At 66.0% G+C, this 56,562-nt stretch carries 50 protein-coding genes and 1 tRNA gene (2 of these 51 only partly in view); 24 read left to right on the forward strand and 27 right to left on the reverse strand.

Translation table 11 applies throughout. From position 1 onward, the window contains the following. Positions 1-253 carry the final stretch of an ABC transporter permease subunit gene (locus tag ACLB6G_RS14745; protein ID WP_410356958.1) on the forward strand. 650 nt of this gene lie to the left of the window's left edge, so 253 of the gene's 903 nt are visible here — the last part of the coding sequence; its start codon lies off the left edge, out of view; the stop codon is at positions 251-253. 1 nt (position 254) lies between these two features. Further along, complete coding sequence (locus tag ACLB6G_RS14750) at positions 255-1,076, forward strand: ABC transporter permease (RefSeq protein WP_410356959.1); 822 nt, start codon at positions 255-257, stop codon at positions 1,074-1,076. A gap of 6 nt (positions 1,077-1,082) precedes the next feature. Here the strand turns inward: ACLB6G_RS14750 and ACLB6G_RS14755 are convergent, their stop codons facing one another. Next, entirely contained in the window at positions 1,083-1,325 is a 243-nt protein-coding gene (locus ACLB6G_RS14755; RefSeq protein ID WP_410356960.1) for a DUF6460 domain-containing protein, read from the reverse strand. A 107-nt stretch (positions 1,326-1,432) separates the two neighbouring features. After that, positions 1,433-3,256 (reverse strand): AsmA family protein, encoded by a 1,824-nt coding sequence (locus tag ACLB6G_RS14760; protein WP_410356961.1) that lies wholly within the window; start codon positions 3,254-3,256, stop codon positions 1,433-1,435. A 204-nt stretch (positions 3,257-3,460) separates the two neighbouring features. Here ACLB6G_RS14760 and ACLB6G_RS14765 point away from each other — a divergent pair, with 204 nt between their 5' ends. Beyond that, positions 3,461-5,416, forward strand: a complete 1,956-nt coding sequence (locus ACLB6G_RS14765; protein WP_410356962.1) for an acetoacetate--CoA ligase — start codon at positions 3,461-3,463, stop codon at positions 5,414-5,416. Positions 5,417-5,664: 248 nt separating this feature from the next. Here ACLB6G_RS14765 and ACLB6G_RS14770 read toward each other — a convergent pair whose 3' ends face one another. The 3 genes from ACLB6G_RS14770 to ACLB6G_RS14780 all read right to left on the reverse strand — a co-directional run bounded on the left by ACLB6G_RS14770 (position 5,665) and on the right by ACLB6G_RS14780 (position 12,681). Then, positions 5,665-7,365, reverse strand: coding sequence for an ABC transporter permease (locus ACLB6G_RS14770; RefSeq protein ID WP_410356963.1), 1,701 nt, complete (start codon positions 7,363-7,365; stop codon positions 5,665-5,667). Between the two features lie 100 nt (positions 7,366-7,465). Continuing rightward, complete coding sequence (locus ACLB6G_RS14775) at positions 7,466-8,506, reverse strand: Fe(3+) ABC transporter substrate-binding protein (RefSeq protein ID WP_410356964.1); 1,041 nt, start codon at positions 8,504-8,506, stop codon at positions 7,466-7,468. 161 nt (positions 8,507-8,667) lie between these two features. Further along, positions 8,668-12,681: an ATP-binding protein gene (locus ACLB6G_RS14780; RefSeq protein ID WP_410356965.1), complete on the reverse strand. Its 4,014-nt coding sequence runs from the start codon at positions 12,679-12,681 to the stop codon at positions 8,668-8,670. Positions 12,682-12,924: 243 nt separating this feature from the next. Here ACLB6G_RS14780 and ACLB6G_RS14785 point away from each other — a divergent pair, with 243 nt between their 5' ends. The 3 genes from ACLB6G_RS14785 (at position 12,925) to ACLB6G_RS14795 (ending at position 14,468) form a co-directional block, all read left to right on the forward strand. Further along, a complete protein-coding gene (locus ACLB6G_RS14785) occupies positions 12,925-13,377 on the forward strand; it encodes a phasin (RefSeq protein ID WP_410356966.1) in 453 nt (150 codons plus the stop codon). 206 nt (positions 13,378-13,583) lie between these two features. Beyond that, a tRNA-His gene (locus ACLB6G_RS14790) sits at positions 13,584-13,660 on the forward strand. A gap of 115 nt (positions 13,661-13,775) precedes the next feature. Beyond that, positions 13,776-14,468: an HAD family hydrolase gene (locus tag ACLB6G_RS14795; protein ID WP_410356967.1), complete on the forward strand. Its 693-nt coding sequence runs from the start codon at positions 13,776-13,778 to the stop codon at positions 14,466-14,468. Between the two features lie 89 nt (positions 14,469-14,557). On the opposite strand, the gene xseA is transcribed toward ACLB6G_RS14795, so the two are convergent. After that, positions 14,558-16,006 carry an exodeoxyribonuclease VII large subunit gene (xseA, locus tag ACLB6G_RS14800; protein ID WP_410356968.1) on the reverse strand — a complete coding sequence of 483 codons (1,449 nt, stop codon included), beginning with the start codon at positions 16,004-16,006 and terminating at the stop codon, positions 14,558-14,560. 53 nt (positions 16,007-16,059) lie between these two features. Next, on the reverse strand, positions 16,060-17,019 hold the full coding sequence (locus tag ACLB6G_RS14805; protein ID WP_410356969.1) for a LysR family transcriptional regulator: 960 nt from the start codon (positions 17,017-17,019) through the stop codon (positions 16,060-16,062). Between the two features lie 182 nt (positions 17,020-17,201). On the opposite strand from ACLB6G_RS14805, the gene ACLB6G_RS14810 reads away from it, so the two are divergent. Then, on the forward strand, positions 17,202-17,495 hold the full coding sequence (locus tag ACLB6G_RS14810) for a DUF1127 domain-containing protein (protein WP_410356970.1): 294 nt from the start codon (positions 17,202-17,204) through the stop codon (positions 17,493-17,495). 130 nt (positions 17,496-17,625) lie between these two features. Here the strand turns inward: ACLB6G_RS14810 and ACLB6G_RS14815 are convergent, their stop codons facing one another. From ACLB6G_RS14815 to ACLB6G_RS14835, 5 genes are all read right to left on the reverse strand, one after another. After that, complete coding sequence (locus ACLB6G_RS14815) at positions 17,626-18,540, reverse strand: DUF937 domain-containing protein (RefSeq protein WP_410356971.1); 915 nt, start codon at positions 18,538-18,540, stop codon at positions 17,626-17,628. Between the two features lie 96 nt (positions 18,541-18,636). After that, on the reverse strand, positions 18,637-20,010 hold the full coding sequence (locus ACLB6G_RS14820) for a glutamate--cysteine ligase (protein WP_410356972.1): 1,374 nt from the start codon (positions 20,008-20,010) through the stop codon (positions 18,637-18,639). Between the two features lie 131 nt (positions 20,011-20,141). Next, complete coding sequence (locus ACLB6G_RS14825; protein ID WP_410356973.1) at positions 20,142-20,879, reverse strand: 16S rRNA (uracil(1498)-N(3))-methyltransferase; 738 nt, start codon at positions 20,877-20,879, stop codon at positions 20,142-20,144. A 39-nt stretch (positions 20,880-20,918) separates the two neighbouring features. Beyond that, a complete protein-coding gene (locus tag ACLB6G_RS14830) occupies positions 20,919-21,560 on the reverse strand; it encodes a hypothetical protein (protein ID WP_410356974.1) in 642 nt (213 codons plus the stop codon). Between the two features lie 3 nt (positions 21,561-21,563). Beyond that, complete coding sequence (locus ACLB6G_RS14835; protein ID WP_410356975.1) at positions 21,564-22,214, reverse strand: LysE family translocator; 651 nt, start codon at positions 22,212-22,214, stop codon at positions 21,564-21,566. A 307-nt stretch (positions 22,215-22,521) separates the two neighbouring features. Here ACLB6G_RS14835 and ACLB6G_RS14840 point away from each other — a divergent pair, with 307 nt between their 5' ends. Then, the gene (locus ACLB6G_RS14840; RefSeq protein ID WP_410356976.1) at positions 22,522-22,656 is read left to right on the forward strand and encodes a hypothetical protein; all 135 of its coding nucleotides are present in this window, start codon (positions 22,522-22,524) and stop codon (positions 22,654-22,656) included. Between the two features lie 99 nt (positions 22,657-22,755). Here the strand turns inward: ACLB6G_RS14840 and ACLB6G_RS14845 are convergent, their stop codons facing one another. From ACLB6G_RS14845 to ACLB6G_RS14860, 4 genes are read right to left on the reverse strand one after another with little or no spacing between them, the layout of a single operon-like run. Next, positions 22,756-23,436: a LutC/YkgG family protein gene (locus ACLB6G_RS14845; protein WP_410356977.1), complete on the reverse strand. Its 681-nt coding sequence runs from the start codon at positions 23,434-23,436 to the stop codon at positions 22,756-22,758. Beyond that, positions 23,433-24,869, reverse strand: a complete 1,437-nt coding sequence (locus ACLB6G_RS14850; protein WP_410356978.1) for a LutB/LldF family L-lactate oxidation iron-sulfur protein — start codon at positions 24,867-24,869, stop codon at positions 23,433-23,435. The genes ACLB6G_RS14845 and ACLB6G_RS14850 overlap by 4 nt, the downstream gene beginning before the upstream one ends. A 4-nt stretch (positions 24,870-24,873) precedes the next feature. Continuing rightward, positions 24,874-25,641, reverse strand: a complete 768-nt coding sequence (locus ACLB6G_RS14855; RefSeq protein WP_410356979.1) for a (Fe-S)-binding protein — start codon at positions 25,639-25,641, stop codon at positions 24,874-24,876. Between the two features lie 16 nt (positions 25,642-25,657). Further along, entirely contained in the window at positions 25,658-26,440 is a 783-nt protein-coding gene (locus ACLB6G_RS14860) for an FCD domain-containing protein (protein ID WP_410356980.1), read from the reverse strand. 221 nt (positions 26,441-26,661) lie between these two features. On the opposite strand from ACLB6G_RS14860, the gene ACLB6G_RS14865 reads away from it, so the two are divergent. Then, positions 26,662-27,966, forward strand: coding sequence for a DUF3422 family protein (locus ACLB6G_RS14865; RefSeq protein WP_410356981.1), 1,305 nt, complete (start codon positions 26,662-26,664; stop codon positions 27,964-27,966). A gap of 35 nt (positions 27,967-28,001) precedes the next feature. On the opposite strand, the gene ACLB6G_RS14870 is transcribed toward ACLB6G_RS14865, so the two are convergent. Further along, complete coding sequence (locus tag ACLB6G_RS14870) at positions 28,002-28,928, reverse strand: LysR family transcriptional regulator (protein ID WP_410356982.1); 927 nt, start codon at positions 28,926-28,928, stop codon at positions 28,002-28,004. Between the two features lie 223 nt (positions 28,929-29,151). On the opposite strand from ACLB6G_RS14870, the gene ACLB6G_RS14875 reads away from it, so the two are divergent. Genes ACLB6G_RS14875 through glcF form a run of 3 tightly spaced genes read left to right on the forward strand, consistent with a single transcriptional unit; the run spans position 29,152 to position 33,162 of the window. Further along, positions 29,152-30,606: an FAD-linked oxidase C-terminal domain-containing protein gene (locus tag ACLB6G_RS14875; protein WP_410356983.1), complete on the forward strand. Its 1,455-nt coding sequence runs from the start codon at positions 29,152-29,154 to the stop codon at positions 30,604-30,606. Beyond that, positions 30,603-31,820, forward strand: a complete 1,218-nt coding sequence (locus tag ACLB6G_RS14880) for an FAD-binding protein (protein ID WP_410356984.1) — start codon at positions 30,603-30,605, stop codon at positions 31,818-31,820. The genes ACLB6G_RS14875 and ACLB6G_RS14880 overlap by 4 nt, the downstream gene beginning before the upstream one ends. A 4-nt stretch (positions 31,821-31,824) precedes the next feature. Further along, positions 31,825-33,162, forward strand: a complete 1,338-nt coding sequence (gene glcF, locus ACLB6G_RS14885; protein WP_410356985.1) for a glycolate oxidase subunit GlcF — start codon at positions 31,825-31,827, stop codon at positions 33,160-33,162. 18 nt (positions 33,163-33,180) lie between these two features. On the opposite strand, the gene ACLB6G_RS14890 is transcribed toward glcF, so the two are convergent. Together ACLB6G_RS14890 and ACLB6G_RS14895 are read right to left on the reverse strand one after the other, a co-directional pair. Continuing rightward, positions 33,181-34,161: a sensor histidine kinase gene (locus tag ACLB6G_RS14890; protein WP_410357157.1), complete on the reverse strand. Its 981-nt coding sequence runs from the start codon at positions 34,159-34,161 to the stop codon at positions 33,181-33,183. A 197-nt stretch (positions 34,162-34,358) separates the two neighbouring features. Next, the gene (locus ACLB6G_RS14895) at positions 34,359-35,150 is read right to left on the reverse strand and encodes a L,D-transpeptidase (RefSeq protein WP_410356986.1); all 792 of its coding nucleotides are present in this window, start codon (positions 35,148-35,150) and stop codon (positions 34,359-34,361) included. Between the two features lie 241 nt (positions 35,151-35,391). Here ACLB6G_RS14895 and ACLB6G_RS14900 point away from each other — a divergent pair, with 241 nt between their 5' ends. The 7 genes from ACLB6G_RS14900 to ACLB6G_RS14930 all read left to right on the forward strand — a co-directional run bounded on the left by ACLB6G_RS14900 (position 35,392) and on the right by ACLB6G_RS14930 (position 41,247). After that, positions 35,392-36,033 carry a DNA-3-methyladenine glycosylase I gene (locus ACLB6G_RS14900; RefSeq protein ID WP_410356987.1) on the forward strand — a complete coding sequence of 214 codons (642 nt, stop codon included), beginning with the start codon at positions 35,392-35,394 and terminating at the stop codon, positions 36,031-36,033. 160 nt (positions 36,034-36,193) lie between these two features. Further along, on the forward strand, positions 36,194-36,670 hold the full coding sequence (locus tag ACLB6G_RS14905) for a BA14K family protein (RefSeq protein WP_410356988.1): 477 nt from the start codon (positions 36,194-36,196) through the stop codon (positions 36,668-36,670). A gap of 123 nt (positions 36,671-36,793) precedes the next feature. Then, a complete protein-coding gene (locus ACLB6G_RS14910; RefSeq protein ID WP_410356989.1) occupies positions 36,794-37,261 on the forward strand; it encodes a BA14K family protein in 468 nt (155 codons plus the stop codon). Positions 37,262-37,427: 166 nt separating this feature from the next. Beyond that, positions 37,428-38,924, forward strand: coding sequence for a histidine--tRNA ligase (hisS, locus tag ACLB6G_RS14915; protein ID WP_410356990.1), 1,497 nt, complete (start codon positions 37,428-37,430; stop codon positions 38,922-38,924). A 1-nt stretch (position 38,925) separates the two neighbouring features. Beyond that, a complete protein-coding gene (locus tag ACLB6G_RS14920) occupies positions 38,926-40,041 on the forward strand; it encodes an ATP phosphoribosyltransferase regulatory subunit (protein WP_410356991.1) in 1,116 nt (371 codons plus the stop codon). Positions 40,042-40,045: 4 nt separating this feature from the next. After that, positions 40,046-40,747, forward strand: coding sequence for an ATP phosphoribosyltransferase (gene hisG, locus ACLB6G_RS14925; RefSeq protein ID WP_410356992.1), 702 nt, complete (start codon positions 40,046-40,048; stop codon positions 40,745-40,747). Positions 40,748-40,953: 206 nt separating this feature from the next. Further along, a complete protein-coding gene (locus ACLB6G_RS14930; RefSeq protein ID WP_410356993.1) occupies positions 40,954-41,247 on the forward strand; it encodes a hypothetical protein in 294 nt (97 codons plus the stop codon). Between the two features lie 58 nt (positions 41,248-41,305). Here the strand turns inward: ACLB6G_RS14930 and ACLB6G_RS14935 are convergent, their stop codons facing one another. The 8 genes from ACLB6G_RS14935 to ACLB6G_RS14970 all read right to left on the reverse strand — a co-directional run bounded on the left by ACLB6G_RS14935 (position 41,306) and on the right by ACLB6G_RS14970 (position 50,196). Next, positions 41,306-41,713, reverse strand: a complete 408-nt coding sequence (locus ACLB6G_RS14935; protein WP_410356994.1) for a DoxX family protein — start codon at positions 41,711-41,713, stop codon at positions 41,306-41,308. 114 nt (positions 41,714-41,827) lie between these two features. Continuing rightward, positions 41,828-43,216, reverse strand: coding sequence for a class II fumarate hydratase (gene fumC / locus ACLB6G_RS14940; RefSeq protein ID WP_410356995.1), 1,389 nt, complete (start codon positions 43,214-43,216; stop codon positions 41,828-41,830). An 88-nt stretch (positions 43,217-43,304) separates the two neighbouring features. Next, a complete protein-coding gene (locus ACLB6G_RS14945) occupies positions 43,305-43,817 on the reverse strand; it encodes a DUF805 domain-containing protein (protein ID WP_410356996.1) in 513 nt (170 codons plus the stop codon). A gap of 30 nt (positions 43,818-43,847) precedes the next feature. Then, the gene (locus ACLB6G_RS14950; protein ID WP_410356997.1) at positions 43,848-44,420 is read right to left on the reverse strand and encodes a DUF805 domain-containing protein; all 573 of its coding nucleotides are present in this window, start codon (positions 44,418-44,420) and stop codon (positions 43,848-43,850) included. 257 nt (positions 44,421-44,677) lie between these two features. After that, positions 44,678-46,312: a chaperonin GroEL gene (groL, locus tag ACLB6G_RS14955; protein ID WP_410356998.1), complete on the reverse strand. Its 1,635-nt coding sequence runs from the start codon at positions 46,310-46,312 to the stop codon at positions 44,678-44,680. A 67-nt stretch (positions 46,313-46,379) separates the two neighbouring features. Beyond that, a complete protein-coding gene (gene groES / locus ACLB6G_RS14960; protein ID WP_371276201.1) occupies positions 46,380-46,676 on the reverse strand; it encodes a co-chaperone GroES in 297 nt (98 codons plus the stop codon). Between the two features lie 268 nt (positions 46,677-46,944). Further along, entirely contained in the window at positions 46,945-48,861 is a 1,917-nt protein-coding gene (locus ACLB6G_RS14965) for a hypothetical protein (protein WP_410356999.1), read from the reverse strand. A 132-nt stretch (positions 48,862-48,993) separates the two neighbouring features. Continuing rightward, the gene (locus ACLB6G_RS14970) at positions 48,994-50,196 is read right to left on the reverse strand and encodes an EAL domain-containing protein (protein ID WP_410357000.1); all 1,203 of its coding nucleotides are present in this window, start codon (positions 50,194-50,196) and stop codon (positions 48,994-48,996) included. Between the two features lie 193 nt (positions 50,197-50,389). Between ACLB6G_RS14970 and ACLB6G_RS14975 the strand changes: the two genes are divergently transcribed. The 5 genes from ACLB6G_RS14975 to ileS form a co-directional block, all read left to right on the forward strand. After that, the gene (locus ACLB6G_RS14975; RefSeq protein WP_410357001.1) at positions 50,390-51,253 is read left to right on the forward strand and encodes a TIGR01459 family HAD-type hydrolase; all 864 of its coding nucleotides are present in this window, start codon (positions 50,390-50,392) and stop codon (positions 51,251-51,253) included. 5 nt (positions 51,254-51,258) lie between these two features. After that, complete coding sequence (locus tag ACLB6G_RS14980) at positions 51,259-52,257, forward strand: bifunctional riboflavin kinase/FAD synthetase (RefSeq protein ID WP_410357002.1); 999 nt, start codon at positions 51,259-51,261, stop codon at positions 52,255-52,257. Then, the gene (locus tag ACLB6G_RS14985) at positions 52,254-52,973 is read left to right on the forward strand and encodes an SDR family NAD(P)-dependent oxidoreductase (RefSeq protein ID WP_410357003.1); all 720 of its coding nucleotides are present in this window, start codon (positions 52,254-52,256) and stop codon (positions 52,971-52,973) included. Before ACLB6G_RS14980 ends, ACLB6G_RS14985 begins: the two co-directional genes overlap by 4 nt. Continuing rightward, the gene (locus tag ACLB6G_RS14990; RefSeq protein WP_410357004.1) at positions 52,970-53,731 is read left to right on the forward strand and encodes an SDR family NAD(P)-dependent oxidoreductase; all 762 of its coding nucleotides are present in this window, start codon (positions 52,970-52,972) and stop codon (positions 53,729-53,731) included. The genes ACLB6G_RS14985 and ACLB6G_RS14990 overlap by 4 nt, the downstream gene beginning before the upstream one ends. A gap of 241 nt (positions 53,732-53,972) precedes the next feature. Next, on the forward strand, positions 53,973-56,562 hold the 5' portion of the coding sequence (gene ileS, locus ACLB6G_RS14995; protein WP_410357005.1) for an isoleucine--tRNA ligase. The gene runs 320 nt beyond the window's last position; 2,590 of the gene's 2,910 nt are visible here — the first part of the coding sequence; it begins with the start codon at positions 53,973-53,975; its stop codon lies off the right edge, out of view.

Consider the following 56,562-nt stretch of genomic DNA (forward strand, 5'->3'; position numbering starts at 1 on the left):
GCCGCTGGCCGTGCCGGGCATACTCGCCGGCTGCCTGCTGGTGTTCATTCCCGCCGTCGGCGAGTTCGTCATTCCCGACCTGCTCGGCGGTTCGCGCACGCTGATGATCGGCAAGACGCTCTGGTCGGAATTCTTCAACAACCGCGACTGGCCGCTGGCCTCGGCCGTGGCGATCATCCTGCTGCTCTTGCTGGTGGTTCCCATCGTGCTGTTCCAGAACGCCCAGGCGCGGGCGCAAGAGGCGGGGAAGTGACATGAACACGACCTGGTCCCGCTTCAACATCGCTTCCGTCGTCTTCGGTTTCGCCTTCCTCTACCTGCCCATCGTGCTGCTGGTCATCTATTCGTTCAACGAATCGCGCCTCGTCACCGTCTGGGCAGGCTTTTCCACGAAGTGGTATGCCGAGATGCTGCGCAATGACGGACTGATGAACGCTGCGTGGGTGACCGCGCGCGTCGCCTTCCTGTCAGCCTCGGTCGCCACCGTGCTCGGCACGCTCGCTGCCCTTGCGCTCGACCGGTATACCCGCTTCCGCGGCCGCATCCTGTTTTCCGGCATGGTCTATGCGCCGCTGGTCATGCCGGAGGTCATCACCGGCCTGTCGCTGCTCCTGCTCTTCGTGGCTGTCGGGCTGGACCGTGGCTTCCTGACGGTCACGCTCGCCCATGTCACCTTTTCCATGTGCTTCGTCGCCGTCGTGGTCCAGTCGCGCCTCGTCAGCTTCGACCGTTCGCTGGAGGAAGCGGCCATGGATCTCGGCGCGCCGCCTGTCACCACCTTCCTCCAGGTGACCCTGCCCAACATCCTGCCCGCCGTCATTTCCGGATGGATGCTCGCCTTCACGCTTTCGCTGGACGATCTGGTCATCGCGTCCTTCACCTCCGGTCCGGGCGCCACGACCCTGCCGATGAAGATCTACAGCCAGGTCCGTCTTGGCGTCACACCGGAAATCAACGCCGTCTGTACCGTGCTCATCGCCTTTGTAGCGACCGGCGTGATCATCGCTTCCATCGTCAACAAGCGAAAGGACCTGCAGCGCCGCCGCGACGAGCAGGCGGCCTTTGCCAATGCATGATTCGCTTCAGCTTCGGGGCGGACGCAGCAGGAAGACCACGACCCATACCGGGACGATGACCATCGAGCCGAGCACGATGTTCGGAATGGCCCATTCCGCGCCCTTCTGAAGCAGGCCCAGAACGCGCTCCGGCGTCATGCCGACCTGTTGCAGGATGTCGGCGGCCGTCAGGTTGAATGCGGACAGCCCGGCTCCGGTGATGAGCGAGATCACCAGGATCTTGAACAGTCCGATCAGGAATTTGAACACGCCGCCACCCCGCACCCTCTTGCGGTCATTTGATCGAAACTAGACTGATTCGCCGCGAATGAGAATTTGCCGGCAAATGCCGTCCGGAAAGGCGCCGCCGGCCGGTTTTATTGCGGGGCCGCGGCCGGCGCAAGGACCGGGGAGATCAGCGGGGCGTTCCAGGACCCGCCGGCGAAGAAGGACAGTGGCGCCGTGCCCGCGCGGTTTTCACCCAGCGGGGTGACGGTGCCGGCGATGGCGAGGCTTCGCCCGGCCAGCGGGATCAGCCCGACGAGCTTGACCTGGCGCACCGCTGTCGTCAGCGTGGCCTTCTGGATGCGCGCAACGCCTGTTTCGATCGCCAGTTCCACCTCCGCTGTCTGGAATTCGAGCGGCCTACCCCTGGCTTCGGAAAGCCGGAAGAAGCCCGACGTGCGCAGCCGGTCCACGAACCGGTCGAGATCCACGTCCGGGATGACGCCGGCGGCCATTTGCGCCGAGAGCGAACCCGTGGAGTTCTCGATCAGGTCGCCCCAGGTGGCCCCGGGTCCTTTCAGGATCAGCGAGAACGTCGTGATCGCATCGGGCACGCCATTGGCCAGCGGTATGGTCTCCCCGATCAGCCGCCCGTCCACTTCCGTGGCCAGCAGCCGCAACTCGCTCGTGCGTCCTTCCCTGCTCCGGTTGATCCTGAGCCCGGCCTGGACGGTGCCGCCGAAGGCGCGTGCATCGGAAATGTCGAAGACCGAAAGGTCGTCCTTGACCTGCGCCGTTGCGGCAACCTCGTTCAGCGCCACCGCGCCGAAGCTCGCATTTTCCGCCGAAAGCCGCAGGTCGAGATTGATCCTGTTGGCGGGAACCCCTGTGAGCGGGCCGCCGGAGGGATCGCCAGGCAACACGTCCGGAAAGGCATTGAGGATGGTGGCGAGATCCATGGTCGGGAAATGCAGCGTGCCGGCCACCACCGGCACCGGCCCGGGCAGGCCGAACTCGAGGACGCCGCTGCCCGTGCTGTCGCCGAAGGTGAGTTCGGCCTGTTCCAGCTTCAACCGTTCCGGTCCGCCGCTCAGCCGCCCGCTCACCGCGATCCGTCCGGGCAGCAGGCCTTGCGAGGCTGTCAGGCGCGACCATTCCATCGCCCGCGAAAGCGATGGCGTCGAAAAGGATGCGACACCGTTGAGAAACAGGGCGGGCCGCCGCGTCACGATGCCGTCATAGGACAGGGTGAGCGGCTTGGAGGCCAGTTCGAGGGTCAGCTTCGACTGGCCCCCGGCCATCAGCATCAGTGGCTGCTGGGCCGACAGCCGCAGGTCCGCCTGCTCGCCGTTCCAGATGGCAGACCCCATGGCGCTCATCCCCGCGGCAAGCCGGGGCCATGAGACCGTTGCGTTGATGCTCGAGACGACCGGAAGCTCCTGGCCGTCCTGCGTATAGACGGCCCGTCCGTCGACAAGGCTGACCGTGCCGAGCGGTTCGTCGGGAACGGAGGAAAGATCGGGCGCATCGCCGTCGGCGGACACCGCCGATTCCGCCACCCTGATCGCGGTCACGAAACGGCCGCTCGAGGGTGCCGCCGGAAGCGACGTCGCGTCGGGCAGCTTGAGCACCGGACGGACGATGTCGATCCGCGTGAACCTTATGCGCCCGGAAACGGCGTCGAGGGCCGACAGCGCGACGCGCACCTCCTCCGCCCGTGCCACGGTCAGGTCCGGATTGCCCCAGGGGGTCAGTTGCACGCCCGACAGCTTGACCTCGACATTGGGAAACAGCGAAATCTCGGGTGCTGCCGTCAGTTCGACGCGATATCCGGTCCAGTTGCTCAATTCGGCGGCAATGCGTCCGCGAATGATCGACGTGGAGGCGAGGAACGGCAGGGACAGGAAGATCGCGACCGCGAGCAGGCCCAGCAGCAGACCGGAGAGAAAAAGCCTTCTGATGACCGGTGCCGACATGCGCGCCCTTTTTCCTGCCCTTCGATCCTCTTCAAGCTGTAACCGACGCGATGGCCTTTTCAAGGAGGCCGGGCGGTCATCACCCTTTTTACCACAGGCATCTGCCGGGCGCCGCTTGCACTGGCGGAGGCGGGCGGTGTTTATACGCTCTTGCGAATTCAACACGGATCGGCAACACAGGCCCGCATGAAAAGGGAGGTTAGCATGACCCAGGACGCCCCGTTGTGGACTCCGTCTCCGGACCGCATCGCCGCACACCCGATGACGGCCTTCATGGCAACCGCCGGGGAGCGCGCCGGCCGGGCTTTCGCCGGTTATGACGATCTCCACGCCTGGTCGATTGACGACCGCGAGGCGTTCTGGAGCCTGGTCTGGGATCATTGCGGCATCATCGGCGACAAGGGCGAACGGGTGCTGGTCGATGGCGACCGGATGCCGGGCGCCCGCTTCTTTCCCGATGCCCGGCTGAACTTCGCCGAGAACTTCCTGTGGAAGACCGGCGAGGACGACGCCCTTGTCTTCCGGGGCGAGGACAAGGTGGCCCGCCGCATGTCGTGGAACGAATTGCGCGCCCTCGTCTCGCGGCTGCAGCAAGCCATGCGTGCCATGGGCGTCAAGCCGGGCGACCGCATCGCCGCCATGGTTCCCAACATGCCCGAGACGGTGGCCTGCATGCTGGCCGCCACCTCCATCGGCGCCATCTGGTCGTCCTGTTCGCCCGATTTCGGCGAGCAGGGGGTGCTGGACCGCTTCGGCCAGATCGACCCGGTCCTTTTCGTCGGTGTCGACGGCTACTGGTACAACGGCAAGCGCCAGGAGACGGGTCCGAAACTGGCCGCCGTCTTCGCGAAGCTGCCGGCGAAACAGTGCATCGTGCTGGACTATCTCGGCGATGCGGCCGCTGTCGCCGCCTCCATTGATGGCGCCGCGACGCTGGACGATTTCATCGCCCCCTTCGAGGCCGGCGATCCCGTCTTCACCCGGCTGGAGTTCAACCACCCGGTCTACATCCTCTATTCCTCCGGCACGACCGGCATTCCCAAGTGCATCGTCCACGGCGCCGGCGGCACGCTGCTCCAGCATGCCAAGGAGCAGCGCCTCCACGCCGGCATCGGCGAGGGCGACCGCTTCTTCTACTTCACCACTTGCGGCTGGATGATGTGGAACTGGCTGGTCTCGGGCCTGGCGGCCGGCGCGACCCTGCTGCTTTACGACGGCTCGCCCTTCCACCCGGACGGCAATGTCATCTTCGACTATGCGCGCGACGAGAAGATGACCTATTTCGGCACCTCGGCCAAGTTCATCGACGCGGTGCGCAAGTCCGGCCTGAGGCCGATCGAGACCCACGACCTCTCCACGGTGCGCGTCATCTCCTCGACCGGGTCCCCGCTGTCTCCGGAAGGCTTCGAGTTCGTCTATGACGGCATCAAGGCCGACGTGCACCTGGCCTCCATTTCCGGCGGCACGGATATCGTGGCCTGCTTTGTCCTTGCCATTCCGGGCAAGCCGGTCTGGTCGGGCGAGATCCAGGGGCCGGCGCTCGGCATGGCCACCGATGTCTGGAACGATGACGGCAAGCCCGTGCGCCAGGAAAAGGGCGAACTGGTCTGCACCCGGGCCTTTCCCTCCATGCCGATCGGTTTCTGGAACGATCCCGACGGCATGAAGTATCACGGCGCCTATTTCGAGCGCTTCGACAATGTCTGGTGCCACGGCGATTTCGCCGAATGGACCGAACACGGCGGCATGATCATCCATGGCCGCTCCGACGCGACGCTCAATCCCGGCGGCGTGCGCATCGGCACGGCGGAAATCTACAACCAGGTCGAACAGCTTGACGAGGTGATCGAGGCCCTGTGCATCGGCCAGCAGTGGGAAGACGACGTGCGCGTCGTCCTGTTCGTCCGTCTGGCGGAAGGCGTGGTGCTCGACGCCGACCTGGAGAAGAAGATCCGCACGAAGATCCGCACCGGTGCCAGTCCGCGCCATGTGCCTGCCAAGATCGTGCCTGTCGCGGACATCCCGCGCACCAAGTCGGGCAAGATCACGGAACTGGCCGTGCGCGACGTCGTTCATGGACGGCAGGTCAAGAACAAGGAGGCGCTCGCAAACCCGGAGGCCCTTGAACTTTACCGGGATCTGGAAGCGCTCCGGAATTGAGGCTGGTCCGGCGTGGTTAATGGAAGGTCGCCTTCAAATTTACCACGCGTCAGTTCAGGGGCGGATGCCTAGAACACACAGTCCGGCGGTAATGTTTCGTTAAGGTCTTCGCCGCATGATCGCGTTAACTGATTGTTGAAGTCTTTCGACCTGATACCGACTGACTGAGCTTGAGCAAACTTGACAGCTTGCCGATCAATTGGGCGCTTTCCGCGGAAAGACGGAAGGCGCCTTTTTCTTGTCCGCCGTCAGGAGGCCTCGTCGCGCATCAGTGCGCGCGACAGCAGGATCACGGGCGCCAGCGCGGTCACGATGATGAGCAGTGCGGCCATGGCGCCGTCTTCGACAACGCCGCGCGAGGCGTTTTCATAGACATGGGTTGCCAGGGTGGAGAAGCCGAAGGGCCGCAGCAGGATCGTCGCTGAAAGTTCCTTGACGGTGTCGACGAAGACCAGGACGCCGGCGGTCATGATGGCCGGTGTCAGCAGCGGCAGCAGCACGATCCGGGCCGAGCGGGCCGGCGAACAGCCGAGCGAGCGCGCCGCGTCGTCGATATTGCGGGGCAGCTTCTCCAGGCCTGAGCGGATCGTGCCTTCCGCCAGCGCCAGGAAGCGGATCGTACAGGCATAGATGACGGCGCCCGCTGTGCCGCTGACCAGCAGGCCGGTGGAAAGGCCGAACCAGTCGCGTGCCAGTCCGTCGACCGTGTTGTCGAACCGGGCCAGCGCAAACAGCAGGCCAAGGCCGAGGATCGTTCCGGGCAGGGCATAGCCGATGGTCGATACCCGCGCCATGGCGAGCACGCCGGGCCTGCGGACGAGCCGGTTCGCATTGAGCAGCACGAGCGCCACGCTGACGGTCAGCACGGCGGTTGCCGCGGCAACCAGGACGGAACTGACAAAGGCATTCTGCAGCGCCGGCTCGAAGATCTGGTCGATGCGCCGCAAGGCAAAGGCACCGAGGACCTGGATGGGAATGCCGAACCCGGCCATGATGGGCAGCAGCACGGCAGTGAAGGCGGCGGCAGCGCGCCAGCCCGTCAGCTTCAGCCGGGGCGGGCGCGCCTTGATCTGCGTGGCGCGGGCGGCATGGAAGCCCTGCTTGCGCCGCGCCCATTGCTCGGCCATCAGGATGGCAAAGACGATCACCATCATCACCGCGGCAATCTGCGCGGCGCCTTCCAGGCTGCCCCTGTTCAGCCAGGTCGAATAGACCGAGAAGGTCAGGGTGCGCACGCCCAGATATTCCACGGCGCCGATGTCATTGAGCGTTTCCATCAGCACCAGCGCGACCCCGGCAATGATGGCGGGGCGTGCCACCGGCAGCAGGATGCGCCGGAACACCTTGCCCGGGCGGGCGCCAAGCGTGCGGGCGACATCGGCGATGGTGCGCCCCTGCATCAGGAAGACCACCCGCGTCGTCATGTAGACATAGGGATAGAGCACCGCCGACAGCACCAGCGCCGCGCCTTCGGTGGAACGGATGTCCGGAAACCAGTAGTCGCGCGGGCTCTGCCAGCCGGAGACTGCGCGCAGCGCCGTCTGGACCGGCCCGGTGAAATGGAAGAATTCGCCGAAGGCATAGGCGGCCAGATAGGGCGGCACGGCGACCGGCAGGATGAGCGCCCAGGCAAGCAGGCGCCGCAACGGAAAGTCGTAGGCGACGATCAGCCAGGCCGTGGTGACGCCGATGCTGGCGGTTCCCGCCGAAACCATGGCCAGCAGCCAGAGTGTTGTGAAGGTCGACCGCGGAAGCACGTGTTCGATGAGGTGCGGCCAGTCCTCGCCGCTGCCCGTCACGCCCACGCTGACCAGCACGAGAACCGGAAGCAGGACCAGTGCCGCGATCAGCGCGGTCGCGGTCAGGATGGCGCGATGGCGCAGCCGGCGCACGGGCGGCAGCCGGTCAAGGGGCAGGGGGGCTGGATTGACGGCCTGGCTGGGTTGCATGGAATGCGTCCTTTGCCCCGCTCACGCCGTCATGGCAAGCAGCGAAAGACGGAGCCGTCTGCCGGCTCCGCCTCCCCTGGGCCTTGATGCGGAAACGGGCTCAGCTCTGCGGGCCGTCATCCAGACCAACCCGGTCGACCATTTCGGAGGCAGCCTTGCGCTGTTTCGCGATATCCGTGAGCGGCAGCGTGTCCGCCTTGATTTCTCCGAATGACTGGACGATCTCGGAGGCTTCCACGCCCGGCTTGACCGGATATTCGAACACCTGCTCGGCATAGACCTGCTGGGCCTTTTCGCTGGCCAGGAACTCCATCAGCTTGATGGCGGCTTCCTTGTTGGGCGCATGCTTGGCCAGTGCCATGCCGGACACGTTCACATGGGTGCGGCCGTTTTCGAAGGTCGGGAAGATGACCTTCATCGCATTCGCCCAGTCCTTCTGCTCCGGTTCCTTCTCGTTGGTCTTCATCAGGCCGACATAGTAGGTGTTGCCAAGGCCGATGTCGCACTCGCCCGAATAGATGGCCTTGGCCTGGGCGCGGTCATTGCCTTCCGGCTTGCGGGCCAGGTTGTCGCGCAGGCCCTTCATCCACTCTTCGGTCTTCTCCGCACCCTCATGGGCGATCATCGCGGCGAACAGGCCGATATTGTAGTCGTGCTGGCCGGTACGCATGCAGATGCGGCCCTTGAACTTCGGGTCGGCGAGGTCGGCATAGGCCAGTTCGTCCTCCGCCACGCGCTCCTTCGAGGCATAGACGACGCGGCCGCGCTGCGTGAGGCCGAACCAGTTGCCTTCCGGATCGCGAAATTCGGCCGGGATGTGAGCGTTGATCTCTTCGCTGTTCACCGGCTGGGTGATGCCGGCTTCCTTGGCCTTGGTCAGGCGCGAGATGTCGACGGTCAGGATCACGTCGGCGGGCGAGTTCTGGCCTTCCGCCGCGATGCGTTCCTCAAGACCCTTGTCGAGGAAGAGAAGCTGCGTCTCGATGCCGGTCTGCTCGGTAAAGGCGTCGAGCACGGGCTCGATCAGGTCGGGCTGGCGGTAGGAATAGATGTTGACGACGTCTTCCGCCATTGCGGGGGCGGCAGCGAACGGCGAAAGCAGGACGGCGGTGCAAGCCAGCCGTGAGATAAGGGTCTTCATTCCGGTCTCCTGGGCTTCAGGGGTCAAGGCCCTGTGCTGAGGGTTTCCATGGGGCCGGCATGTCTGCCGGATGCGCACTTTCAGTGCCCCGGCCCCGGCCGGGAATCAAGGAAATCCCTGAAAGACTGGAACGTTTCTAAACTGGAGTGGAATGATCCTGTTCAGTCGGCCAGCACACGTGTCGGCGGGAAGATCACCTCCACGATGGTGCCTTCGCCCGGCGTCGAGGTGATGGCGAAACGCGCCCGGTTCGCCTCGACCAGCGCCTTGGTCAGCGGCAGGCCGAGCCCGGTTCCGTCGCCGCGTGTCCGGCGCATCGTGTTGAGCTGCTTGAACGGCTTCATCGCATGTTCGATGTCCGATGCCGTCATGCCGATGCCGGTATCGCGCACATGCATGACGATCTCGCCGCTGGCCTCGTAGGAGGTCGACACGATCACCTGCCCGCCGGGGGGGGTGAATTTCACCGCGTTGGACAACAGGTTGAGCGCGATCTGGCGCATGGAGCGCTTGTCGGCCACCACGTCGGGCAGGCCGGAGACGAGCGAGGAGCGGATGATGACGCGCTCCCGGTTGGCTTGCGGCTGCATGATGGCGACGGCCTCGGAGAGGATGTCGTTGAGCGGAACCGCCTCGTGCGACAATTCCTGGTGGCCGGCCTCGATCTTGGAAATGTCGAGCAGGTCGTTGACGAGGTCGAGGACGTGGTTGCCCGACCGGTTGATGTCGCGCAGGTAGTCCTTGTAGCGCTGGTTGCCGATCGGGCCGAAGCGCTCGCCAAGCATCAGTTCGGAAAAACCGATGATGGCATTGAGCGGCGTGCGGATCTCGTGGCTGACGCGTGCCAGGAACTGCGTCTTCTGGCTGGAGGCGTCCTCGGCCTGGCGGCGCGCCTCGGTCAGTTCCTCCTCGGCGCGCTTCCAGTTGGTGATGTCGCGCATGACCGCGCAGAAACCGCCGTCCGAAGGCAGCTTGCCGATGGTCATGTAGAGCGGGATGAAGCGGCCCTTGGCTTCACGGCCGATCACCTCGCGGCCGTCATTGAGCACGCTGGCAACGCCGTTCCCTGCCAGTCCGGACAGATAATCCCCGGCCGCGCGCTGGCTTTCCGTTGCGAACAGCCGGATGAAGGGTTCGCCGGTCATCGCCTCGCTGTCATGGCCGAACAGCGCCTGGGCGGAACGGTTCATCGCCCGGATGGTGCCGTCGTTCTCGATCAGGATGACGCCGTCGGTCGCCGTGTCGAGGATCGTGTTGAGCTGGCGAACCGTCGCCTGCAGCTTCTCGGTCGTGTCGGACGTCAGGAAGGCATTGACGCGCGGCGCGTCATCCGCTGCTTCGTCCGAATGCGTTCCGGAAATCTCCGGCATCTCCGCCTCGCCCTCGTCGCCGGCGTCGAGGAAGGCCAGCATGAGCGCCTTGCCACCATTCCAGCCGATGGTCTGGATGTGCGTACGCACCCGCGCCGTGCTGCCATCGGCCAGACGGATTTCCGGCCCTTCCGGCCCGGCCTCGCCGAACAGCGCGTCGAGGCCGCCGTTCGTCTCGAGGTCTGCGAGCGAGGCATGGCCGCTGAACGCGAGGAACGCGGCGTTGGCATAGGCGAGGCCGCCGCCGCCTGTGACGAGAACGGGCACCGGGAGCCGCGCCAGGAAGGACGGCGACACGTCGCCTGCGGCCAGCCTTCGCGCCAGCGGGGCGGCCTGGTCCTTCTGTCCGTCCTCCCGCGCCGTACTGTCGTCGGGCTCAAGCTGTGCATCGGCGGCATCCGGAACGTTTTCCGCATCCGGCCCCAGAATGCGCTCTGGCGCCGGATCAAAAGTCGTGTCCATGGCCGGTTGCGCATCTCCGGCCGGCCGGGTCGCAACCGGCCGGGCAAGGCCATAGGCGTTGATGGACGGAAAGACGGGCTCGACCTTTTCCGGCGCCTGCACTTCCTGCAAGGCATCCAAGGCCGTTTCGGCGGGCGCCGGTTCGAAAGATTCGGTCTCCTCGGCGTCGGCATCCGCTGCGCTGGCTCCGCCGGTCCCGATGGTCGCCGCCCCGTTGTCCTCCGGTGGAACGGTCTCCGCTTCGCGCAATGCATCCGGCGCGGCTCCCGGATCCCCGCCATCCGTTTTCCCCGCACCGGCCCGGTCGTCATTGGCTCCGGTCCTCTCCGGACCTGTGTCGAGGCTGGCGGCGATATACATCGCGCCGGAAACCCCTGCGCCTGCGAAGGCACCGGCAAAGCTGCGCCGCGCCGGCGGGCGGGAAGGTTCGCGCGGCTCGACAGGCGTCCCGGCGGACGCGGCGTCGGGCAGTTCTTCTCCGGCTTCTGCCTGTGCCTCGGCCCGATCCCCGGCTGCTGGCGGCGGGCTCACCTCCGCGCCCGGCACGCGGTCGCCCGCATCCGCTTCCGGGACGGCCGGCGCGGATTCGCGCAGTTTCCGGCCGATGGATTCGAAGGCGATCCGTTCGGCACTGGAAAGCTGCCTTGCTTCCCCGCGGTCGCGGCGTTCCTCGAGCCGGATGATCTTGTCGGCGAGCCTCCGGTTCAGCGAGGTGTCGACCGCGAGCGCCGGCGTCTCTCCCTGGAAGGGGTCATGTTCCATTTCCGGCAATGCGTCCGGTTCCGGCAACGGGTGCTGCGTTTCTCCCGGCAGCACCGCATCCGCTTGCCGGTCGTCTCCGGCCCCGTCGGCGGGGCTCATGTGCCGGCTTTCCCCGCCGGCTGCCAGCGCCATCCCCGTTCCGGCCGGATCGTCGACCGCATCGCCGGGGCGGATCACGCCGAAACCGCGAAAGCCTTCGAAGCTCCGGTCGCGGCGGTAGATCGGCAGCGCGGCGAGATCGACGGGTGCGCGCATGGCGGTTCCCTGAAGCGGCCAGTACACGCAGCGGCCCGACCATGTGTCGCGCCGCGACAGCAGACCGGCGATGTCTCCGTCCGGATCGATGCCGAATTGGGCCGCCACATCCTCGAAGGGACGGCCGATGATGTCGCTGGCCGCAGGCCCGACGACGCCGCAGAATTCGTCCGAGATGGACGTGAAACGTCCTTCCGCATCGGTTCTCCAGACGAACCGCACCGGCTGCGCGTCCCCGCCTGCCTGCGCGACGAACGGCATGCCGCCGGCCTCGTCCGCCGGGCCCGGTTCGTCAGCGGGTATACCTGTGCGTCCCTCCGGTCGCGCCGCCTGTTCGGGCTGCTCGAAATACCAGTCGTCATGCGGCGCGGTGGTTCCGGACGCGCCTTCGCCGCCGTGCTGCGAACCGGCGAAGCCCGGTTCGTCGATTGCGGATGCAACAGGCATGTCGTCATTGGCCGGACGGTCACCCCGCGGCCCGTCTGCCGGCCCGCCGCGCTCTTCCCCGGGTCTGGCCGCCGGAAAGGCCAACCCGACCATTTCGGCAATGCTGCGCGGACCGGGCCTTCCGGCATTTCCCTGCCGCTGGTCTTCGCCGCCCGCCGCGTCATCGGCCGGAAGCGGTCCTTCATCCGGCCCGGGAGCACCGGCCGGGCCCTTGTCCACCTCTGCAGCTTGCGGTTCGACGGCCAAGAGCAGGTGAAGGGCCGGATCGTCGCCAAGCCGGGCGAAACCGGCTGGCAGCGGCCCGTGACGGCTGGCGATCATGCGCTTGACGAGACGGTCCTCTTCATGCGCCACCGCCTTGACCAGGGCTGCCAGGGTTTCCGCGGTGATGCCGAGCCGGTCGTAGCCGTCGGTGCATTCCAGCACTTCGCCATTCGGGCCAATGAGCGCGGCATGGTTTTCCGGGCTGGAAAGGCCTGCGACGACCCGGGGCGAGCCGTACTCGCCGCGCGCTTCGGCGGGTATGGCCAGCAGGATGGCAGCCTCTCCCCGCGGCAAAATGATGCTGCTGGCCTGGAAGGCGACGGTTCGCGACCCGATGCCCGTGCCCATGCGCACCAGGACCGGCATTTGCCGGGGCAGGTTGGGAAACCCGCTGAGGCCGGCAATCTGGCGGCGCGCGGTCACCGACAGGCCGGTCTCCTGGCCGATGGCATCCTCAGGGCCGTCAAAGCCGAAGATCAGCGCGCCGTGCCCGTTGGCCCAGACGATCCTCGACAGATCGTCCGACAGCACCGCAAGCGCGTCGCCGGCGGCAAGCCGCCCGCGCACAGCATCGTTCACGGCGATGTCAAGAAAGGGGTATGCGCCCGTTTCCATGTCTGCGACCCTGCTTTCGCTTGTATCCGGTGTCCCGGCAGCTTTACCCTTTCTTAATAGTCCCTGGCTCCGCCACCGTCCATGTTCGACCCGGCGCGCCGGCCCGTCAAACTCCCCAAGTGGTTAATTTGCTTCCGGGAATTGTGCGCTGCAAAAAATATGTTGCAATGCACAAAAAGATCGCTATATTACCCCTATCAACTCACACCGGCGAGAGCCGGTCAACATTATGAGGATCATGATATGACCAAGGCTGCAAAGACCGCTGAAACCATCGAATTCCCTGCCTTCGACGCGACCAAGGCCACCGACCAGATGCGCGCCTTCGCCGAGAAGGGCGTGGAGCAGACCCAGGAAGCCTACGCCAAGATGAAGTCGAACGCCGAAGAAGCCCAGAAGATGGTCGAGGACTCCATGGAAACCGTCAAGGGCGCTGTCCAGTCCGTTTCGCTCAAGACCATTTCGGCCATGCGCGCCAATGCCGAAGCCGGCTTCTCCCACATGGAAGCCCTGCTGGGCGTGAAGTCGCTCTCCGACTTCGTCGAACTGCAGACCGCCTTCATCCGCAAGCAGACCGAAATGGCCGCCGAGCAGGCCAAGGACGTCCAGGCCGCCGCCACCAAGGCTGCCGAAGATCTGGCCAAGCCGGCCAAGACCGCCTTCGACAAGGCTGTCAAGGACATGAAGGCCGCCTGAGGCCGTCACGGAACTTCCCCTGCGGCCATCCTCCTCCCGGCCGCGGGGAATCGCCGGCCCGGTCCCTCCTCCCGACCGGTCGGCACGCAAAGAGACCGGGCCCCGTGCCCGGTCTTTTTCGTTGGCCGCGATGGATTTCGCGCCGGATTTGTGCTTGAAACCCGATGCGAATATGCGTATTGACGCTCCGCCGGGTCCCGGCATGTGCGGTTGTAGCTCAGTTGGTTAGAGCGTTGGATTGTGGCTCCAAAGGTCGGTGGTTCGAATCCACCCAACCGTACCACCCCCCCGTTTCCCTTCCCGCATTGCCTGCCACCGCGCCATCCGCTTGACCGGTATTTGTCCGGCTGACAATCAGGTCGCCGGGTCCGCGCAGGGACTGACAGGGGAGGGGCGCTGTGTCCGGCCGCAAAGACCGCCTTGTGATTTTCGATTGCGACGGCGTGCTGGTCGACAGCGAGCCGATCTCGATCGCCGTCCTCAAGGAGATCATTGCCGAGGCCGGCGCGGACATCCCGCTCGGCGAGGCTTACAGGCGCTTTCTCGGCCGTTCGATCAAGTCCATCGTCGCCGACCTTGCGGCCGGCAATGGCCTGGCGGTGACCGATCTTCACCTGGAGACGATGCGCGAGCGCCTCTATGCGCGCTTCCGGGGCGAGTTGAAACCCGTCGGGGGAATTGCCGAGACGCTGGCCGCGCTCGACCGGCCGTTCTGCGTGGCATCGTCCAGCCAGCCCGAGCGCATCCGCCTGTCGCTGGGCATAACCGGTCTGCTGGACCGGTTCGAGCCGAACGTCTTCAGTTCCACCATGGTCGCGCGCGGCAAGCCCGCGCCGGATCTCTTCCTTCATGCGGCCGGTGCGATGGGCGTGGCGCCTGCACGCTGTGTCGTCGTGGAGGACAGCCCGGCGGGCATCGCCGCGGCCCGCAGCGCAGGGATGCAGGTGGCCGCCTTCACCGGCGGTTCCCATGTCGGGCCCGCCGGGCTTGCATCCGTCATTACAGAGCTTGAACCTGACGCTGTCTTCGCGAACATGCGCGAACTGCCATCGATTCTGGCGCGGCTGGACGGGAAGAAGCTGACGTCCTGATGAGCGGCTCCGCGTCGACCGGATGCTCCGGCGAATGTGCGCCCACCGCCGCGAATCGTTGCCGCTCTGACCGGCCGCCGGACCGGCAATCAGAACAGTTCGCCCTGGCCTTTTGCCTGCTGTGCGGTCCGTGCCGCGCCCTTCCGCTTGCCGGTTGGTCCGGAAGGGGTGGTGCTGCCTCCGGCCGGGCCCACGGCAGCCGCCAGAAGCTGGCCGTCCTGGAACTCGATCGCCAGAGGATCGCCCGGCCGGATGCCCGCCGCGCGCGGCAGCGGTCTGCCCTCGGCGTCGCGCACCAGCGCGAAACCACGCTCAAGCGTGCCCTGGTAGGAGAAGGACCGCAGCAGGCGCCCGGCCTGCTCCAGCTGTCCGGACCGCCGCTCCAGTGACGCCGTGACCAGGCGCGGCAGCGCGGTATCAAGGCGTTTGAGGTCGCGGCGCGCCTGCGTGAAGCGGGCATCGAGCGCCTGAGGTCGCAAACGCACCGAAATCCGGTCGTAGCCCGCCTTCTTGCGTTCCACATGCACCCTTAGCATGCGCGACAGGTTGATGGCGGCCTCGTCGAAGCGCCGCCGCGGCAGAGCAAGCAACTGGTCCGCCTGGGGCAGGGCGCGTGCGGCAGCGCGTACCGCCTCGCGCTTGCGGTCCATGGAACGCCGCATGGCGCCGGACAACCGTGCCGAAAGGTTCGCCAGCGCGGCTTCAAGGTCGGCCTTCACCGGCACGGCCATTTCGGCTGCGCCCGTCGGCGTCGGCGCGCGCATGTCGGCGGCAAGGTCGATCAGCGTCCAGTCCGTTTCGTGACCGACGGCCGAGATCAGCGGGATGGCCGAGGCAGCTGCCGCGCGCACCACGTCCTCGTCGTTGAACCCCCAAAGGTCTTCCAGGCTGCCGCCGCCGCGCGCCACGATGATGAGGTCCGGCCGCGCCACCGGCCCACCCGGCGCAAGCGCGTTGAAACCGGCAATCGCGCGCGCCACTTCCGCCCCGCAGGTGTCACCCTGGACCCGCACCGGCCAGACGATCAGATGGACCGGATACCGGTCGGCGATGCGGTGGATGATGTCGCGGATCACCGCGCCGGTCGGCGAGGTGACGACGCCGATGACGCGCGGCAGCGACGGCAGCGGCCGCTTGCGCGCCGGGTCGAAAAGCCCCTCGCCGGCCAGCTTGCGCTTGCGCTCCTCCAGCAGTGCCATGAGCGCGCCGGCCCCGGCCGGTTCCAGCGTCTCGATCACGATCTGGTATTTCGACGAACCGGGATAGGTGGTCAGCTTGCCGGTCGCGATCACCTCCATGCCTTCTTCCGGCTTGAAGCGCAGCCGCTGGAAACTGCCGCGCCAGATGACCGCCTCGATGCGCGCGCGCTCGTCCTTGAGCGCGAAATAGGCATGGCCCGAGGCATGCGGTCCGCGATAGCCCGACACCTCGCCGCGAACGCGCACATGGCCGAAGGCATCCTCGACCACGCGTTTAAGCGCGCCGGAAATTTCCGAGACCGTGAACTCGGCCGCGTTGGATGATGATTCGTCTGCCATCGCCGCATTGGGCTTCGGCAGGGGGGCCGAGTCAACAGGCCCTCGCCGGATGCCTACCAGCCGGCCAGCATGTGACCGGGCCGCAGGCGCGGCGTGCGCATGCCGCCATTCGCCACCGGCAGGTCGGGCGCCGCCAGTCCCAGCGCGCCCGGAACCGACAGGTTGTCGAGGCTCTCGGAGATGTGCCTGGCCAGCGCATCGACCAGCGCCGGGTGACGGGTGCGCCCGCGCAGGATGGCGATGCCCGTTTCACCCAGCGACAGGAAGCCGTCGGCTTCGCCCAGCACCCGCATGCCGGGACGCAGCGCGCATTCGGGCAGCAGCGACACCGCCTGGCCGGACAACACCGCCGCCGCGATCACCGTTGCCGACCAGCTGTTGAAGATGAACCTGTGTTCCCGGCCCATGGCGTCCAGCACTTCCACTGCCCGCTGCCGCCACTTGCAGGACGGCCGCCCGGCCGCCAGCGGCAGGACCGGCTCCTCATGCGTGGCATGGGCGGCGGACGTCACCCAGAGCAGCGGCTCGCGGCGCACGATTTCCATGCTCCCGTCACCCTCGGTCTGCGAGATGAGCGCGATGTCGAGATGCCCGCGCCTGACATGCTCGATCAGCCCGTAGGTCGGCTCGCACATGACCGTCAGTTCGACCTTCGGATTGGAGCGCGTGAAGCGTCCGACGATCTCCGGCAGGAAACGCTCGGCATAGTCGTCCGGCACGCCGATGCGCACATGGCCCTGCAACTGGCTGTCGTCGAAGGCGGCCAGCGTCTCGTTGTTGAGCTGGACCAGCCGGCGGGCATAGGCGGTGAGCCGTTCGCCGTCTTCGGTCAGCCGGTTCATCCGCCCGTCCTTCTCGAAAAGCGGCTTGCCGACACGCTCCTCCAGCTTTCGCATCTGCATCGACACCGCCGATTGCGTGCGATGGACGATCTGCGACGCCTCGGTGAAGGAGCCGGTTTCGGCGATGGCGAGGAAGGTGCGGAGCTGGTCGAGATCGAGCGCGGCAGCCATGGCGTGATCCTATCAATGAAGTTGAAGGGTAAGATTAGAAACATTCGTTCGACTAATCAATCGCTGCAGTGCATGCTGTGCATATTCCGGAATGGCCGGTGCACACCGGCGTCGCGGGCCTTGGGTCCGCGCGCTCCATGCACTGCTGCCGTTTTTCCGGTCACCGCAAAGGAGCCCTGAAAATGACCGCCCTGCTTCACCCTGCCCATGCTTCCACCCGCCTGGCCGCCCTGACCGGCGTTGCCGCCCGTGCCGGTGCGGCCATGGCGGCGGTGTTCCGTATCTGGCGCAATCGCACCTGCCTTGGCGAACTGGCCACGCTGACCGACCGTCAACTGGCCGACATGGGCATCACACGCGGCGATCTCTTCGATGCCCGTGGCAGCCGCTGGACCGAAGACCCGACGCGCCGCCTTCGCATGTTGCGCGACGAACGCCTCACGGACGCCGAATTGGCCGCGCGCCACATTCACTGATCCCGAACCCCTTGCCGCGGGCGCTGCGTGTCCCCCATGGCCGCAGGCCGGATCCCCTCCGGCAGCCCCGCGCACCTGACCCGGCCGTGCCCCCGCGGCCGGGTCTTTTTCGTGCGCCGGCGGCCGCCGTTCAGCGCTGGCGGTCCATGCCCTTCAGGAACTGGTCGAAAATGCTCTCGACATTGCGCTGGTAATCGTCGCGCGCGCGGCGCCCGCTTTCGAACATCTCGCCGAAGATCTCGTCATACGGATTGGACGCCTTGCCCGACGTCTCGCTCGCGCCGCCGCCGCGACCTTCAGGCTGCCTATTTCCGGCCGTGCCGGCACCCTGGGCGCTGCGCAGGAAATCCTCGAAAATGCGTCCCAGCGGATTGTCGGCCATCGGGTTCTGCGGCCGTTGCTGCGCCTGCGGCTGTTGCAGGCCGCCGCCAAGCATCCCTTCGAGCATCTTGCCGAACGGGTTGTCGAACGGGTTCTGGGGCTCCGCGCGCGGTGTGCGATGCTGCTGCTGCCCGCGTGTCCACATGTCCGTGCCCTGGCGCATCATCTGCTCGATGATCTCGCCGAGCGGATTGCCGCCCGCGCCGAAGGCATTGGCGCCAAAGCCGCCCGGTTGCGCCGTCTGTCCGGTCGACTGACGGTAGAGCCCGCCCATGATCAGGTTGGCGAGAACGGGAAGCATCTGCTTGTAGATCTCCTGGCCGATCCCCGTCGCCGCTTCCGCCTGCCTGGCGATGGCGCGGCTGACCTCGGGCGAGCCGAACAGGTGGCCGAGAATGCCGTTGCCGTTCTGCACGCCCTGCGGCTGGAAGGCCGCCTGCATGTCCTCCCAGTAGCGGGCATGCTGGCCGGTCGCCAGCGCATTGAGGAAATTCGCCACGCCGAAGGGATCGGAGGCGTTGCGCTTGAGCCCTTCCGAAAAGGCCGGCATCAGCGCTTCCATGGCCTTCGCTGTCTGCTCCTGTGACAGCTGGAACTGGCGGGCCATCTGCTGCACGGCTTCGCCGTTCTGCATGTTCAGCATCATGTCGAGCAACGGGGCCATGGCAAATCCTCCTTGCCGCCAGTTTCGATCCGGCAAGGCTAGCCGGTTTGTCGGCTGTCGACAAACAGGAAGATGGTTGCAGGCACGGCTGTCAGCTCAATAGGCGTATTCGGTGAACAGCGGTTCGACCGAGTGGTCCCAGCGCGTGTGCCAGGCGGCCAGCATCTCCTGGGCGTCGGTCGTGCCCCGCGCGACGATCTCTTCCAGCGGCGCCAGGAAATGCGCCTCATCGAATCCGTCAACGTTCAGCCGGTTGCGGTTCTTCAGGCCGAGGCGCGAGATCTCCAGCGCTTCGCGGGCGACCATGTGCAGGCTCCGCCCGCCGATCCCGCTTTCCAGTCCGAGGGTCGGCGCGCTGTCGCGCAGCGCCTGCGTTTCGGCCACCGTCCAGTCCTTCACCAGCGCTTCCGCCGCGCTCAGCGCCTCGCCGTCATAAAGCAGGCCGACCCAGAAGGCCGGAAGCGCGCAGATGCGCCGCCAGGGTCCGCCATCGGCGCCGCGCATTTCCAGGAACCGCTTCAGCCGCACATCCGGAAACAGCGTCGAGAGATGGTTGGTCCAGTCGCCCATGGTGGGTTCCGGGCGCGCGATCTCGCCTTTCAGCGCACCGTTCATGAACTGGCGGAAGGTCACATGCGTTGCGTCATGGTAGCGGCCGTCGCGAATGACGAAATACATCGGCACATCGAGCGCCCATTCGGCATAGTCGGCGAAACCGAAATCGGGCGTGAAGACGAACGGCAGCAGCCCCGACCGCTGGTTGTCCACGTCGCGCCAGATGTCGCCGCGCCAGCTTTGCAGGCCATTGGGTTCGCCCTCCGTGAAGGGCGAGGAGGCGAACAGCACGGTGGCCAGCGGCTGCAGCTTCATCGAGACCTGCATCTTGCGGCGCATGTCGGTCTCGCTGTCGAAATCGAGGTTCACCTGGATCGTGCAGGTTCTGTACATCATGTCGAGGCCCTGGCTGCCGACCCTGGGCATGTAGGCGGTCATGATGTCGTAACGCGATTTCGGCATGCGCGGCGTGTCGGCCAGCGTCCATTTCGGGCTGGCGCCCATGCCGAGAAAGCGGATGCCGAGCGGCTCGGCGATCTCGCGCACCTGTGCCAGGTGGGCATTGCCCTCCCGGCATGTCTGGTGGATCGTTTCCAGCGGCGCGCCGGACAGTTCGAACTGCCCGCCCGGCTCCAGGCTGATCGCGCCCTGTCCGGTCGGCTCGACGAGGCCGATGATGTGGCCCGCATCGATGATCGGCTCCCAGCCGAGTTTCTGGCGCATGCCTTCGAGGATGGCCCGGATGCCGTTGTCGCCGCCATAGGGAACCGGCCGGTTGCCATCGACGTAGAAGGGAAATTTTTCGTGCTCGGTGCCGATGCGCCAGTCGTCCACCGGCTTGCAGCCGGCTTCCATCCAGCCGACCATGTCGGAAAATCCGCCGAGCGGCCTGTCGTCAGTGGTGTCCCGCGCCATGAAACGCATTCCTTCATTCGTGTCGCACGGTCGCGGGCGCGGCCGTCTGGTTGCGTGGCATCATTGGACGAGAATGGCGGACCGGATCAAGCGAAAAGTCCTGAACATGACGTCAACAGGAATTGATGCGTTCATGTCCAGTCGCCGCGCGCGGCCTGCAGCACGGCCATTGCCGCGACGGCTGCCGTGTCGGCGCGCAGGATGCGCGGGCCCAGCGGAATGGCGGTGACGAAGGGCAGGGCATGAAGCTGGCGGCGCTCCTCCTCGGAGAACCCGCCTTCCGGGCCGATCAGCAGGCCGAGCTTTTCCTCCTTGAGTTGCGAAAGGATGGGCAGCGGGTTGTTTCCCTCCGCCGCCTCGTCGCAGAAGACGAGCCGCCGCCCGTTTTCCCAGCCGGCCAGGAGGCGGTCGAGCTTCAGCGGCTCGCCTATTTCGGGAATGGCCAGGATGCCGCACTGTTCCGCGGCCTCCACCGCGTTGGCCCTCATCCGGTCGAGACCGGGCTTGTGCACCTGCGTGTGCTGGGTGAGGACCGGCTGGAGGACGCCCGCGCCCATCTCCACCGCCTTTTGCACCATGTAGTCCAGCCGGCCGGCCTTCAGCGGCGCGAAGCAGTAGACGAGATCGCCCGGCTCCGGCTGTGGCCGCGTCTGCACCGCCACCGTGATCGCTGCCCGTTTCTTGCCCGAGCGGGTGACATGGGCGAGCCACTCGCCCTCGCGCCCGTTGAAGACCAGCAGTTCGGCGCCGTCGTCGAGCCGCAGCACGTTGAGAAGGTAGTTCGACTGCCGCGAATCGGCGTCGATCACGATCCCGCCGGCCAGGGCGGCGTCGAGGAAAAGGCGGGGAAGCTTGTAATTGGCGCGCATCGCGGATGGATGGCCGAGGCGGCGGCCAAGGTCAAGCGGTCAGCTTTCCCGCCACACCGGCCGGTAGCCGTTTCTCAGCGCCGCCACGGTCGCCTTCGGCGTGATCAGCGTCACCGGCGCGCGCATCAGGTCCGAAAGCGCCAGCGCCGCGCCGTAGCCTGCCGGATGCCAGGGCAATGCGCGGCGTTCCCTCAGCGCATAGGCCTTGCCGCCCGATTCCACCATGGTTCCGTCCGGCAGGCCCGGCAGGTCTATGGGGGAAAGGCGCTGGGGCGCGCCGTCCATAGACAGCCGCCGCTGGCCGTGGAGAACAGCGTCCATGTCCGGGGCCGCGATATCCGGTTGGCCGGCGCCCTGCGCGAAGGCGGACCGGAAGTCTTCTGCGGCATCGCGCCGGCACAGGAAGCAGGGCCGGTGCCCGCTCGCAAGTGCCGTTACCTCGTCGGCGAAGAACAGTTCCGTCCAGCCGGCGCCCCCGTCCGGGCCGTTGCGGCCCCAGACGTCCCGCTTGCGCCCCTTGTAGTCCAGCGCACAGCAGATCCAGGCCCGGGTCGTCCAGCGCCGCCCCGTCGCCGTCTTCGTGTCCGGGTCGTGGATCACGCCGCGATTGCCGGTGAACATCCCGCGCGCCGGATCGGCGAACAGCGCGCCGAAGGGATCGACCCGGTTGGCCAGCGCCATGGCTCAGGCCGCCCGCTTGACCATCAGCGAGGCAAGGCCCGCCGAAATGAGGAAGCCAGCGCCGGTGCGGGTTGCTGCCTTCAGCACGGCCGGACGGCGGATGGCCTGGCGCGCCGACCCTGCAAGCAGGGCATAACCTGCCGCGTTCAGGATGCCGAGCAGCGTGAACACGCTCACGAAGACGGCCGCCTGCGGTGCAAACGCCTGCGAAGGCACGATGAATTGCGGCACGAAGGCCATGAAGAACACGATGCCCTTCGGGTTGAAAAGCGTGACGAGAAAGGCGTCCCGGAATACGGTCCGGTGGCGGACACCCGCGACAGGTTCGCCGGCCGCAAGCCCGGACAGGACCGGAGAAAACGGCGCCCGCCACATCTTGATGCCGATCCACACGAGATAGGCCGCGCCCGCCCATTTCACGATCGTGAACGCCGTGGCCGAGGCCGCCAGCACCGTGCCGACCCCGACGAGGGAAAGGCTGGCGGCGATGAAGTCGCCGAGCCCCACGCCCGCGACGCTGGCCAGCGCAACCCGGCGGCCGTGCGCCAGCGCCTGCGCGACCACCATGATGATCGTGGGCCCCGGGATGACAAGCAGCGCCAAGGATGCCGCGCAGAAGGCCAGCAGGATGGGCATGTCGACGGGAAAGGTCATGGTCTCTTGCTCCGCAAAGCGCCGCGCGCCCGGACAGGTTAGGACCGTGACCCGTGCGCCTGTCAATGCTGCCGGACGCCGCGCCGGGCGTTCGCGTTGCCGCAATGCAACATACGGTTCATTCCGTGTGGAGTCCGTCACAGACGGCTGGTAATCGATCGGTTAATGCAATAGGGAACCGCGCGTCGGGGCAGGGTGGCCTGTCGGCATGAATTGGAACAGTCGGGAATCATTCGCGTTGTCGAGGCAACCGAATGGTAACCAAACCTGCCGCAAGTATGACGGAAAGCAAATCGAGATGAATCCCGTGAAAGCAACTCTTCTTTCCGTTTTCGTGCTGACCGCTGCCGCGATGTGGAGCATCGGCTTCTTTGCAACCGACGCGGCGGCCGGCCGGTCCGCCGCCCATGACGGCTACGGCATCGTCGCGCTCAACGATTGAGCGGGCCGCCGATCCGCCCGTCTTTCCTGGAAAATCCGGATACTGACGGCCGAATGACCGCTCAGCCGGCCGGCTCGTGCATGGGTGCCCGCCTGCCGGTCATGTCGCCTTGCCGACCACGATGACGTGCAGCGCCTTCGGACCGTGGGCGCCGAGGATGATCTTCTGCTCCACGTCGCCCGAGCGCGACGGCCCTGTCACCAGGTTGACCGCGCGGGGCATGCCCTTGCGCGCTGTCGCCTTGCGCAGGCGCGCGAACGCTTCTTCCATCGTTCCGTCGATATCGGCGGCGTCGATCACCACGATATGATGTTCCGGCAGGAAATTGATCGTCGTCGGGTTGTCGGGGCCCGCGGTCAGCATCAGCGTGCCGGTTTCCGCGATCCCGCAAAGACCGTGGCTCACGCCGGTCAGGTCGTCGCCATCCGATGCACCGGCCTTCACCTCCAGCGAGCGCTGCTTGTCCCAGGGCATGGCCTTGAGCCGCTTGTCGGTGCCCATGCGCACCGATGCAGGCAGGTTGCGCGCGCGCAGATAGGCCGACACCGCCTTCGGCACGTCGTCGCCGGATTTCACTGTCTGCACCGTGGCCTGCACGCCTTCGGCCTTCCCGATGAACAGCTTCACCCGCTCGGCCGGGGCGATCTGCGCGCGTTGCGGCACCACGCCTTGCGGATGCCTTTTCAGCCGGTCGGCAACGGCCTTTTCCCGGTCCGACGCCGGAGCGGCCCCGGCGGCCTGCTTGCGGATGCGGTTGAGAATGGCATCGCGCGCGCTCATGGCCGTGCCTCCTGCTTCAGCGCCTCGCGCTGGGCCCATTGCTGCATGAAGGTGCGCGATTCCGGTGCCGGCAATTCGCGGTGCTTCGTCCATCCGCCGGCCAGCGGCAGCCAGGAAAACCGGCGCTTGGCCCCGCCGAAGGCCGAGAGCACGGGAATGGCGAAGGATGTGGCCAGCCGGTAGAGCCTTGGGCGCCGCGCGAAGAAGGCCCAGCCCTTCAGCCCGAATCGCTGCGTCGCCGGGTTCAGCCCGCGCTCGAATTCGCGTTCGCGCCAGTGCCGCATCATCTTCGGCAGGGGAATGCGCATCGGGCACACCGCCTCGCAACGCCCGCAAAAGGTCGAGGCATTGGGCAGGTGGCCGGACTTGTCCACACCGATCAGCGACGGGGTCAGAACCGCGCCCATGGGGCCGGGATAGACCCATCCATAGGCGTGGCCGCCAACGGTGTGATAGACCGGGCAATGGTTCATGCAGGCGCCACAGCGGATGCAGCGCAGCATCTCCTGGAACTCCGTGCCGAGCATCGATGAGCGCCCGTTGTCGAGCAGGATGACGTGGTATTCCTCCGGTCCGTCCGGATCCTTCTCGCGCTTCGGCCCGGTCGACAGCGTCGTGTAGACGCTCATTTCCTGGCCGGTCGCCGAGCGCGCCAGCACGCGCAGGATCTGCGACACGTCCTCCAGCGTCGGCACCACCTTCTCGATGGAGGCCATGACGATATGCACCTTGCCCAGCGTCTGGGTCAGGTCGCCATTGCCCTCGTTCGTCACGATGATCGACGAGCCGGTCTCCGCCACCAGGAAATTGGCGCCGGTGATGCCGACATCGGCCTCGAAATAGCGCGAGCGCAGAACGCGCCGCGCCTCGCCCAGCAGGTCCTCGGGCTGCGAAAGGTCGCGGGACGGCGGCAGGTGGGTGTGGACGCGGCGGAAATCCTCCTCCACCTGGTCCTTGTTGACATGCACAGCCGGCGCGATGATGTGGCTGGGATGCTCGCCGCGCAACTGGATGATGTATTCGCCGAGATCGGTCTCCACCGGCTCGATGCCCGCATGTTCGAGGAAATCGTTGAGACCGATCTCCTCGGTGATCATCGATTTCCCCTTGGTGACGGTGCGCGCACCGGCCCGACGGCAGATGTCGAGAACGATGCCGCGCGCATCCGCCGCCGTCTCCGCCCAATGGACATGGCCGCCGGCCGCCGTCACCGCCTTCTCGTAGGTTTCGAGATAAAGGTCGAGATGGGCCAGCGTGTGGTTCTTGATGTCGCGCGCCTGGTCGCGCAGGGCCTCGAATTCCGGCAGGCCCGCCGCCGCGGCCGCCCGTTTCTCGATGAAGCCGGAACGCACGTTGCCGAGCGCACGCTGAAGCTGGCGGTCGTCCAGCGCGGCGCGGGCATTCTTCTTGAAGGTCGGAGAGGTGATCTGCATCGCGTCAGCCTTTCCCGGCGATCGGTGGCGTATCGGTCATGCCGGCCAGCACTTCCGCGACATGGCGCACCTCCACGGGTGAGCCCTCGCGTTTCAGCTTGCCGGCCATGTTCATCAGGCAGCCGAGATCGCCGGCCAGCAGCAGCGACGCGCCGGTGGCGGTGATGTCGGCGGTCTTTCGCTCGACGATGGCGTTGGAGATGTCGGAATACTTCACGCAGAACGTGCCGCCGAACCCGCAACAGACATCCGGGTCGCGCATTTCGCTGACCGACAGGCCGTCGACGCTGGCAAGCAGCTTGCGCGGCTGCGCCTGGACCTTGAGTTCGCGCAGGCCCGAACAGCTGTCGTGATAGGTCGCCACGGCGTCGAGTTTCGCGCTGACGCTTTCGATTCCCAGCACATCGGTCAGGAAGCTGACCAGTTCGTGGCACTTGGCCGAAAAGGCGTTGGCGCGTTCCTCCCAGGCCGAATCGCCGGCAAACAGGCCCGGATAGTGCTTCTTCAGCATGGAGGCGCAGGAACCCGACGGCGCGACGACGTAATCGAAATCCTCGAAGGCGCGGATCGTCTGCTCGGCGATGGCGCGCGTGTCGGCCCTGTCGCCGGAATTGTAGGCCGGCTGGCCGCAGCAGGTCTGGGCGCGCGGCACGTCGACCCGGCAGCCGGCATCCTCCATCAGCTTGATGGCGGCGAAGCCGACGGCCGGCCGGAACAGGTCGACCAGGCATGTGACGAACAGGCCGACGCGGGGAGGGGAACTCTCTGACATGGACAAGGCTTCCGGGTTACTCGATGGGTGTCTCGCTGCGCTGGCGAAGCCGCAGGCGGGAGATGCGCTGCCAGTCCTCGGTCCGCTCGGCATCGCGCATGGAATTCTCGACATAGGCCATGTGGGCCTCGGCCGCCGCGCGCGCCGCCGCCGGATCGCCGGCCATGACGGCATTGTATATGGCCAGGTGCTGTTCCAGCAATTTGTCGCGCGCGCCGGGGAAGTTGTAGATCATGGAGCGGTTGTAGAAAACGCCGTCGGAAAGCAGGCGGTAGCAGGAACGCAGCGTATGCAGCAGGATGATGTTGTGCGCGCATTCGCCGATGGCATTGTGGAATTCCACGTCGATGGCGGCTTCTTCCTCGAAGTCGTCCTTCTGGTGTGCTTCCTTCATGCGCTCGATGATGCGCGTCAGCAGCGCCTTGTCGTCCTCCGTCGCCCGCTTCGTGGCATATTCGGCCGCCACGCCCTCAACTTCGCGCCGGTACTCGAGGTAATCGGCAATCGCCTTGCGGTGCTTGGAGATCAGTTCCATCACCGGCCCGGTGAACACCTGGCCGATCACGTCGGCGACATAGGTGCCGCCGCCATGGCGCGTGACCAGCAGGCCGCGCCCTTCCAGCATCTTCAGCGCGTCACGCAGGATCGGCCGCGACACCTCGAACTGGCGCGCCAGGTCCCGTTCGCCCGGCAGCTTGTCGCCGACCCGCAGGATGCCTTCCAGGATCAGCACCTCGATCTGCTCGACGACCTCGTCGGCAGTGCGTGAATGCTCGATCCGGGAGAAGATCTCGTTCAACGGCTTGCACCATCCCTGCGGCAATTTCGCGCGAGTCTATCGCCACGCGGGCGAAGTGGTCAATTTGTTTATCCACTTGCCCGCGATTTCCACCCATGTGCAGGAATGGTCAGCCGCTTTGCGGCACTGCGATATGTTGCTAAAGCTTCCTGGGAAAGATGCGTTTGCGCACAGGGACGAAGAAACAGGCGGCCGGCAATCGGCCGCGAGAGGGGATATCGATGCCATCTGGCTCCGAGGATCAGAACCGCATCACCGCAGCCACCGTGCTGGGCTTTCCGGTGCATTCCGGCCGCACCGCTGCGCTCGGCGAGGTTCATGCGCGTCCCGCGCCGCTCGTCAAGACGCCGCACCTGCTGATCCAGCTTGCCTTCATGACGGAAGGCGGCGCCACCGTCGACCATGCGGTCCTGGCGGAACTGTCGCGGGCCAATGGCGTCGCGCCGCCGGATCGCGGCGCCCGCCACCACACGATCCAGCGCGGCAAGGGTGCGCTGCGCTGGGAGCGCCACACCGAGTTTTCCACCTATCTGTGGAACGGTCCGCTGTCTCCAAGAACCGGAAAGCCGTTGGAAGAACCGCCCTTCGGCCCGTCCTTCGCGCTTCCGGGAGTCGTGCTCGGCGGCGTGCGTCTCGAAATCCGCAAGTGGACCGAGGCGGCCGAACGGCTGGTCGAGGGGTTCGACGCGGCGAGCCTCTGCTACAGCCTGGTTGAGAACGGACAAGCCGCGGCGATCACCGATTTCCGCCAGGATGGCGACGGCCTGACCCGCATTCTCGTGCTGGATCGCGGCCTGACCCCTGCCCGCGCCGGGGCGCTTGCCCAGCGCCTCATCGAGATCGAGACCTATCGCATGCTTGCCATGCTGGGCCTGCCGCTGGCGCAGGATCTGTCGCCGCGCATCCGCCGCATCGAGGACCGGCTTGCCGACGTCACCAACAGGATGCGCGCCCGTGGCGAGGCCGAGAGCCAGACGCTGCTCACCGAACTCACCGACCTTGCCTCCGAACTGGAGGCCGACGCGGCGGCCAGCCTCTACCGCTTCGGCGCCAGCCGCGCCTATGACGGCATCGTCAATGAACGCCTGGCCGCCATCGGCGAGCAGCCGGTGACCGGCTACGAGACGTGGAGCGCCTTCCTGAAACGCCGCATGGCGCCGGCCATGCGCACCTGCCGCTCGGTCGAGGAGCGCCAGGCCAACCTGTCGCGCAAGCTGGCCCGCGCCACGACCTTGCTCAGAAGCTGGGTGGAGGTGGACTTGCAGCGCCAGAACAGCGACCTGCTCAACTCGATGAACCGGCGCGCGCAATTGCAGTTGCGCCTGCAACAGACCGTCGAGGGCCTGTCGGTCGCCGCCGTGTCCTACTACATCGTCGGCCTGATCGGCTATCTGGCCAAGGGGACAGGGCTGCTCGGAGAAGACCTGAAGCCGGAATACGTCACCGCCGCCTCGGTGCCGGTCGTCATCCTGTTCGTCTGGTGGATGGTGCGGCGCATCCGCAATACCCACGGGGAACGCGACTAGGTCGGATATCCGCCCGCCGGACATGGATCAGCGGATCATTCGGCTGCCAGCGCGCGCGGCGTGCTGCCGTCTTCCCAGTAAGGCGCAGGACCGTAGAGTCCGGCGAGGAAGTCGATGAAAAGACGCACCTTGGCGGGCAGGAACCGCCGCGACGGATAGACCGCGTAGATGCCGACATTGCGCGAGGCGGAATATTCCGGCAGCACCCGGCGCAGTTCGCCCGACGCCAGTTCCGGGCCGACATCCCATGTGGAACGCAGCGCGATGCCGATGCCGGCCAGCACGGCCTGGCGCAGCACCTCCGAGGAATTGGTCAGAAGCGGACCTTCCGGGCGGTAGATCAGCGGTCCGTCAGGGCCTTCCAGCCGCCACGGTTCGTTGTTGTGCGCCGGAAGCACGACATGGTTCTGCAGGTCGGTGATGGATTTCGGCTCGCCATGCTTTTCCAGATAGGAGGACGAGGCGACGAGGAAGCGCTGGACCGGCGCAAGCCGCCGCGCGACGAGGCTCGAATCGGTCAACTCGGCGATCCGGATGGCGAGGTCGAAACCCTCGCCGACGATGTCCACGAATTCGTCGGACAGGACCAGGTTGATCGCCAGATCCGGATTTTCCCGCATGAAGGCCTGCAGGTGCGGCGCCACATGCATCCGCCCGAACGAGGTGGGCGCGGAAACCTTCAGCGTTCCGCGCGGCTGGGCTGACCGCCGCGACACGAAGCTTTCGGCTTCCTCGACAGCGGCGAGGATGGCCACGATCCGCTCGTAGAAGCCTTGCCCGGCCTCGGTGAGCGCGATCTGGCGGGTCGTGCGTTGCAACAGGCGCGTGCCAAGGCTGTCTTCCAGCCGGCGCAACCGTTTCGAGACGACGGCCGGCGACAATCCCATCTCGCGGCCCGCAGCCGAGAGGCTGCCCGCGGAAACGACCCGTGCGAAAATTTCATAGTCGGCAATATGGCTCATGTGAGACTCACCTGACATCTGAACCTCACTACGTTGGGGCAGAAGATCCGGATCACCGGATGCTTAAATGGTTCAGGTCGTTCCGCCGGTCACAGGTTGACGGTGGGCCGCGGCTTTTGTTCCCTCCGGGCGAAGGGGTTTCAACCGTGCGGCGGAAATCCTGTTGATTGCGCATTGCCTGCGCAAGTGGTAAACCATTTTGACCAGTTTGAGGGAGGCGCTCATGGCAGGTATCCGCTTTCACGATCCCGATCCGGCGATCCTCGCCCGGCGCGCGGAGATCGTCGCCGATCTGGCCGACCTCGTGCCGCCGGAGTGTTTCGTCGGCGATGAACGGGAACTGGTTCCCTTCGAGACGGACGCCTTTACCGCCTATCGCCGAGTGCCGCTGGCGGTCATCCTTCCTGAAACGACCGAGCAGGTCGCCCGCGTGATGAAGTATCTGGCCCGCGAGAAGGTGCCGGTCGTGGCCCGCGGCGCCGGAACCTCGCTGTCGGGCGGCGCCATTCCGCAGGAGGATGCCGTTGTCGTCGGCCTGTCGAAGATGAGCCGCATACTGGAAATCGACCTGCCGAACCGGCTCGCCCGCGTTCAGGCCGGTGTCACCAACATCAACATTTCCAACGCCGTGGATGGCGACGGCTTCTTCTATGCGCCGGATCCGTCCTCGCAGCTTGCCTGCACCATCGGCGGCAATATCGGCATGAATTCCGGCGGCGCGCACTGCCTGAAATACGGCGTGACGACGAACAACCTGCTGGGTGTGCGCCTTGTCACCTTCGACGGCGAAATCCTCGATATCGGCGCGGGCGAACTGGACGCGGCGGGCTATGACCTGCTTGGCCTTGTCTGCGGCTCCGAAGGCCAGCTTGGCATCGTCACCGAGGCCACCGTGCGCCTGATCGCCAAGCCGGAGGGGGCAAGGCCCGTCCTGTTCGGCTTCGATTCTTCCGAGGTCGCGGGCGCCTGCGTGGCCGAGATCATCGCCGAGGGGATCATCCCGGTCGCCATCGAATTCATGGACAAGCCGGCCATCGAGATCTGCGAGGCCTTCGCCCAGGCGGGTTATCCCCTGGATGTCGAGGCATTGCTGATCGTCGAGGTGGAGGGCTCGGACGCCGAGATGGACGACATGCTTGCCCGCATCGTCGCGATCGCGCGGCGCCACGGCGTCAGGACGGTCAAGGAAAGCCAGTCGGCGCTGGAGGCCGCGCTCATCTGGAAGGGCCGCAAGTCGGCCTTCGGAGCGACCGGGCGCATCGCGGACTATATCTGCATGGATGGGACCGTGCCGCTCGGCCAGCTTTCGCATGTGCTGCGCGAGACCGACGTGATCGTCAAGAAATACGGCCTGCGGGTCGCCAATGTCTTTCATGCCGGCGATGGCAACATGCATCCGCTCATCCTTTATGATGTCAACGACCCGGAAGAGGCCGCGAAGGCGGAAGCGGCGGGCATGGACATCCTGCGCCTTTGCGTCGATGCGGGCGGCTGCCTGACCGGCGAGCACGGTGTCGGCATCGAGAAGCGCGACCTGATGCGCCACCAGTATGGCGAGGCCGATCTCGTCCAGCAGCTTGCCGTGCGCGATGCCTTCGATCCCCAGCGCATCATGAACCCGTCAAAGGTCTTTCCGCTCGACATGACGAAGGCGGGCGCGAAGGGAAAGGCCGCATGAGCACGACGCATTGTCCCGCCAGCGAGGCCGAGGCCGCCGGCATCATCCGCGACGCCTGCCAGGCGCGCACGCCGCTGGCCATCGAGGGCGGCGGCACGCGCTCGGGCATCGGCCGGCCGGTGCAGGCCTCCGCCACGCTGTCCTCCCGCGCGCTCACCGGCCTCGCCGAATACAATCCGGCCGAAATGGTCATCACCCTTGCCGCCGGTACGCCGCTGGACGAGGTGGAACAGGCCCTGGGGCGGGCCGGCCAGCGCTTTGCCTTCGAACCGGCCGACTACCGCGCGCTGTTGGGATCCGGCGGCGAGCCCACAGCCGGCGCGCTGGCTGCGGCCAACATTTCCGGTCCGCGGCGTTTCGTGGCCGGTGCGGCGCGCGACGGCCTGCTCGGCGTGCGCTTCGTCAATGGCGCGGGCGAGGTCATCCGCAATGGAGGCAAGGTGATGAAGAACGTCACCGGTCTCGACCTCGTCAAGCTGATGGCCGGTTCATGGGGCACGCTCGGCTTCCTCACGCAGGTCACGTTCAAGGTCCAGCCCGTGCCGGAAACCGAAATGACGCTGGCCCTGCGCGGCCTGCTCGACGCCGATGCCGTCAATGCGCTGGCACACGCCATGGCGACGAGCGCGGAAGTGTCCGGCGCCGCGCATCTGCCCGAACTGGTGGCGCAACGGGTCCTGGACGGCGCGCTTGGATCGGCCCCGGCCACGCTGCTGCGCCTCGAAGGCTTCGGCAAATCGGTGCGCATCCGCGCGGACAAATTGAAGGCGCTGCTGGGCGGCATGGGCGAGATCGAGGAAATCGAAGCGGAACGGTCGCGCGCCCTGTGGAAGGATGTCCGCGACGTGGCCCCCTTTGCCGGCGGCGGCGAGGACAAGCCGGTCTGGCGCATCTCGATGAAGCCCTCTCAGGCGCACCATGCCGTGATGGCACTGCGCATGGAAGCCGGCGCTTCCGCCTTCTATGACTGGCAGGGCGGCCTTGCCTGGGTGCAGATGGAGGGCCTGGACCCGCAGGACGACGCGGTGCGCGCCGCTGTCTCCCGCTTCGGCGGCGGTCATGCCACGCTGATTCGCGCCAGCGCCGCCGCTCGTGCCACCATTCCGGTCTTCCAGCCGCTGACCCCCGCTGTGGCCGCGTTGTCCAGGCGGATCAAGGACACCTTCGACCCCGCCGGCATTCTCAATCCGGGCCGCATGGCCGCGGGAGCCTGACACGATGCAGACCAATTTCACGCCCGAGCAATTGCAGGACCCCGGCGTCGCCGAGGCCGAATCCATCCTGCGCAAATGCGTCCATTGCGGCTTCTGCACCGCCACCTGCCCGACCTATGTCACGCTTGGCAACGAACTCGACAGCCCGCGCGGGCGCATCTATCTCATCAAGGACATGCTGGAGAACGACCGGCCTGCGGACAAGCAGGTGGTCACCCATATCGACCGCTGCCTGTCCTGCCTCGCCTGCATGACCACATGTCCGTCGGGCGTCGACTACATGCATCTCGTCGACCATGCCCGCGCCCATATCGAGAAGACCTACAGGCGCCCGCTCCACGACCGGATGATCCGCGCCATGCTGGCCATGGTGCTGCCGTATCGCGGGCGTTTCCGTGCCTCGCTGAAACTGGCCAGGCTGGGCCGGCCCTTCGCGCCCGTCTTCGAACGGATCGGCCCCTTGAAACCGTTGGCGGCCATGCTGCGCCTGGCGCCGAGATCCGTCGCCGGCCACGCGCCTTCGGCATTGCCGGGGCCGCGCCCGCAGCGTGGCGCGAAGCGCGGCCGCGTCGCCATCCTGTCGGGCTGCGCGCAACCCGTTCTGGACCCCGGCATCAACCAGGCCGCCATGGACCTGTTGAACCGCTTGGGCGTCGAGGTCTTGGTGCCGAAGGGCGAGGGCTGCTGCGGGGCGCTGGTCCATCACATGGGCCGCGAGGAACAGGCTTTCGAACAGGCCCGGCGCAATGTCGAAGCCTGGTGGCGGCTCATCGAGGATGGCGGGCTTGACGCCATCATCATCACCACGTCGGGCTGCGGCACGACCGTCAAGGATTATGGCCACATGCTGCGTCACGATCCGGCCTGGGCGCAGAAGGCGGCGAAGGTCTCTGCGCTGGCGAAGGACGTGACCGAATATCTCGCCACGCTCGATCTGCCCGATCCGGTCAACGCCACGGGCCTGACGGTCGCCTATCATTCGGCCTGCTCCATGCAACACGGCCAGAAGATCACGGCCCAGCCGAAAATGCTCCTGAAAAAGGCGGGCTTTACCGTGAAGGACCCGGCGGAGGGGCATTTGTGCTGCGGTTCGGCCGGCACCTACAACATCATGCAGCCCGACATAGCCGCCACCCTGAAGGCGCGCAAGGTGAAGAACCTGAAGGCCACCAGGGCCGAGGTGATTGCCGCCGGCAATATCGGCTGCATCACCCAGATCGGCGACGCTGCCGGACTGCCCGTCATCCATACGGTCAAGCTGCTGGACTGGGCCTGGGGCGGGGAAAGGCCGCCAGGGGTGCCGGAAGGCCGGCCGAAGAAGGACCTGCTTGCCGCCGGCTAGCCGCTCTTGCCGTGAAGGTTACCCATTGAAGGTGATCGTGAACGTGGTGCCGCCGGGCCCGGATGTCCGCTCGACGGTCCCGTTGCCCTGCTGCGCCAGCGCCTCGATCAGGCGCATGCCGAGGCCGGGCTTGCCACCGTGTCCGCCCTCATCGGCGATGCCGTGGCCATTGTCGGATATCGCAAGGACCTGACGCCCGTTTTCCGGACGGAAGCGCACCGTGATGCGGCCCTTTCCCTCGCCGAAGGCATGCTTGATGCTGTTGGTGGCCACCTCGTTGACGAGCAGGCCGATGACGATCGCCTTGTCGCGGTTGATCGGCAGGCGCTCGGCATCGCAGGAAAAGGCGATGCGGCGGTCCGCCGTCGCCGTCTCCTCCAGTGCGGCGCACAGGTCGCGCAGATACTCGTCGATATGCACCGATCCGGTATCGTCGAACTGGAACCGCAGATAGCCGTAGGCCCGCGCATAGCTCTCGATCCGCCCGAGCGCGGCCTGCAGCAGCGCCTTGGCCTCGGGTGCCGCATCGCGCATCTGCATGCGCATGATGGAGGCAATCGAAGCGAAGCTGTTCTTGACCCTGTGCTCCAGTTCCACCAGCAGCATTTCCCGGTCATGCAGCGCCTTGCGCGCGGCGCGCCGGAAGATCTCGGCCAGCAGCACCGACAAATAGCCCGACGCCAGGTTGACGAAGACCCGCGGGCCGTCGCTGAGGTCCTGCAGCGAGAAACTGCCGGCGACGGGCAGCACGAAATACCAGGCATGCAGCCCGGCGATCGTCTGGCAGACGATGCCGGCCGCGAGGCCGCCGAAAAGCGTGGCGATGAGAACCACAGGCACCGCCAGCGCGAAGGGTCCGGCACCGGGCAGGTACACGTCTGTGAGCATGCGCAGGCCGACCGCCACCACGCTGCACAGCAGGCCGAAAAGCCCGGCGCTCAGCGGGGCAGGAAGCGGTCTGGCGAGTTCGGTTATGTCAATGCGGGCGAGGCGGTCCAGGGAGGTGGCTCCAGTCGGTCTGTTGACGGAAGCATATCAGCGAACCCTGATGCGGCAAGCGGTCGACGGGGTGCTCTTGCGTCATCCGGCCCCAAGATGGACGGCGCGGAGAATGTCTCCCCGCGCCGTCGTGCCGAATGGGGCCGGCGGCGTATGTGTCCCCCGCCGCTGGCCCGTCCCTCTCCGGCAAATGTGATTTACCGGACCACGACCTTCGTGCCCACGCCAACGCGGTTGTAGAGGTCGATGACATCCTCGTTGCGCATGCGGATGCATCCCGACGAGACGTTCTGGCCGATGGTCCAGGGAGCGTTGGTGCCGTGAATGCGGTAGAGCGTCGAACCGAGATAGAGCGCGCGCGCGCCCAGCGGATTGGCCGGCCCGCCTTCCATGTGAACGGGCAGGACGCGGCCTTCCTGGCGCTTGACCCGTTCGATCATTTCGGCCGGCGGCCGCCAGTCCGGCCATTCGCGTTTCATGGTCACCTTGTGCGTGCCGGCCCATTCGAAGCCGGGCTTGGCCACGCCCACGCCGTAGCGCCGCGCCATGCCGCCCGGCTGGACGAGGTAGAGAAACCTGTTTTCCGTGTCGATCACGATGGTGCCCGGTTTCTGCGGCCCGTCATAGGACACGTCCTGCGGCAGGTAGATCGGATTGATCGTGCGCTTGGGCTGGGAGGGCAGGGGCCGTGCCGCATAGGCCGCCGTGCGGACCTGGCTGTCCACGACGCTGCGCTGGACCGGGCGCTGGCGGACGACGCGCTTGGCAGGCGGCGCCACGCGTACCGTCACGCCCGATGGCAGGCTCCGGTACTGTCGTGCCGGACGCGCGCCGACCGGCGCCCGTTGCAACTGCATCACCCAGGGGGCCGACAGGTCGGGACTGACCACCACCGGGGGCCGGCTGCCATAGCGGCCGTCGGCCAGGGCCTGCCCGGCGGCCAGCATGCTAAGGCATGTGGTGCAGGCAAGAAGAAGGGATTTCAGCATCGGACGTGTTCTCCGGCTCGTTCGTCACAGGGGCTCGCCCGGCAGCAGGCGTCAGCAGGCGCCATGCCGCACGGTTGACGCGATCCTGTGCCCGTGGCGGAGTCGGAAAGGTGAATCGGTTTTCATAAAATGCGATTCGGAGGCGAAACCTTCCGGTGTGGTTACCGGCGGCTTCAGGAAACTGGTGAATCGCTCATGAATCCGGCACCAGGGCCGGTTAACGCGGGGAGACATGGGGTCGATGGCGGATGAACGGGACGGCCTTCTGGCCGGGCCGGACGGCAAGCCGCGCTGCTTCTGGCACGGCGGGCTGGACGATTACGTCAGGTATCACGACGCGGAATGGGGCTATCCCGTCGCCGACGATATCCGCCTGTTCGAGAAGATCTGCCTCGAAGGATTTCAGTCCGGCCTGTCCTGGCTCACGATCCTCCGCAAGCGGGAGAATTTCCGCGCCGCCTTCGCCGGTTTCGACTTCTCTCGCGTCGCGCGTTTCGGCGAGGACGACATCGTCCGCCTCCTGGCCGACAAGGGCATCGTGCGCCATCGCGGCAAGATCGTCTCGACCATCAACAATGCGCGCCGGGCCGAGGAGATGAAGGCCGAGTTCGGCTCGCTTGCCGCCTATTTCTGGCGTTTCGAGCCCGAACCGGGCGACCGTCCGGACCGGGTGACCCGCGCAGCGCTCGTGGCCAACCCGCACACGGAAACCTCGCGCCGTCTTTCGAAGGATCTGAAGAAGCGCGGCTGGACCTTTGTCGGCCCGACCACCGTCTATGCGTTCATGCAGGCCATGGGACTGGTCAATGACCATGTCGAGGGCTGCTGCTGCCGTGACGCCGCGGCATCGGCACGCGCGCGCTTCGTTTCGCCCGCCCGCTGAGCGGCCTTTTCCGCCGCGCCCGTCCGGCAGGCCGGTCGCGGTGTGACCTTCGTTACAGTGCGTCTGGCATTGAGTATTTTGCCGCATACTTCACGGTTCGCTGTTTCCGAAGTCCTGTGCTAACATTGCTTGCAAGGGACGTGTTGAACAGGAGATCAGAATGACGAGAAGAACAGGTTTGATTGCATCGGCGCTTGCCGCCGCAGTCATGACATTCGCGCCGATGGCCCCGGCCAGCGCCGTTCCGGCGATCCCGCTGAGCGCGCAGAACAGGGTGACGTCCTCCGATGTCACCCCGGTGCAGAACCGCTCCATCGATGCCATGCGTGAGGCTCGTCGCAACCAGTGGCGCATGTATCGCGGCCATGGTTATTACGGCCGCTATCGCGGTTCCAGGCACTATCGGCCCGGCTGGCGCCGTCACAATGGCTGGTGGTTCCCGCCCGCCGCCTTCGCCCTGGGCCTGGCGCTCGGCGCCGCTCCGCGCTATGCCGAACCGCCGCGCCGCTACCGCGATCTACCGCGTGAGCATTATCGCTGGTGTGACCGGAATTACCGGACCTACCGGTTCTCCGACAACACCTACATTCCGCGCCGCGGTGTCCGCGCCCAGTGCCGTTCGCCCTACTGGCCGTGATGCCGGCAAGCGGATAGATGCATGAACGCATTGCCGGCGCGGCTGCATGGCGGCGCCGGCAGGAACATTTGTCGTGCGGGTGGCGTTTCGTCTCGCGAGGGACGAGCAACCCAGGAGCACGACATGACAGGAAGATCCGGTTTTTTCGCATCCATGCTGGCCGCGGCCGCGATGACCATCGCGCCCATGAGCCCGGCCCTGGCTCTCCCGATGGTTTCCCAGGTCCCCACGACGTTCCAGTCAGCCGGTGACGTGACCAAGGTGCAGGACCGCCGTGACCGCCGCCGCCACTTGCGCCGGCATTTCCGCCGTCACGATGACCGGGCATGGCTGCACGGCCATCGCGGCCGCCGGCACCATCGCCGGGGCTGGCGTGAATACAATGGCTGGTGGTTCCCGCCCGCCGCCTTCGCCCTCGGCCTGGCTTTGGGCAACGGGCGCCGCCATGCCGACCCGCCGCGCCGCTACCGTGACTACTCGCGTGCCCACTATCGCTGGTGCGACCGCAAGTACCGGTCGTACAGGCATTGGGACAATACCTACCAGCCCTATGAGGGGCCGCGCCGTCAGTGCTGGTCGCCCTACAACTGACGGTCCTTTGAACTGACGTCGACGATGAACCCGGCCGCTTTCGGCCGGGTTTTCGGCCTTGGCTACGGAAACGCCCGGCCGCCCGCCAGCCCGCCCTTGCCGCATATCCCCTTGTCGGTTAGGAGAAACCCGGTTTTTCCGTTTCCCGCCGCTTGGGGCCGTTTCCATGTCTGAGAAGAAGAACAAGAAGCCGCAGAAGCTGAAGGCGCGCCTGCCGCGCGGCTTTGTCGACCGCTCGCCGGAGGATATCCGCGCCACCGACGAGATGATGGCGAGGATACGCGCCGTCTACGAGCGCTACGGTTTCGATCCGCTCGAGACGCCGATGTTCGAATATACCGACGCGCTGGGCAAGTTCCTGCCCGACAGCGACCGGCCGAACGAGGGTGTGTTCTCGCTGCAGGACGACGACGAGCAATGGCTGAGCCTGCGCTACGACCTGACCGCGCCGCTGGCCCGCCATGTTGCCGAGAACATCAACGAAATCGCGCTGCCCTACCGCACCTACCGCGCCGGATGGGTCTTCCGAAACGAGAAGCCGGGCCCCGGCCGCTTCCGCCAGTTCATGCAGTTCGACGCCGATGTTGTCGGCGCGCCGGGCGTCCAGACCGATGCCGAGATGTGCATGATGATGGCCGACGCCATGGAGGCGCTCGGCGTGGCGCGCGGCGACTATGTCATCCGCGTCAACAACCGCAAGGTGCTCGACGGCGTGCTGGAGGCCATCGGCCTTGGCGGGGACGGGAATGCCGGGCGCCGCCTCACCGTTCTGCGCTCCATCGACAAGCTGGACAAGTTCGGTGTCGAGGGCGTGCGCCTGTTGCTCGGTCCCGGCCGCTGGGATGGCGGACGCGAAGGCGAGGGCGATTTCACGCCCGGCGCCGGGCTGGACGAGTCGCAGATCCGGACGGTGCTGCGCGGGATCGGCTTACTGACCGACGATGCCGGCGAATATCCGGCCTCGCAGGCCTATGCCCATGGCATGTCGGAACTGGTGATGATCGAGAAGCTGGTCCAGGCCGCAGGCTACGGGCCGGACCGTATCCGGATCGACCCCTCCGTCGTCCGTGGGCTGGAATACTATACCGGCCCGGTCTACGAGGCCGAACTGACCTTCGACGTGGTCAACGAGAAGGGCGAGACGGTGCAGTTCGGTTCGGTCGGCGGCGGCGGGCGCTATGACGGCCTCGTCAAGCGCTTCACCGGGCAGGACGTGCCCGCAACCGGCTTTTCCATCGGCGTCTCGCGCCTCATGACGGCGCTGAAGAACCTCGGCAAGCTGGGCCGCACGCCGGTCGTCGCGCCCGTGCTCGTCACCGTGATGGACGGCGACACGGAGGCGCTCGGCCGCTACCAGAAAATGGTCCAGGACCTGCGCGCCGCCGGCATCCGCGCCGAGATGTACCAGGGCAACTGGAAGAAGTTCGGCAACCAGCTCAAATATGCCGACAGGCGCCATTGCCCCATCGCCATCATCCAGGGCTCCGACGAGCGCGAGAAAGGCATCGTCCAGGTCAAGGACATGATCGAGGGGCGGCGCCAGGCCGAGGCCATCGCTTCCAACGAGGAATGGCGCGAGGCCCGCCCCGGCCAGTTCGAGATCGCCGAGGCCGATCTGGTGGCCGAGGTGCGGAAGCTGCTGGCCGCGCAGGCGGAAGGCTGACATGACGCCGCGCTTTCCGTCCAGTTCCCGCGACATCCTTGCCCTGTTCGAACAGCGCGGCGCGCAAGCCGTGGACGTCCCGGTCATCCAGCCGGCCGATCCCTTCCTCGACATGGCCGGCGAGGACCTGCGCCGGCGCATCTTCCTGACCGAGAGCGAGACCGGCGAAAGCCTTTGCCTGCGCCCCGAATTCACCATTCCGGTCTGCCGCATGCATATCGAGGCGGGGGAGACGGGGCATCGCCGCTATGCCTATCTGGGCGAGGTGTTCCGCCAGCGCCGCGAGGGCGGCAACGAGTTCTTCCAGACCGGCATTGAGGATCTCGGCGATCCGGACACCAACAACGCCGACGCCCGCTCGCTCGCCGATGCGCTGGCCATGGTCGGGATGTTGATGCCGGGCCGGGACCTTTCTGTTTCCATGGGCGACCAGGCGGTCTTCGAGGCCGTGCTCGCGGCCCTTGGCCTGCCGCGCGGCTGGCAGCAGCGCCTTGCCCGTGCCTTCGGCGCGCCGGAGCAACTGGCCGCCGCGCTTCAGGCCCTCTCGTCGGGCAGTGCCGCCTCCGCCTTGCAGCCGCCGCTGGCCGAACTTGTGGAACGCGGTGACCGCGAGGCGCTGGAGGAACAGGTCAAGGCGAGAATGGCCGAAACCGGCATTTCGCCGTCCGCCGGCCGCTCGCCCGCCGAGATCGCCGCGCGGCTGATCGACAAGGCCCGGCTTGCCTCCACACGGCTGGCGCCTGAGGCCTTTGCCGCGCTGCGCGAATTCCTCGCCATCGGCGCGCCGCTGTCCCAGGCGGCCGGTGCCCTGCAGGCTTTTGCCGGCAAGGCGGGGCTGGAGATCGGTCCCGCGCTCGCCGCCTTCGATGCCCGCGTCGCGGCCATCGCCAATGCCGGGCTGGATACCGGGGCCATCAGGTATGACGCCGGTTTCGGCCGCCCGTTGGATTACTATACCGGGCTGGTCTTCGAGGTGCATGCGCCCGGTCTTGACAAGCCTCTTGCCGGTGGCGGGCGCTATGATCGCCTGCTGACGCTTCTCGGCGCATCCGATCCGATCCCCGGGGTCGGATTCTCCGTCTGGCTCGACAGGGCCGACAAGGCGAGGGGGAACTGAGGCCATGAGCGTGACCATCGCCCTGCCTTCCAAGGGCCGCCTGAAGGAACAGGCCATCGCGGTCTTCGAGAAGGCCGGCTACACCATCCGGCAGCCGGAGGATTCGCGCCAGTACCGCGCCAGCGTGGACGGCCATGACGGCATCGAGATCGCCTTCCTCTCCGCCTCCGAAATCGCCCGTGAACTGGGGGCGGGCACGGTGGACATGGGCGTGACCGGCGAGGACCTGGTGCGCGAGTCGCTTCCCGCCTGGGAGGAAAGGGTCGAGATCTCGGCCCGGCTCGGCTTCGGCCATGCCGATGTGATCGTCGCCGTGCCGGACGTCTGGTTCGATGTCGATACCATGGCCGACCTCGACGACGTGGCGGCCGAATTCCGCATGAGCCACGGCCGCCGCCTGCGCATTGCCACCAAGTACTGGCGCCTGACGCAGCAGTTCTTTTCCCGCGCCCACGGTATCCAGGTCTATCGCATCGTCGAAAGCCTCGGCGCCACGGAGGGTGCGCCGGCAGCCGGTTCGGCCGATGTCATCGTCGACATCACCTCGACCGGATCGACGTTGCGCGCCAACCATCTGAAGATTCTCGACGATGGCGTGATCCTGAAATCACAGGCGTGCCTCGTGACCGGAAAGCCTGTGCTGGCGGGTCCGGATGCGGCACTGGCCCGTGAGATTGCCGGGCGGATCGCGGCAAGCCTGGCCTGAGCCGGACGGTCATATCTTGCCGATTGCTTTTTTGCTTGCTTCGGGGCAGAACGTGGCGGTCGGACGATGTGTCCGGCCCGAACGCGTCCCCCGGAGCCCAAGGCTCACCGGTGCGGCTCCGCCAACCACAAAGCCAGAACACATGCGTTCCGTTCATGCGTTTGCGCCGGATGGTCCGGCGAAACGGGTTTGCGGAGCCTCTATCAATGGAAATGACATCTGGTCTGGCCGTTTACGGCCTGTCCGCGGCGCTGTTGCTCTGGTTCGGCACTAGCAGGCTGCCGGCATGGATGAACCGTTTGCTCAACAATGAAATCGGAGCGGGCATTGCATGCGCGCTTCTCACCGTCAGTCTGGTGCTGGGTCTCCTGCTCGTCTATTTCGGCGCGCAGGCGGCCTTCGGCATGTCCGTTCTGGGCGCCTCGGCGGATCTTGCCGTGATCATTGCAACCTTCGTCATCGCGTGGATGTTTCGCAGGAAAGGCAAGGCGGAAGCCTGAAGGAAAAAAAGCCCGCCGGCGCGATGCCGGCGGGCCTCTCATGCGGTGACGTTGTGGTTCACGCGGTGGCGAGCTTGCCGCCGCCAAGGCGCGCATCCACGGACCAGGCGCCCGGTCCGGAGACGGCCAGGAAGGCAAAGCCGCCGGCAATCGCCAGGTTCTTCATGAACGAGATGAACTGCATCTGGTCGGCCGGGTCGAAGTGAAACACGAAGCCGGTGAAAACGCAGAAGGCGGCGAGTGCAAGGCCGGTCGCCCGCGTCAGGAAGCCGGCCAGGATGAACAGGCCTGCCACGAGTTCGAAGATGGCCGCCAGCCAGGCAAGCAGCGTGGAAGCGGGCAGGCCGACCGACGCGATGTAGCCGGCCGTGCCGTCGATGCCGCCGGCCAGCTTGCTCCAGCCGGCCATGATGAAGATGAAGGCAGCCAGGACACGCCCGGCAAGCAGCAGAAGATTGGTGTTCATGGGAAGTCCCTCAACGTTTGTTTTCGCTGAGTGGACAATACTCGTTTTATCGTTCACGAATAGGCGTCATTTGTGCAACGCAGCGTAAATGCCTGATAAACGCGGCGGAGCCGCTCACCCGCCGCTGATCATCGTTTCCGGCCGCACCAGCCTGTCGAAGGTCGATGCATCCACATGCCCGCTCTTCAATGCTTCCTCGCGCAGGGTCGTGCCATTGGCATGGGCGGCCTTGGCGATGGCCGCTGCCTTGTCATAGCCGATTTCGGGCGCCAGAGCCGTCACCAGCATCAGCGACCGCTCCACCAGTTTGGCGATATGGCTTTCATTGGCCGTAATTCCGTCGACGCATTTGTCGGCAAAGGAAACCATGGCGTCGGCCAGCAGACGAATGGATTGCAGAACATTCTGCGCGATCACCGGCTTCATCACGTTTAGTTCGAACTGGCCCTGCGAGGCGGCAAAGGCGACGGTGGCCTGGTTGCCCATGACCTGCGCCGCCACCATGGTCAGCGCCTCGGCCTGCGTCGGGTTGACCTTGCCCGGCATGATGGAGGATCCCGGCTCGTTTTCCGGCAGGGACAGTTCCCCAAGCCCCGAGCGCGGCCCGGAGGCAAGCAGGCGGATGTCGTTGGCGATCTTGTAGAGATCGCCTGCAAGGGCGGCAAGCGCGCCATGCAGGTTGGTCAGGGCACCATGGCTGGCCAGCGCCTCGAAACGGTTGGCCGCGGGCCGGAAGGCGAGGCCGGTCAGCGCCGAGATTTCCTCCGCGAAGCGTGCGGAAAAGCCCTCCGGCGCGTTGAGCCCGGTGCCGACGGCCGTTCCTCCCTGTGCCAGCGCATGCACGTCCTCAAGTGCCGCGGCGATGCGGCCGCGTCCGAGGTCAAGCGCGGCGGCATAGCCGGAAAATTCCTGGCCCAGCGTCAGCGGCGTGGCATCCTGCGTATGCGTGCGTCCGATCTTGACGATGGAACCGAAGGCCTGCGCCTTCGCGTCCAGCGCATCATGCAGCCGGGCGAGCGCCGGCATCAGGCGGTCATGGGCTTCGCGGACCACGGCCACATGCATGGCCGTGGGAAAGGTGTCGTTGGACGACTGGCTGCGGTTGACGTGATCGTTGGGGTGGACGGGCGTCTTGGAGCCCATCGCGCCGCCGGCCATCTCGATGGCCCGGTTCGCGATCACCTCATTGGCGTTCATGTTGGTCTGGGTGCCCGAGCCGGTCTGCCAGACGACGAGCGGGAAATGGTCGTCCAGCTTGCCCGACGCGACCTCCCCCGCTGCGTTGTCGATGAGGGCGGCCAGTTCGCCGTCGAGTTCGCCGAGCGCGGCATTTGTCCGCGCCGCCGCCTGCTTGACGAGACCGAGCGCGTGGATGAGGGCAGGCGGCATGCGCTCCGCGCCGATGCGGAAATTCTCCAGGCTGCGCTGTGTCTGCGCGCCCCAATAGCGGTCCGCGGGCACGTCGATCGGCCCGAACGTGTCGGTTTCGGTGCGTGTTGCCATGGCGTCTGCTCCTCTTGTCCCTCAACACTATGTGGGATCGGGACTTCTTCAGCCAAGGTCTCCGCAGGACGGGCAGCCTGCCGGCAGGTCAGCGCGGCACGGTGGTGCGCCGCCCGAAGACCGGACGCCTGACAGCAGGCCGGTTGACCGGAGCCTTCACCGTCGGAGCCGGCGGTTCAGTCATGTCCGTTGTGTCGGACCACATGGAGGCGGTCATGGACAATGTGCCGGAATCGCCACCGCCGCGCGCCGATGGCCAGCGCAACAAGGGCTTTTCCGGCGGACCGAAGTCGTTGGGACCGTCATCGCCTTTCTTGAAACCCAGCTCGAAGATAACGTCATGCGTCCAGCGGCAGCAGAGATTGGACATGGTCGCCGCCTTGTTGTGGTCGTGCAGGCGCTTCACACCGGTCGACCACCCAATCCACAGAATGGCGGCAAGCGCGATCAGGCCGGTCTCGGTTGGTTCGGTATCGCTGCGCCGGTCCAGAATGGTGCCGACGTCATCCCATGCCAGAACGCCGATGGCCACGGTGAGCAGTTGGCCCAGCCACCAGGTGGACCGCCCGATCCGCCCGGAAAATCCCAAGAAACGCCACATTGTTTCTCTCCCTTCCGAAAACCGGGACGGTCAGGCATATCGCCTTCGCCCGAACCCGGTTCTCTGCGACGGGGCGAGTTGCAGCCGGTCGATTTCCTGCTTGCGCCGGACCAGATGTGTTTCGGCCGGGAGTTCCTCCTTGAATGCAGTTTCGGGCAGGACCCTGCGCCGCCGGTTTTCGAGGGCAAAAGCCTCCTGGTCTTCCTTCGCGGCGGTTTTCCTCTCGCGACGGCTCCGGAGCCCGTCACGCGGGCCGTAGCCGTTATCGTCCCGCCCGGTACCCGGCATGAGACCGAGCGCGACCAGCGCCCAGAGCGGCCCGATGACAGGGACGAACAGCAGGAGATACCACCAGCCCGTTTTCCCGCGGTCGTGAAGCCGCTTGATGCAGCCGACGGCGCTGATCCAGAAAGCCAGGACCACCAGTACCGCCGAAAGCCAGAACCGTGGGTCCCCGTCGTCCGGAACGATGAAGCCGTTCTCGAATGTTGTCTTCTTGAACTCCTGTTGGCCCGCAAGCCAACTCAGGCCTGTTGATATGGCCATGGATAACCAGAACATGGTCCGGCCATAGCGGCCGGACATACTGAAGAATTCCAGCATGGAAGAAAGCCCCCGATTTCATTTCGCACACGGGGACCATGTGACAGCATCAGGGTTCACGAGGCCTTAATCGCAGCGGCTTGCCGGTATCGGCGTTAACGCGCGGTGAATAACCGGGCTGGCATTTGATGCTGCCCGAGCCCGTTGCCAGCCACGTCCGGCCACCGCCGGACAGGGAAAGACCGGCATGGCCGCATGACAAAAAAGGGCGGCCCTTGCGAGCCGCCCTTTCCATGAGATCTGGTTGGAAGCAGGACTTAGAAGTCCATGCCGCCCATACCGCCGCCCGGCATCGCCGGAGCAGCCGAGTCCTTCTTCGGCAGTTCGGCGATCATGGCTTCGGTGGTGACGAGCAGGCCGGCCACGGAAGCGGCATCCTGCAGCGCGGTGCGAACCACCTTGACCGGATCGACGATACCCATGGCGATCATGTCGCCATATTCGCCGGTCTGGGCGTTGTAGCCGAAGGTCTCCGAGGCGTTCTCGAGGATCTTGCCGACCACGATGGAGGCCTCGTCACCGGCATTGGTGACGATCTGGCGCGCCGGGGACTGGAGGGCGCGGCGCACGATGGCGATGCCGGCATCCTGGTCCGCGTTGACGCCCTTGACGGTCAGGGCGTGGGAAGCGCGCAGGAGAGCGGTGCCGCCGCCGGCCACGATGCCTTCCTCGACGGCCGCGCGGGTCGCGTTGAGGGCGTCGTCGACGCGGTCCTTCTTTTCCTTCACTTCCACTTCGGTCGCACCGCCGACGCGGATCACGGCCACGCCGCCGGCCAGCTTGGCGAGACGCTCCTGGAGCTTCTCGCGGTCGTAGTCGGAGGTCGTCTCCTCGATCTGGCCCTTGATCTGGGCAACGCGGCCCTCGATCTCGGCCTTCTTGCCGGCGCCATCGACGATCGTGGTGTTTTCCTTGGAGATGGCAACCTTCTTGGCGCGGCCCAGCATGTCGAGGGTCACGTTTTCCAGCTTGATGCCGAGGTCTTCGGAGATGACCTGGCCGCCGGTGAGGATCGCGATGTCCTCCAGCATGGCCTTGCGGCGGTCACCGAAGCCCGGAGCCTTGACGGCGGCGATCTTCAGGCCGCCACGCAGCTTGTTGACCACCAGCGTGGCCAGGGCCTCGCCTTCCACGTCTTCAGCGATGATGACGAGCGGCTTGGACGACTGCACGACGGATTCCAGCACCGGCAGCATGGCCTGCAGGTTGGAGAGCTTCTTCTCGTGCAGCAGGATGTAGGCGTCTTCCAGTTCGGCGACCATCTTTTCCGGATTGGTCACGAAGTAGGGCGACAGGTAGCCGCGGTCGAACTGCATGCCTTCCACGACTTCCAGCTCGGTCTCGGCGGTCTTGGCTTCCTCGACGGTGATGACGCCCTCGTTGCCCACCTTCTGCATCGCATTCGCGATCATGTCGCCGATTTCCTTTTCGCCATTGGCGGAAATCGTGCCGACCTGGGCCACCTCGTCGGAGGTGTTGATCTTCTTGGCGGCGGAAACGAGCTTGGCGGTGACTTCGGTGACAGCGAGGTCGATGCCGCGCTTCAGGTCCATCGGGTTCATGCCGGCGGCAACCGCCTTGGCGCCTTCCTTGACGATGGCCTGGGCGAGCACGGTTGCGGTGGTCGTGCCGTCGCCGGCAATGTCATTGGTCTTGGAGGCGACTTCGCGCACCATCTGCGCGCCCATGTTCTCGAACTTGTCTTCCAGTTCGATTTCCTTGGCGACGGAGACGCCGTCCTTGGTGATGCGCGGAGCACCGAAGGCCTTGTCGATGACGACGTTGCGGCCCTTGGGACCCAGCGTCACCTTCACCGCATCGGCCAGAATGTCGACGCCACGCAGCATGCGCTCGCGCGCGTCACGGCTGAATTTTACTTCCTTGGCTGCCATGTTTCCATAACTCCCGGGCTTTTGCCCTAAACGAGGATTGGGGATAGTGAGCGGATATCCGGCCGGATCAGCCGATCACGCCCATGATGTCGGCTTCCTTCATGATCAGAAGGTCTTCGCCGTTGAGCTTGACTTCGGTGCCGGACCACTTGCCGAACAGGACGCGGTCGCCGGCCTTGACGGACATCGGGATCAGTTCGCCGCTGTCCTTGCGCGCGCCTTCGCCAACGGCGACGATCTCGCCTTCCGACGGCTTTTCCTTGGCGGTGTCGGGAATGATGATCCCGCCGGCGGTCTTCTCTTCGGACTCAACCCGGCGCACGACAACGCGGTCGTGGAGCGGGCGGAAATTCATCTCGGCCATGTCTGTTACCCTCGGGTGAATGGATTTCAACTCAATGGGGACCGCTTGCGCGGTGTTAGCACTCACATTGGGTGAGTGCTAACGGCGCTGGAAATAAGCATGGCGGATGGCGCTGTCAAGAATTCCGCACGGGAAAAAATCTGTCCTGGCGAATGCGGCCGGCCCGTCTGCGTTTGGCTTGCGATCCGCCGCCCGCATGGTCACGAAAGCGGCGCGCCCCGCCTGCCAGGCAGGGCGCGCCGTTCGTCTTGCGCTCTCTTTCCGGCGATCAGCCGACGATGCGCAGGTTTGAAAGCTCCTCGGCGATCGCCTTGAAGACGTCCATGAGTTCGCCGCCGGTCGTGTTGTAGAACAGCTTCTCGTAGTTTCCGTTGGCGTCCTTGCGGAAACGCGATTCCGAGGCGCAGCTGCGCAATTCGTTGATCGCATTGGAATTGGACGGCAGGTCCAGCGCCACCGAGAAGATGATGATGCCCTCAGACTTGGCGTTGGAGCACAGCGTCTGCATGTGTTCGTCCATGGCCTTGGTGTAGCTGTTATCGTTGAAGGACCCGGTTGGAAATCCGGAACTCAGCCCTTCGTAGAGCCGCGGCTTGGTTCCGCCGTCATAGTTCATGCCCATGTAACCGTGCGCGGCGTAGGTGGATTTCTTGATGCCGTCCGGGTCGTAGTAGGAACCGGGCAGGTGGGTATAGGTATTGGCGCCGTCGGTCAGCACGATGATGACCTTGTCGTTGTTCTCGTCGGAGTCCGGGCGGCCTTCGCTGAAGGGTGGCGCCTTGGTCAGCGTGTGCCATCCCCAGGCCATGCCCTCGGGGACGTTGGTGTTGCCATTGGCCTGCATGGCGTCGATGGCCGCCAGCACCTCGTCGTATTCGGTCCTCTTCGTCACGTCCTTGAGCGGCGTGATGGGGGTCGTCGTGCAGGAGAAGTTGGGACCGCGATCCAGGCCGGACGTGTAGGAATCCGGCAGCGGCTCGAAGTACTTCACCATGTCGCGGTGGCGCTTGAGGTTCGTGTAGCTGGAGGGCTTGCCGTCGTAATCGTCGTCCATCCAGTTGTTGTGCCACCAGCCATTGTCGCCATTGTCGGTCTCGTCATTGGCGAACATCGGCACGATCAGCGATTCCGGCTCGCTGCTGTCGGCGATCTTGCCGTTGACGTTGAAGGGATAGGGACGGGCCTCCACGCAGCCCTGCCAGGAATCCGCGCTGCCATAGATGGGTTCCTTCACAGGCGGGACCCACTTGTTCTCGTACCAGCAATATTGCCGGCCATACCACCACCCGCACACCTTCTGGGACTGATTGTAGCCTTCCTGGACAACTTTTTCCCCGACCTGCTTCTTCAGCCCGCCATAGAGTGAGAAACGGGTCAGGACTTCGCCCTCTTCTGCGCCCCAGCCTGAGCCGGACTTGTACCAGCGGTTCCCTTGCTGGACCGCCTTCTTGTTGTCGCCCCAGGCGTCCTTCAGGGAATCCCAGTTGAAGTTCTCGTGGTGAACGGGGGAATCGCCGTACTTGTCCATCCAGTCGGCATCGGCGTGCTCTGCACCGATATTGACGGAGGCGGCAAAGGGAACCACGGAAAACTGCACCGGCTTGACGATCTGCTTGATCTTGGAAGCGTCCTTGGCCAGTTCCTCCACCAGATAGGTCGCGGCCTCCTTCAAGAGTTCCAGGCGCTTCTTGCTGGAACCCGTGCCCCTGTTGTCCATCGATCCGGAATTGTCGAGCACGAGCGCGATTTCGGCCGTGTTCTTGGTCCGCACCTTGACGGTTTCCTCGAATTCGAAGGTCGTGATGTTGCTGTACATGCCCGAGAGGCTGGAGGTCAGGAACAGCGGCTTGAAGTCCAGCGCGGTGATCAGCTTGATGTCGCCGCCGCTGCCCGTTTCTTCGGGAAGCAGGATCTGCAGGTTGGCCTGGCCGATCTCGACAGGCCCGAGATTGGCCTCGAAGAACTTCTTGCCATAGGTCTTCAGTTCGTCGTCGGACATGCCTTCCTCGATCTGGCGGCCGATGGCGATGCCGGCCGCTTCCATTGCATAGATCGTGGCATGTCGCTGGCGCTCCATCTCGGTCAGGTCGATCGCGACGCCGACCGAGAGTATGAAGACGGGAAAGAGAAAGGCGGCCATGATGGCAAAATTGCCTGACTCGTTTTTCGCAAAGATCCTGAACACGGTGAAGCTCCCTGCCTGATGGAACGGCAAGGAACTATATTATGACTCCATTTAATTAGGTATTACGAGAACAAAATAATTAGAAAATATGGATTTACTTTGTGTTTACTATGTTTCAGGCGCTTTCTTTGTTCATGAGCCGGCGCGCGCGCCCTTTCCGGCGGCGAAGCCCGGCTTGAGCCGCCTGGGCCCGTTGAAGCGCAATCCCGACATGACGTCGACGCCGATATCGATCAGGCTGATGGCTTCCTCGTCCGTATTCACCTCGATGGCTGCAACCAGGATGCCGGCATCGGCGCAAGCGGCCACGATGGTGTCCGCGTCGAGATCTTTCGGCCGCAGCTTTTCGCGCTCCAGAAGCCGGTTGGCAGTGATCTTGACGCAGTCGACGCCATGGCCTTTCAGCGTTTCCACGCCCTGCAGGCCGCCAAGCCAGCCTTCCGCCGCGAGCTTGATGCCGCCGTCGCGCAGCCGGTCAAGCGCGGGAGCCTGCTTCCGGTTGGCCCCTGTCATCAGGTGGACCGGCACCGAGAGGATGAGCAACCGGCTCATCCGGCTGTCGCCCGCATACAGCTTCAGGACGCTGTCCAGCGATGCGCTGTCCTGGAGCAGGCTGGCGGAGACAGGAACGTAGAGCGGCATTTCCTCGCCGCTTTCCTCGAACTGCTGGCAGGCCACAGCCGCCGCCTTGCGCACCAGCGCCGCTTCGAAGGCGAGGCGTGCGCCCGCGCGCGGTTCGCTGGCCATGCGGTACATGAACCCGTCATCCGCGCCCACGGTCGCATGCACGTCGAAACCGACCGCCCGGGACTTCGAGATCGAGATCATCGGCTCCAGCGCGATGTCGAAGCGTCCTTCGCCAAGGGCCTCGATGGCGCCCGCCGGCCATGTGCGCAGAGACGATGCGGCCGCCGTATCGGCCACGGGCCGGGCTGCCTGGGTCACTTCGGCGCTGAGCCGGATCACGTTGGCTGCCGGTTCGTCGGCTTCGTCGATGATCCTTGCATCGGGGGCCTTCGCAGGGGCTCCGGCGGCAACGTCCGGTTCGGTGACCTGAAGGCCGCGACGTGATGGCGCTTCGGCTTCCGGTTCGCCGGGGCGGCCGGTGCCGGTCCGCGGGGCCGGCCCGTTGCCGTGGCTTGCCAGGCTGCGTTCGACCATCTCCATCAGCCGGCGCTGCTCGCGAAGGGACCGGCGTTGCAGGATGAGCGCCCAGAGGCCGGCGGCCAGCCCGGTAAGGCCGAAGAGGGCGGCAAGCCCGATGCCGCCCGCAACGAGCCGGTCGTCGAGCGCGGCCTGCGCCGGCCCGCCGGCAAGAAGGCCTGCGCCAAGCACGACTGGAATGATTCCTCTGCGCATTCCCATCTGAGCGGACATCTCCCCGCCGCAGCGGCCGCTTCGTACGGCGCACCGGCCTGTTCGTTTTCGCACGGCCGCCGGGAACTGTCAGCCCAAAGCTGGTGACAGGGTGAACGGCTTGGGTTAATTCCGGTGCCGCCGGACAGATGCCGGGAACAGGATGAGATCGATGAATGCCAAGCCTGCCATGATCGAGCGACTGGATGACCTGGCCGCGGACTATGCGGCCATCCTGTGCGATGTCTGGGGCGTCGTGCACAATGGCGTCCGTGCCTTTCCGCAGGCCTGCGCCGCGCTGGCGCGCATGCGTGCCGAGGGTCGCCGGGTCGTACTGCTCACCAACGCACCGCGCCTCTCCGCCGGCGTCATCACGCAGATCCGCGGCCTCGGCGTTCCCGACGATGCCTGGGACGATGTCGTGACGTCGGGCGATGTGACGCGGCGCCTGATCGCCGAAGGGCCGCGCCGCGTCTTTCACCTGGGTCCGGAGCGCGACCTTCAACTGTTCGACGGGCTCGATGTCGAACTGGTGGAGGAATTCGAGGCCGCGGCGATCGTCTGCACCGGGCTTTTCGATGACGAGACCGAAACGCCGGACGATTATGCACCGATGCTGCAACGCCTGCGCTCGCGCAATCTGCCCATGATCTGCGCCAATCCCGATATCGTGGTCGAGCGCGGCGACCGCATGATCTGGTGTTCCGGCGCGCTGGCCCGTGACTACGCACAGTTGGGCGGCCGTACGATGATCGCGGGCAAGCCGCACGCACCGATCTATCGCGCGGCCATGGCACGGTTGGGCGAACTGGCGGGCGCGCCGGTCGGGGAGAAGCAGGTCCTTGCCATCGGCGACGGCATGCTGACTGACATCAAGGGCGCCGTGAATGCCGGCATCGATTCACTCTATGTTTCGGGCGGCATCCACTATCGCGACTATGGCGATTCGTCCGACGCGCCCGACCCCGCCCGCCTGTCGGCCTTCTTCGAGAGGCACGCCCTGTGGCCGGCCGCATCCATAACGAAACTTCGGTGAGCGCCATGGCGAATGCATCCCTGCTGCGCTTGTCGGACCCGGTGCACCTGCCGCGGGAATTGCGCGGCGCGGTGGTGGCCATCGGCAATTTCGACGGCGTCCACCGCGGCCACATGGCTGTGCTGGAAAAGGCCCTGACCCTGGCTGCCGGGAAGGGTGTGCCCGCGCTGGTGCTCACCTTCGAGCCGCATCCCCGCACCGTCTTCAGGCCGGATCAGCCGGTGTTCCGGCTGACGCCCGCGCCCTTGCGCGCCCATCTTCTCGCGGCACTCGGCTTCGACGCGGTGATCGAGCAGCCGTTCAGCCGCGAGTTCGCCTCCACCGAGCCTCTGGATTTCGTGCAGGGCATCCTGTGCGACGGGCTGGGAATCGTCCACGCGGTGACCGGCTTCGACTTCCATTTCGGCCGCAACCGCGCCGGCGGTCCGGCCTACCTCATGGCAGCCGGGGCTGAACACGGCTTCGAGGTGACGCTGGTCGATGCCTTTCGCGACGAGAACGCCGACGTCATCTCTTCGAGCCGCATCCGCGAATGTCTCCAGGCGGGAAATGTTGCCGAAGCCGCCGGCCTGCTCGGCTACCGCTACGCGGTCGAGGCGCCGATCATTCGCGGCAAGCAGCTTGGCCGGACGCTCGGCTATCCGACCGCCAACATGGCGCTCCCCGAGGACAACGGCCTTGCCCATGGCATTTATGCCGTGCGGTTCACCCGTCCTGACGGTTCGGTTCACGATGGCGTCGCCAGTTACGGGCGCCGGCCCACCGTCGACAGCGACGGGTCTGCCCTTCTCGAAACCTTCCTGTTCGATTTTGCCGGCGATCTCTACGGCGAGACCTGCACGGTCGCCCTGTTCGGCTTCCTGCGCGGCGAGGAGAAGTTCGACGGCCTCGACGCGCTCGTTGCGCAGATGAAGCGCGACGAGGACGAGGCCCGTGCGCTTCTCGCCGGCGTTCGCCCGCTTTCGCCCCTCGACGCCTTCGTCGCCTTCGGGGAGCGCGGATGACGCGCGGGGACGGACGCCGGATCCTGATCACTGGCGGCACCAGCGGGCTGGGCCTTGCGCTGGCGCGCCGGCTCTGCGGGCGTCACGCGGTGATGATCGCCGGCCGCAGGACGCCGCAGGAGGCGGCCGCGCTGCTCCCGCCCGCCTGCCTGTACGTTCGTGCCGGTCTGGCCCGCCCCATGGAAGCCGTTGAAGCCATCGCCGATGCGCTCGAAGAGGCCGGCTGGGACGGTCTCGACCACGCCGTGCTCAATGCCGCCGCAGGTTATGCTGTGCCGGACGGGCTTGAAACCGCCGCCCAGATCCGCGAGACGCTCGACGTCAACCTGGCGGCAACGCTCGTGCTCGCCCGCATGCTCCATCCCCGTCTGGCCGAAAGGAACGGACTGCTGACGCTGGTCGGGTCGACCGCCCGCAAGGGCGCGGCGCTGTTTCCCGCCTATGCCGGATCGAAGGCCGGCCTGCATGGGGTGGCGCGCGCCCTGCGCAGCGAGTGGAAGGGCGAGGCGGGCGTCCAGGTGGTGCATCCCGGGCCCATGCGCACCGGCATGCATGCAAGGGCCGGTCACGATCCCGGGTGGATCGGGCGGTTGTTCCTCGACCCCGACGACGCGGCCGCCATGCTCGCCCATGACCTTGCCACGCGCCGCTCTCCTGTGGCGCTGGGCTGGTTGCGCTATCTTTCCGGCGCGGCCCACTGGAGGCCGAGGCTGTGAGCGGCGCCAGGAGACGCGCGCTCGTCACCGGCGCTTCGTCGGGCCTTGGCGCCGCCTTCGCGGACCTGCTGGAACAGCGCGGCCACGACGTGGTGGCGCTGGACCGGCACGAGCCCCCGGTCGCCATGGACGGCCGCCTTCACGTCGGCTGCGACCTGGCCGACCGCGATGCGCTGGACCGCACGCTGCCGGCGCTGCTGGCAGCCGGTCCCTATGATTGCGTGATCATGAATGCCGGCATCAGCGCGACCGGCCGCCTTTCGGCCATGCCGCCAGAGGTCCTGCTGCGCATCGTCCGGGTGAACGCCGAGGCGCCCATGGTCATCGTCTCCACACTGCTGCGCGAGGGCGCGGTGAGGACGGGCGGCCGCATCGGCTTCGTTTCGTCGCTCTCCCATTTCACCGGCTATCCCGGAGCCGCGGCCTATGCCGGCTCCAAGGATGCGCTGGCGGTCTATGCCCGCTCGCTCAGGAAGCCCGCCGCCCGGCTCGGCGTTTCGGTCTCCACCATCTTCCCCGGTCCGCTGGATACGCCGCAAGCCGCGCGCCACGCGCCGCCCGGCGCCGATGCATCGCGGCGCATGGCGCCCGCCGAGGCTGCAAGGCGCAGCCTCGACGCCATGGAAAAGGGCCGCCGCGCCATCATTCCGGGCGCCGGACCGGTTGTCTTTGCCGGGTTCGGGCAGCTCTTTCCCGGTCCCGTGACGGCGGTCATGCGCCGCATCATCTTCGAGAAACTGGACAGGGAAACCTGGTAGCGGCGCGCCCGTGCCCGTCAGGCCACTTTTCAAGCGGATCAAAAAGGACTAAGACCCGCGCCCATGAAAACCGTTCCGAGCGCCTTTTCCCAGCGAATTATTGGCCCGGCCTTCCGCGGCGCCTGACCGGGCGCGGGAAGGTCCGGGATAAAGGCTCGCGCGCCGTCCTCGGGCGCCTGCGCGGCCATCCGTTTCACGCCCGAATGAAGCCAGGCCATCCGGCCGCACGATTGGCAAGACAATGACCGATACGCCCGAAAAGCTCGACTACTCGAAGACGCTCTACCTGCCGCAGACCGAATTCCCCATGCGCGCCGGCCTCCCCAAGAAGGAGCCCGAGATCGTTGCCCGCTGGGAGGAGATGAACCTCTACCGCAAGCTGCGCGAGAGCGCGGCCGGCCGGCCCCTCTACGTGCTGCATGACGGCCCGCCCTACGCCAACGGCAACATCCATATCGGCCACGCGCTCAACAAGATCCTCAAGGACGTCATCACGCGCTCCTTCCAGATGCGCGGCTACGATTCCAACTACGTGCCCGGCTGGGACTGCCACGGCCTGCCGATCGAATGGAAGATCGAGGAACAGTACCGGGCGAAGGGCAAGAACAAGGACGAGGTGCCGGTCAACGAGTTCCGTCAGGAATGCCGCGACTTCGCCAGTCACTGGATCGCGGTGCAGACGGGCGAGTTCAAGCGCCTCGGCGTCATCGGCGATTTCGAGACGCCCTACACGACGATGGATTTCCATGCCGAGAGCCGCATTGCTGGCGAACTGCTGAAATTCGCCATGTCCGACCAGCTTTACCGCGGCTCCAAGCCGGTCATGTGGTCGGTCGTCGAGCGCACCGCGCTGGCCGAGGCGGAAGTCGAATACCAGGATTATGAATCCGACACGATCTGGGTGAAGTTCCCGGTCACCTCCGGTGGAGATCTGGAAGGCGCCCACATCGTCATCTGGACGACCACGCCCTGGACCATCCCCGGCAACCGCGCCATCTCCTACTCCTCGCGCATCGCCTACGGCCTCTATGAAGTCACGGCGGCCGAGAACGATTTCGGCCCGCAACCGGGCGAAAAGCTGGTCTTCGCCGATGCGCTGGCCGAAGAGAGCTTCGCCAAGGCCAAGCTGGGCCACAAGCGCCTGCGCGATGTCGCGCCGGACGAATTGTCGGTCATCACCTGCGCCCATCCGCTGAAGGGTGTCGGCGGCGGCTATGATTTCGACGTCCCGCTGCTGGAAGGCGATCACGTCACCGATGATGCCGGCACGGGCTTCGTCCACACCGCGCCCGGCCACGGCCGCGAGGACTTCGACGCCTGGATGCACCATGCCCGCGACCTGGAAGCGCGCGGCATTTCCAGCCGGATCCCCTTCACCGTGGATGATGCGGGCTTTTTCACGAAGGATGCGCCGGGGTTCGGTCCGGACCGCGAGGGCGGCCCGGCCCGCGTCATCGACGACCACGGCAAGAAGGGCGACGCCAACAAGGCGGTCATCGCCGCGCTCATCGACGCCAACATGCTGTTCGCGCGCGGCCGGCTCAAGCACACCTATCCTCATTCCTGGCGCTCCAAGAAGCCGGTCATCTTCCGCAACACGCCGCAATGGTTCGTCCACATGGACAAGACGCTGGAGGATGGCACGACGCTGCGCGAGCGAGCGCTGAACGCCATCGATGCCACCCGCTTCGTGCCGGCCGCCGGCCAGACGCGCCTGAGGGCGATGATCGCCGACCGGCCAGACTGGGTGCTGTCGCGCCAGCGCGCCTGGGGCGTGCCGATCTGCGTCTTCGCCGATGCCGACGGCAAGGTGCTGAAGGACGAGGCGGTCAACCGGCGCATCCTGGAGGCCTTCGAGGCCGAGGGTGCGGATGCGTGGTTCGCAGATGGCGCGCGCGAGCGCTTCCTCGGCGACCGGGCCGGCGAGCCGTGGATCCAGGTGCGCGACATTCTCGACGTCTGGTTCGATTCCGGCTCGACCCACACCTTCACGCTGGAGGATCGGCCGGACCTGAAATGGCCGGCGGACGTCTACCTTGAAGGCTCCGACCAGCATCGCGGCTGGTTCCATTCCTCGCTGCTGGAAAGCTGCGGCACGCGCGGCCGCGCGCCCTATGACACGGTCATCACCCATGGCTTCACCATGGCCGAGGACGGGCGCAAGATGTCCAAGTCGCTCGGCAACACGGTCACGCCACAGGATGTGATGAAGGACGCAGGCGCCGACATCCTGCGCCTCTGGGTCATGACGACCGACTACTGGGAGGACCAGCGGCTCGGCAAGTCCATCATCCAGACCAACATCGACGCCTATCGCAAGATGCGCAACACCATCCGCTGGATGCTCGGCACGCTGGCCCATGACGAGGGCGAGACGGTGGCTGTGGCAGACATGCCGGAGCTTGAGCGCCTCATCCTGCATCGGCTTGCCGAACTGGACCGCGTCGTCAACGAGGGCTATTCCAACTTCGACTTCAAGCGGATCGCCCGCAACCTGATCGACTTCATGGTCATCGACCTGTCGGCCTTCTATTTCGACATCCGCAAGGACGCGCTCTACTGCGACGCGCCGTCGAGCATTCGCCGCAAGGCCGCGCTGCAGGTGGTCCGCACGGTCTTCGACGCGGTGGTGAAATGGCTGGCGCCCATGCTGCCCTTCACAACGGAGGAGGCGTGGCTGGACCGCAATCCGGATGCGCTTTCGGTGCACCTGGAGCAGTTCCCGGCCATTCCCGCCGAATGGAGGGACGAGAATCTCGCGGCGAAGTGGAAGAAGGTCCGCCAGGTCCGCCGCGTCGTCACCGGCGCGCTGGAAATCGAGCGCCGTGAAA

The sequence above is a fragment of the Zhengella sedimenti genome, assembly GCF_046506625.1.
Lineage (GTDB): Bacteria > Pseudomonadota > Alphaproteobacteria > Rhizobiales > Rhizobiaceae > Zhengella > Zhengella sedimenti.

What these genes read in the sequence shown, in the direction of transcription:
- ACLB6G_RS14980 (WP_410357002.1), top strand. Translation starts at nt 51,259, where the DNA reads ATGGCGAATGCATCCCTGCTGCGCTTGTCGGACCCGGTGCACCTGCCG.
- hisG (WP_410356992.1), top strand. Translation starts at nt 40,046, where the DNA reads ATGAGCGTGACCATCGCCCTGCCTTCCAAGGGCCGCCTGAAGGAACAG.
- groES (WP_371276201.1), bottom strand. Translation starts at nt 46,676, where the DNA reads ATGGCCGAGATGAATTTCCGCCCGCTCCACGACCGCGTTGTCGTGCGC.
- ACLB6G_RS14825 (WP_410356973.1), bottom strand. Translation starts at nt 20,879, where the DNA reads ATGCGCGCCAATTACAAGCTTCCCCGCCTTTTCCTCGACGCCGCCCTG.
- ACLB6G_RS14855 (WP_410356979.1), bottom strand. Translation starts at nt 25,641, where the DNA reads ATGTCAGAGAGTTCCCCTCCCCGCGTCGGCCTGTTCGTCACATGCCTG.
- ACLB6G_RS14975 (WP_410357001.1), top strand. Translation starts at nt 50,390, where the DNA reads ATGAATGCCAAGCCTGCCATGATCGAGCGACTGGATGACCTGGCCGCG.
- ACLB6G_RS14815 (WP_410356971.1), bottom strand. Translation starts at nt 18,540, where the DNA reads ATGGCCCCGTTGCTCGACATGATGCTGAACATGCAGAACGGCGAAGCC.
- ACLB6G_RS14895 (WP_410356986.1), bottom strand. Translation starts at nt 35,150, where the DNA reads ATGCTGAAATCCCTTCTTCTTGCCTGCACCACATGCCTTAGCATGCTG.
- ACLB6G_RS14945 (WP_410356996.1), bottom strand. Translation starts at nt 43,817, where the DNA reads ATGTGGCGTTTCTTGGGATTTTCCGGGCGGATCGGGCGGTCCACCTGG.
- ACLB6G_RS14805 (WP_410356969.1), bottom strand. Translation starts at nt 17,019, where the DNA reads ATGGCTGCCGCGCTCGATCTCGACCAGCTCCGCACCTTCCTCGCCATC.
- ACLB6G_RS14810 (WP_410356970.1), top strand. Translation starts at nt 17,202, where the DNA reads ATGACCGCCCTGCTTCACCCTGCCCATGCTTCCACCCGCCTGGCCGCC.
- ACLB6G_RS14850 (WP_410356978.1), bottom strand. Translation starts at nt 24,869, where the DNA reads ATGCAGATCACCTCTCCGACCTTCAAGAAGAATGCCCGCGCCGCGCTG.
- ACLB6G_RS14870 (WP_410356982.1), bottom strand. Translation starts at nt 28,928, where the DNA reads ATGAGCCATATTGCCGACTATGAAATTTTCGCACGGGTCGTTTCCGCG.
- ACLB6G_RS14775 (WP_410356964.1), bottom strand. Translation starts at nt 8,506, where the DNA reads ATGAAGACCCTTATCTCACGGCTGGCTTGCACCGCCGTCCTGCTTTCG.
- ACLB6G_RS14750 (WP_410356959.1), top strand. Translation starts at nt 255, where the DNA reads ATGAACACGACCTGGTCCCGCTTCAACATCGCTTCCGTCGTCTTCGGT.
- ACLB6G_RS14820 (WP_410356972.1), bottom strand. Translation starts at nt 20,010, where the DNA reads ATGGCGCGGGACACCACTGACGACAGGCCGCTCGGCGGATTTTCCGAC.
- ACLB6G_RS14835 (WP_410356975.1), bottom strand. Translation starts at nt 22,214, where the DNA reads ATGACCTTTCCCGTCGACATGCCCATCCTGCTGGCCTTCTGCGCGGCA.
- ACLB6G_RS14930 (WP_410356993.1), top strand. Translation starts at nt 40,954, where the DNA reads ATGGAAATGACATCTGGTCTGGCCGTTTACGGCCTGTCCGCGGCGCTG.
- ACLB6G_RS14780 (WP_410356965.1), bottom strand. Translation starts at nt 12,681, where the DNA reads ATGGAAACGGGCGCATACCCCTTTCTTGACATCGCCGTGAACGATGCT.
- ACLB6G_RS14985 (WP_410357003.1), top strand. Translation starts at nt 52,254, where the DNA reads ATGACGCGCGGGGACGGACGCCGGATCCTGATCACTGGCGGCACCAGC.
- ACLB6G_RS14770 (WP_410356963.1), bottom strand. Translation starts at nt 7,365, where the DNA reads ATGCAACCCAGCCAGGCCGTCAATCCAGCCCCCCTGCCCCTTGACCGG.
- glcF (WP_410356985.1), top strand. Translation starts at nt 31,825, where the DNA reads ATGCAGACCAATTTCACGCCCGAGCAATTGCAGGACCCCGGCGTCGCC.
- fumC (WP_410356995.1), bottom strand. Translation starts at nt 43,216, where the DNA reads ATGGCAACACGCACCGAAACCGACACGTTCGGGCCGATCGACGTGCCC.
- ACLB6G_RS14830 (WP_410356974.1), bottom strand. Translation starts at nt 21,560, where the DNA reads ATGGCGCTGGCCAACCGGGTCGATCCCTTCGGCGCGCTGTTCGCCGAT.
- ACLB6G_RS14845 (WP_410356977.1), bottom strand. Translation starts at nt 23,436, where the DNA reads ATGAGCGCGCGCGATGCCATTCTCAACCGCATCCGCAAGCAGGCCGCC.
- ACLB6G_RS14910 (WP_410356989.1), top strand. Translation starts at nt 36,794, where the DNA reads ATGACAGGAAGATCCGGTTTTTTCGCATCCATGCTGGCCGCGGCCGCG.
- ACLB6G_RS14920 (WP_410356991.1), top strand. Translation starts at nt 38,926, where the DNA reads ATGACGCCGCGCTTTCCGTCCAGTTCCCGCGACATCCTTGCCCTGTTC.
- ACLB6G_RS14760 (WP_410356961.1), bottom strand. Translation starts at nt 3,256, where the DNA reads ATGTCGGCACCGGTCATCAGAAGGCTTTTTCTCTCCGGTCTGCTGCTG.
- ACLB6G_RS14950 (WP_410356997.1), bottom strand. Translation starts at nt 44,420, where the DNA reads ATGCTGGAATTCTTCAGTATGTCCGGCCGCTATGGCCGGACCATGTTC.
- ACLB6G_RS14765 (WP_410356962.1), top strand. Translation starts at nt 3,461, where the DNA reads ATGACCCAGGACGCCCCGTTGTGGACTCCGTCTCCGGACCGCATCGCC.
- ACLB6G_RS14875 (WP_410356983.1), top strand. Translation starts at nt 29,152, where the DNA reads ATGGCAGGTATCCGCTTTCACGATCCCGATCCGGCGATCCTCGCCCGG.
- groL (WP_410356998.1), bottom strand. Translation starts at nt 46,312, where the DNA reads ATGGCAGCCAAGGAAGTAAAATTCAGCCGTGACGCGCGCGAGCGCATG.
- xseA (WP_410356968.1), bottom strand. Translation starts at nt 16,006, where the DNA reads ATGGCAGACGAATCATCATCCAACGCGGCCGAGTTCACGGTCTCGGAA.
- ACLB6G_RS14880 (WP_410356984.1), top strand. Translation starts at nt 30,603, where the DNA reads ATGAGCACGACGCATTGTCCCGCCAGCGAGGCCGAGGCCGCCGGCATC.
- ACLB6G_RS14865 (WP_410356981.1), top strand. Translation starts at nt 26,662, where the DNA reads ATGCCATCTGGCTCCGAGGATCAGAACCGCATCACCGCAGCCACCGTG.
- ACLB6G_RS14785 (WP_410356966.1), top strand. Translation starts at nt 12,925, where the DNA reads ATGACCAAGGCTGCAAAGACCGCTGAAACCATCGAATTCCCTGCCTTC.
- ACLB6G_RS14905 (WP_410356988.1), top strand. Translation starts at nt 36,194, where the DNA reads ATGACGAGAAGAACAGGTTTGATTGCATCGGCGCTTGCCGCCGCAGTC.
- ACLB6G_RS14900 (WP_410356987.1), top strand. Translation starts at nt 35,392, where the DNA reads ATGGCGGATGAACGGGACGGCCTTCTGGCCGGGCCGGACGGCAAGCCG.
- hisS (WP_410356990.1), top strand. Translation starts at nt 37,428, where the DNA reads ATGTCTGAGAAGAAGAACAAGAAGCCGCAGAAGCTGAAGGCGCGCCTG.
- ACLB6G_RS14935 (WP_410356994.1), bottom strand. Translation starts at nt 41,713, where the DNA reads ATGAACACCAATCTTCTGCTGCTTGCCGGGCGTGTCCTGGCTGCCTTC.